We start from the raw sequence: 50,106 nt of genomic DNA, 5'->3' as shown, positions 1-50,106 counted from the left end.
CGTGGCGCTGACCGAGGTCGACGTCACCAACTCCTCCACCACCCAGTACGCGGGCCTCACCCAGGCCTGCATGAACGTGCCCCGCTGCGTCGGCATCACGACGTGGGGCATCCGGGACAGCGACTCCTGGCGCGGCAGCGAGAACCCGCTGCTGTTCGACCGCAACAGCAATCCCAAGCCCGCGTACACCTCCGTGCTCAACGCCCTCAACGCCGCCACCACGACGGTGCCGGGGACGAGCACCTCGCCCAGCGCACCCGTCAGTACCTCGCCCAGCGCACCCGTCAGTACCTCGCCCAGCGCACCCGTCAGTACCTCGCCGAGCACGCCGTCCGGCACCGGGTGCACCGCGACGTACAGCACGGTCAACAGCTGGGGCGGCGGCTATCAGGGCGAGGTCACCGTGACGAACAACGGCTCGTCCGCCCTCGGCGGCTGGACCGTGAGCCTGACGCTGGCCGGCGGGCAGACCCTCGCCAACATCTGGAACGGGATCAACACCGGCACCAGCGGCAGGATCAACGTCCGCAACGCCACGTACAACGGCACCGTCGGCGCGAACGCCTCGACCAGCTTCGGCTTCCTGGTCAACGGCAGCACCAACACGGCGCCCGGCACCCTCTCCTGCACCGGCTCCTGACCCGGCCGGCGTGCCACGACGGCCGGGCCCGCAGCCACCGGCTCCGGGCCCGGCCGGTTCAGCCGGCCAGGTCGACCTCGTAACGCCGGACCAGCTCGGCGACGGCCGTCGGGACACGCGGTGAGCCACACCGTCCAGCCCACGCGTCACGTGATGTGGGTGATGACGAGTGGCCCGACGGCGCCGGTGACGGTTACCCATCCGGAATGTTGTGGGCGGGCGCTGGGTGCCACCGGCGCCGGCGATGTGACCTGCGTGTGAGTCTGGTCCGAGGCGGGCCCGTCCTGTTGGCGGCGCGGGAGAATCCGGTCATGGAGTACGACAAGGCTCTCGGAGCCGGATGTATCTGCCACTGGAGTCGCCACACCGCGTGCATCGACCTCCTGGACGGCAACCGCGTCGAAGACGCCTGGCACGAACTCGACCTGCCCGACCCGAAATGCCCGGTGCACCGTCGTGCGGAGGGCTTGTCCCTGCCTCGTCAGCCCGAGCCGCCGCTTGGTCGCGAGCCATCCAGCGCACGACCCGTGCAGGTGTGAGCTCGGTGCCGGTGTCGTGGGCGATGGATGCGACGCCGCGGTCGAGTTCGACGTCGCTCCAGCCTGGCAGGGAAGGCGATTTCAGGGCGTCCTCGCCGAGTGGGTGATCTCGGTGTGAGAAGTCTCTGCCAATCGGCCCGGGCATGAGCCGGGAACTGCCAGCATCGGTCAGTGCCGTCCGTACGGAGCCAGCTCCTCGCTCCGATCACGTCGGCGCTGCCGGGCCGTGCCCCGAGGCCGCCGGCGACTGATACACCGACGCCGGCCGGCGATCGACGAGCTCGGCATCGTCCTCGGACTCGACCTCGAACATGCGGTGGTGCAGCCATGACTCAGCTCGCGGCACAGAGACCCGACCCGGCCGGCCCGGCCGGCACTGCACCGGCGACGCCGGAGCAGAAACGAGCGCGGCTGGTGGGGGTGGACGCCGCCCGGGGTGTGTCCCTGTTAGGCATGGTCACCTTGCACGCCCTGTACGAGGCCGACGCAGCCGGCCACCCGACCTGGTCGGAACTCGCGTTCAGCGGCAAGGCCGCGGCCGCGTTCGCACTGCTGGCCGGGGTCGGCATCACACTCGCGACCGGTCGCCGGCCGGTCCGCCGGGCCGACGCCCGGCCCACGGTGGCGATGCTCGCCGTCCGCGCACTGGCGATCGGCACGATCGGGCTGTTCCTCAGCGGATCCGACACGGTGCTGAACTCGGTGATCCTGCCCTACCTGGCCGTGGTGTTCCTGCTGGCGATCCCGCTGGTGTTCCTGCCGACCTGGACCACGGCCGTGATCGGCGTGGCCCTCGCCACCGCCGGGCCGGCCGCCAACCACATCCTGCTGCCGCACCTGCCGGAACCCAGCCTGGCGAACCCGACCTTCGCCCGCCTGGCCGACGACCCGGTCGGAATGCTCACCGAACTGTCACTCACCGGCTTCTACCCGTCGCCGGTCTGGCTGGCCTACATGTGCGCCGGGATCGTCATCGGCCGGTTGAACCTCGCCAAGATCCGGACCGCCGCCGTGCTGCTCGCCGGTGGCGCGGTCCTCGCCGTCGCCGCGAAGACGGCCTCGTCGTTCCTGCTGCACCGGTACGGGCTGGCGCACATCTGGTCGGCGCAACCGGCCAGCGGGCTCAGCGTGGCGCAGACCAACGACCTGCTCACGTTCGGCGGCAACGGCTACACCCCGTCGTCGACCTGGTGGTGGCTGACCATCGACGCCCCGCACACCAGCACCCCGTTCGACATTCTGGGCACCACCGGGATCGCCGTCGCCGTGCTCGGCCTCCTGCTGCTGCTCGGCCACGTGAACGTCCGGTACCTGCGCCAGCTGATCGCGGCCGTGCTGGTGACACTGGCCGCGGTCGGCAGTATGACGCTGAGCTTCTACGCCGCGCACGTCATGTTCATCAACTCCGAATACGACACCTACAGTGCGACAACCGGCTGTATCGTCCAACTCGTCGCCGTGGTGTTCATCGCACTCGCTGTGCGGTACACCGTGGGCCGCGGCCCGCTGGAGGCCGTCGTCGTCGCACTGGCCACCCGCGCCCGCCGGCTCAGCATCACCTGGACGGCCGAGCAGGCCGCGGCTCGACGGTCGACCCGTAACGGCGGCCGGATCGTGGCCGGGTCCGTCAAGGTCAGGTGACCAGTCTGCACGTGTCGAACGACAGGCAGCCGCAGCTCCACGGTGTCGGCCGTCACCGGGCCAGCGTAGCGCTTGACTTGAACCTTGGTTCACGGCGAAGCATGGCCGGCATGACGGACATCAAACAGGCCCTGGTCATCGGGGCCACCGGCAACATCGGCCGGCACGTCGTGGCGTTGCTGCGGGCCCGAGGCGTCGCGGTACGCGGGATGGCGCGGGACGCGAGCGGCCTGCCCGAGGGCGTCGAGCGGGTCGGCGCGGACGTGCGGGACCTCGACGCGCTGCACGCCGCGGTGCAGGATGTCGACGCGGTCCTGCTCGTGTGGCCCTTCATGACCGCCGACGGCGTCGACGACGTCGCGGCGGTGATCGGCCGGCCGGGGCGGCGGGTCGTGTACGTCTCCGCGATGAGCGTGCGCGACGACGCCCCGCCTGCGCGTAACGGCGTATGGGGTCAGGTGGAGGACGCGATCCGGCGCAGCGGCGCGGACTGGACATTCCTGCGGGCCAGTGGCTTCGCCACCAACACGCTGCAGTGGGCGCCGGCGATCCGCGCCGGGCAGCCGGTCCGGGTGCCGTACCCGCAGGCGGCCCGGTCACTCATCGACGAGCGGGACATCGCCGCCGTCGCGGTCGTGGCGATGACCTCTCCCGGGCATGCCGGGCACGCCTACACCCTCACGGGGCCGGCGGCGGTCACGCAGGCCGAGCAGGTAAGGCTGATCGGCGTCGCGGCCGGCTTGCCGGTACTGGTCGAGGAGGTCGGCCACGACGAGGCCCGAGCGGAGATGTCGCGCTGGGCCGAACCCGCGTTCGCAGACGCCGCACTGGGATATTGGGCATCGCTCGTCGCCGAGCCGGAGCGGGTGACGGACACGGTGCGGCAGCTGACCGGATCGGCGGCCCGCCCGTTTGCGCAATGGGCCGGCGACCACGCCGCCGACTTCCGGCCGACACCGATCGAGGAGGTCGCCCGCCGATACGTGGAGGCGTTCCGCACCGGGCGGATGGAGCGCGCGCTGGCGCTCTTCGACCCGGGCGTGGTCCGGGTCGCACCCGCCGAGACCGGCGGCGAACGCACAGAGCTGCGCGGGCTGCCCGACATCCTGGCCAACGCCGACCGGCTGACCGCCGACTTGGATATTCACGCCGTCGTCGCCGAAGGCCCGTTCGTCGGCGGAGACCGGTTCGCCGTGCGGTTCACCTTCGACCAGACCCACCGTCCTTCAGGGCGGCGCGCCGAGGCGACGAAGGTGTGCCTGTACACCGTGATCAGCGGCGCCATCGTCCGCGAGGAGGTCAGCTACTTCGACCCGCCGTCACCGGGAAGCCCGGCTGTGGCCTGACGACGTGCTCCTCGTCGCTTCGACAGTGTTGAGCACCCGGGCGAGGACGCTGATCGTGCTTCTGGACGACCTCTTGGACGAGCCCGGCAAAGCTTAGCCGGGTGGCCATTCGGGTATGCAGCTGTCACCACAGCCGATGCGTCCGGCAGGGATGGAGGCCGCAGTGCCAGAGATGGTACGACGGGGCCGTGTCTTCGCCGCGCGGGCGTCGGCAGGGCTGGTTGCGATGGCGGCCGCAGGGACCGTGTTCGTGCTGCTGCTGGCCCTGGTGCGGGGCGCCTGGGGTCCGCTGGAGGCGTTCGACCGGTCTGTCGCCAGTGGACTCAACGCCCAGGTGGCGCGCGAAGACCTGACCGTCGCTGTGCTGCGGGCGGTCGGCGGCTTCGGCGGGCGTACCGCCCTGCTGCTGGTGCTGCTGGTCGGCACGGCGTACCTGCTGATCCGCCGGCAGCCGCGGCTGGCGGCGTATGTGGTGGTCACCGCCGGTGGGGCGTTCATGCTGGACCCGGTGGTCAAGCTGCTGGTCCAGCGGCTCCGCCCGGTCGTGGACGTGCCGGTCGCGGCCGCCCCCGGCCCGAGCTTCCCCAGCGGGCACGCGCTGACCTCTGTGGTCTCCTACGGCGTCCTGCTGCTGGTCTTCCTGCCCACTCTGCCCAGACGATGGCGGAACTGGGCGTTCGCGGTCACCGGCGGGCTGGTGGTCCTGATCGGGTTCACCCGCATGGCACTTGGTGTGCACTACCTCACCGACGTGCTTGCCGGGTGGGCGCTGGGTACCGTCTGGCTCGCCGTCACCGCTGCGGCGTTTCGCACCTGGCGCCGCGAAACCGGCCATGGTGCGGCGCCGATCACCGATGGGCTCGCGCCGGAAGCCGCCGCCCAGCTTGTCGCCAGCCCGGCGCACCACGACAACCCGCCGCCACACGCCGCTCTCAAAGCCGCCGAACTGGTCGTTGCCTGGGTGCTCGTCGTCGGCGTGCTGGCCGGCGTCGGCGTGCTCGTCACCACGGTGCTGGCCGACAGTGCCGCCTTCGCCTTCGACCTGGATCTGGTGCGGTGGCTGGCCGCGCACCGCACCCCCGCCTTCAGCGCCGCATCCAAGGTGGGCAGCGCGCTCGGCAGCACACACTGGATCATTGCGGGCACCCTCGCCGGCGCTGGGCTCGCCCTGGGCGTGTTCCGCCGCTGGCGGCCTGTCCTGTTCCTCACCGCTGTCATGGCCGGTGAGATCACTGTGTTCCTCACTGTCGCCACCGTGGTCCACCGCGCCCGCCCCGCAGTTCAGCCGCTCAACCCCAACCTTCCGCCTACCGCCAGTTTTCCTTCCGGACACGTGGCCGGCATCCTCTGCCTCACCCTCGCGATCGCCGTGCTCACCTGGCACAGCACCTGGCGAACCTGGCGATACACCGCGATCATCGCCACCGCACTGCTGCCCGCCGCGGTCGCGCTCTCCCGCCTGTATCGAGGCGTGCACCACCCCACCGACATCCTTGGCAGCGTCCTGCTCGCCGTGCTCTGGGTCACGGCCAGCTGGTGGATCATCCGGCCAACCGCCGACCGGCCCGCGGCACGCGCCCGCCGATCGGCTCCCGGGGCGAGAGAAGACGCGCCGCACTCCGCGAAGAATCCAGTGGCGATCCGATAGCGCCGCCGTACCTGCTCGCCTGCCGATCGGCTGGACCTGGTCCGTGAGGCGCACAGTGGCGAAGGACGTCGCTGCCGCCTGCGACGAGCCGTGCACGTCGCCGTGCTCAGCGGCGCATGCGGCATGGACGCAGCTGGTGCGTGAGGGTGCCGCCGCGCTGTCGACCCGGCTGGGGTACCGCACACCGCGCTGACCCGCCCGTTCGGCGCACGACGCCGATGGCTGTCCATCGACGTCATTGACACCCCATATGGGGGTCCTCTACCGTCGCGTCCAATCGACATATCGAAACCCGTTCGAAATATCGAACAAACCTTGAAGGACGTGTTCGCGAGAGCGTGTCGGAGTGGGTCGCGCCGTGCTGGACGGACGGCGACCCTCCCCGTCGTTTTCGCCTGCAAAAAATGCAGAGACATGTGTCAATGTTTGAAGTGTTTCGAAAAGTGTTTCAAGGGTTGACCGGCCGCATTTCGTAGCCGTATCGTGCGGCACACGCAAATCGGCTGGAAACTGGTCAAAGCACCGATCAATGCATTGGTGCATTGCCGTCCCCGCACCCGCGTACGTGCAGTTCGTACGCCGGCGGCCGACGGTTCAGCACGGTCAAGTCGGCGAGGCGGCACGCCTCTCCGGCTCCCTTGAATGTGCAGCGATGAGGCGAGACGAAGGAGGCGAACGGTTATGCAGGAAAACCCGTTGTGGTCTCGGCGCGGCGTCCTGGGAATGGGCCTGGGACTGCTCGGCGCGGCCGGTCTGGCCGCATGCTCGGACACCCCGTCGACGTCGACCCCCAACAAGGTGCAGCCCGAAGTGCCGCAGGAGCTGATCGACGCCGCGGTGCCGTTGAAGGGCTCAGCGCTCGGGGTGCTGTCGCAGAAGCTGTACTCGACCGCGGCGAACGCGGCGCTGGACAGCTCGATCAAGACGTTCGCCGGCGCGACCGGCACCACGATCGAGAACAGCCTGGTCCAGGCCGACGCAGGTGACGTGGTGGCGAAGATCGACGCCGAGGTGAAGGGCGGCGTGGCGCGGGACCTGGCGTTCATGACCGACTCTCGGTTCGTCGCCCAGTTCCACGCGCTGGGCGACCTGGAGGACGTGACGGACGTCGTCACGGCGCTCACGGCCAAGTACGGCGAGCCCACCGCGGAGTCCAAGAACTTCTGCGTCTTCGACGGCAAGTGGTTCGCCATCCCGTACCACTTCATCGGGATCGGCTCGTTCCTGCGCAAGGACTGGATGCAGGAGAAGGGCATCACCCCGAAGGAGGTCTACACCTGGGAGGAGCTGCGCGACCTGTGCCTGGCGATCTCCGATCCGGGCAAGCGCCGGTTCGGCTGGGGCATGACCGTGAACCGGTCCGGTGACGCCAACGGCATGATCGAGGCACTGATCAACGCCTACGGCGGTTCGATCGTCGACAACGACGGCCGGAAGGTCATCTTCGACTCGCCCGAGACGGTGCAGGCGGTGACGTTCCTCGGCGACATCTACACCAACGCCAAGTACAAGCCGATGCTGCCGCCCGGCGTCACCGCCTGGACCGACTCCAGCAACAACGAGAACTGGCTGGCCGGCATCCTGGGCTACACCCGCAACCAGTTCAGCGTCTACGCCGACTCCAAGACGAAGAAGAACCCCGTCTACGACAACACCCACGTGTTCGCCGACTGCATCGGTCCGGCGACCGACACCCCGCTGCTGCTCGGGCAGTCGCAGGCGTTCGTCGTGTTCAAAGGCGCCAAGAACGCCGCGCTCGCCAAGCTCCTGGCGCAGTACCTGGTCAGCGCCAAAGCCCTGCTCGGCGTGGCGAAGGAGGCACCCGGCCTGGCGCTGCCCGCCTGGGAGAAGGTCTGGGACGCCGACCCGTACTTCACCAGCGGCGACCCGGCCTTCCCGGTCCAGCGCAAGATCACCCAGCTGAAGCTGCCGCTGAAGACCAAGACCGGCCTGGCCTTCCCGCAGAAGGCCAACGCCGGTCAGCAGGCCGCCGTCGGCGCGTACGTCCTCACCGACATGATGCAGCAGGTCATCCAGGGCACGGCACCCGCCAAGGCCGTCACCGCCGCGCACGCCAAGATGGTCCAGATCTTCAACCAGCAAGGGCTGCCGCAGTGACATCGGTGCTGACACCGCCGCCCCCAGCGACGAAGACACCCTCGTCGCCGGGCGGCGGCTCCCTCACACCGACCCAGCGGCGGCTGGGCCGCGACTGGCGGCTCGCGGCGCTGTTCCTGGCGCCCATGGCCCTGCTCGTCGGCGGGCTCGTCCTCGTCCCGATCGCCCGGTCGATCATCACCAGCACCACCGAACGCCACGGCCAGGACACCGTCTTCGTCGGCCTGGACAACTACCTCACCCTCGCCGGCGACGAACAGTTCCGCACCGGCGTCATGAACTCGTTCGTGTTCACCGCCTACGCCGAGGTGTTCAAGGTGGTGCTGGGGCTCGCCGCGGCACTGCTGCTGCACCATCGCCGCCGCGGGCGGGCCCTGCTGGCCGGTCTGCTGCTGCTGCCGTGGGTGGTGCCGACGGTGGTGACCGCGTTCGGCTGGCGCGCCCTGCTCGACCCGATCTTCGGCAGCGTCAACACCCTGCTCACCGACTCGGGGATCGGGCCGCTGCTGGCCGCCGCGCACCTGGTCGACGCCTGGCCCGCGGGCTGGCTGTCCGACCCGTCACTGGCCATGCCGTCGGTGATCCTCGTCAACGTGTGGAAAGGGGTGCCGTTCTTCACCGTGACGTTCCTCGCGGGACTCAAAGCCATCCCGGCGGAGCTGTACGAGGCGGCGACCATCGACGGTGCCTCGGCGGTGCGGCAGTTCATCCACGTGACCCTGCCCGGACTGCGGCACGTGCTCACCGTGACCGTGACGTTGTCCTCGATCTGGACCTTCAACAACTTCGACCTCATCTGGCTGCTGACCCAGGGCGGCCCGGGCGACGCGACCGCACCGTACGTGCTCGTCGCCTACTCCAAGGCGATCCTGCAACTGCAGTTCGGGGCCGGGGCGGCGGTCACCCTCATCATGCTGCCGATCATCGGCGCGCTGGTGTACGTCCTGGTCCGGCTGACGCGCGGCGGCGAGGCCAGCACACCGTCCGGGCCGCCCGGACCGGTGCGCAGGGCCATGCCATGGGCCATGGCGGTGACGATCGCCGCGCTGCTGGCCTGGGCGTCGCCGCAGATCTTCTGGAAAGCGGCGGTGGTGCTGGCGGCGATCCTGCTCGTCGCGGCGGCGGTCGGCCGGGTGGCCTCGGCGTTGCGGACCTGGGGGCATCGCCGGGCGTCGTCCTCGCTGTCGGGCCTGGGCTCCTGGGTCGCGCTGGCCGGACTGCTCATCTTCGTGCTCGGCCCGCTGTACTGGATCTTCGTCACGGCGTTCAAATCTGAAGGCCAGATCGTCATGCACTCCAGCGACCTGTGGCCCGCACCGTGGACCCTGCAGCAGTTCAGTGACCTGTTCGCCAACCAGCCCTTCGGCCGCTGGTACGTCAACACCGTCCTGGTGTCCCTGGCGTCGACCGTGGCCGCCCTCGTCTGCGCCGCCCTGGCCGGCTACGCGCTGGCCCGGCTGCGGTTCCGCGGAGCGCAGAGCTTCACCGTGACGGTGCTGCTCACCTACGTGATGCCGGGAGCGCTGCTGTTCATCCCGCTGTACCAGCTGCTCATCGGCGTGCGGCTCAACGACTCGCTGTGGTCCCTCGTCGTGACGTACCCGACGTTCACGCTGCCGTTCGCCACCTGGCTGCTCACCGGGTACTTCTCCTCGATCCCCATCGAGCTGGAGGAGGCCGCGCTGGTCGACGGCTGCACCCGCCTGCAGGCGTTCGGCCGGGTGGTGCTGCCCCTCGCCAAACCCGGTCTCCTCGCCGTGGCGCTGTTCACCCTCACCAACGCCTGGAACGAGTTCCTCTTCGCCTTCGTGTTCCTCACCAAGGACGAGTACAAGACGCTCCCCGTCGGCATGCAGGCGATGATCACCGGCGACGTCGTCCCGCAGGGGCAGCTCGCCGCCGCGTCGCTGCTCGTCAGCATCCCCGTCGTGATCATGTACGCCTTCGGGCAACGCTTCCTGACCGAAGGTCTCACCGCCGGCGCGGTCAAAGGCTGACCTTACGACTTCGAAAGAGTGCAGGTCTTGAACATCGTCAGGTACGAGTTGGACGGCCACGTCCACGTCGGGCTCCACACCGACGGCACCGTCACCCACATCGAGGGAGTCTCGGCTCTGGCGCAGCTGTGGCAGCTGCCGGCCACCGAGCTGCAGGCACGGTTGTGCCGGTCCGTGCCGGGTTCGGCGGTGCCGCTGTCCAGGGTGCGGCTGCTGGCACCGGTCGACGCGTCGACCGAGGTGTGGGCGTGCGGTGTCACCTATCAGGAGTCGCGGGAAGCCCGGATCGAGGAGAGTGAACGGGCCGCGGACGTGTACGCGCTGGTGTACGACGCGCAGCGGCCGGAGGTGTTCTTCAAGTCGGTGCCGTGGCGGGTCCGCGGTCCCGGCGCGCCGATCGGCATCCGGGCCGACTCCGAGATCGACGTCCCGGAGCCGGAACTCGCCGTGGTGATCAACCGGTACGGTGAGATCGTCGGCTACACGGTCTGCAACGACGTGTCGTCGCGCAGTATCGAAGCCGCGAACCCGCTGTACCTGCCGCAGGCCAAGACCTACTACGGCTCGTGCGCCCTCGGCCCGTGGATCACGCCCGCCTGGGACGTCGGCGACCCGTACGCCCTCGCGATCGACCTCGCGATCGAACGGGACGGCCGCGAGCACTGGCGGGGCAGCACCAGCACGTCGCTGCTGCACCGCCGGTTGGACGACCTCGTCGGGTACATCATGCGCGGCGACGTCCATCCCGACGGCGCGGTGCTGTCCACGGGCACCGGTCTCGTGCCGCCGGCGCCGTTCACCCTGACCGACGGTGACACCGTCCGGATCACCATCGACATGATCGGCACGCTGACCAACCCGGTCCAGCGCGGCATCCCGCAGGCGGCCGCGGCATGATCGTCAGCATCGACCCGAGCACCGGCGCCACCGTCGAGGTCCTCGACGTCCCCGCCGAGGACCTCGACCGGATCGGCGACCGCGCCCACGCCGCACACCGCGACCTCGAAGCTGCCGGACGCCCCGGCCGGGCCGCGATGCTGCGGGCCATGGCTGCGGCACTGGAGGACCGCCGCACGGCGCTGGTCGCGGTCGCCGACCGGGAGACCGGCCTCGGCCGGCAACGGCTGAACACGGAACTGACCCGCACCGCGTACCAGCTCGGGTTCTTCGCCGACGTCCTCGACGACGGCGCATACCTCGAGGCCACCATCGACCAGGCCGGAACGACCCCGATGGGTCCACGCCCGGACCTGCGGCGGATGCTTGTCCCGCTGGGGCCGGTGGCGGTCTTCGGCGCCGCCAACTTCCCGTTCGCGTTCTCCGTACCGGGTGGCGACACCGCCTCCGCGCTCGCCGCCGGCTGCCCCGTGATCGCGAAGGTCCACCCGGCCCACCCCGCCACCTCGCTGCGGTCCCGCGACGCGCTGCTCGCCGGCGCCCGGGCCGCGGGCCTGCACACCGACGTGGTGTCACTCGTGTACAGCGACGACACCGCGGCGCGGCTCGTGCAGCACCCGGACATCACCGCGGTCGGGTTCACCGGCTCGGTGCGCGTCGGCCGGCTGCTCGCCGACCTCGCCGCCGCCCGGCCGGCGCCGATCCCGTTCTACGGCGAGCTCGGCGCGGTCAACGCCGTCGTGGTCGGCCGGGCCGCCGCACGCGACCGCGGCGCGCAGATCGGCGACGGGCTCGCGGCCTCGTTCATGCTCGGCGTCGGGCAGTTCTGCACCAAACCCGGCATCGCGTTGATCCCGTCCGGAACCGCCGGTGCGGCGCTGACCCAGGCGCTCACCGACCGGGTCGCCGCGGCCGGCGCCGGCATCATGCTCAGCGAGCGCATCGCCGGCGCGTACGCCGACGGGGCCGGGCGCCTGCTCGCCGCACCCGGCGTCGACGTGCTCGCCCGGGGCGGCGACGCGCCGGCCGAAGACCTCCAGGGCTTCCAGGGCTTTTGGGGCTCGCCGCTGCTCCTGCGGTCCCGGCCGGACGCGCTCGACGGCCCGCTGCTGGAAGAGTGCTTCGGGCCGGCGCTGATCCTCGTCGAGTACGACACCGACGACGACGCCCTCGCCACGCTGCGCCGGTTCGGGCCGGCGCTCACCGTGACCGTCCACGCCGACGACGAGGACCGGCCCGCCGCCGCCCGGCTGCTGGACCACGCGCACCGCACGGCGGGGCGCGTCGTGTGGAACGGCTACCCGACGGGTGTGGCGGTCACGTGGGCGATGCACCACGGCGGTCCCTACCCCGCCACCACCAACGCGCTGCACACCAGCGTCGGTGCCGGCGCGATCCGCCGCTGGCTGCGCCCCGTCTGCTTCCAGGACGTCCCGCAGGACCTGCTGCCGGACGAGCTGCGCGACGAACCCTCGTGCGGCCCCGTCCCGCGCCGCGTCAACGGAACATTGATGCTCGGTGGCTGACCGGCGGGTTCCATTGTGTCGATTGTTGAGGAGAGAGTGTCGTGCAGTCACGTCGCAGCGCGCAGTGGTACGCGGGCAACGACCGCAACAGCTACCTGCACCGCGCCTGGATGCGCCGCGGGCTGCCGGCCGACGCGTTCGACGGCCGGCCGCACATCGCGATCGCCAACACCGCCTCCGACCTGACCCCGTGCAACGCCCACCTCGACGAGGTCGCCCGCAGCGTCCGGGACGGCATCCACGAGGCCGGCGGCATCGCGTTGAACCTGCCGGTGGTGTCGCTGGGGGAGACGCAGGTACGCCCGACGGCGATGCTGTGGCGCAACATGGCCGCGATGGCGACCGAGGAGATGCTGCGGGCCAACCCGATCGACGGCGTGGTCCTGCTCGGCGGCTGCGACAAGACCATCCCGTCGCTGCTGATGGCCGCCGCGTCCGTGGACCTGCCCGCCGTCGTCATGCCCGGCGGCCCGATGCTGACCGGGACCTTCCGCGGCGCCCCGCTGGGCTGCGGCACCGGTGTCTGGCAGCTCAGCGAGGAGGTCCGCGCCGGCACCCTCAGCGCCGCCGAGTTCATCCGCTCGGAGTCCTCGATGATCCGCAGCAAGGGGCACTGCAACACGATGGGCACCGCCTCCACGATGGGTCTGCTGGCCGAGGTGCTCGGCATGACGCTGCCCGGCGTGGCCGGCATCCCCGCGCCCGACAGCCGCCTGCTCGAGGCCGCCCACGCCACCGGTGTGCACGTCGTGGACATGATCGACGCCGGTCGGCGGCCCAGCGCCGTGATGTCACGCGGCTCGTTCCTCAACGCGATCGTGGCCCTCGCCGCGCTCGGCGGCTCCACCAACGCGGTGGTCCACCTCCTCGCCATCGCCGGCCGGCTCGGCGTCGAGCTCACGCAGGACGACTTCGACCGTACCGGCGCGCACGTGCCGCTCCTGGTGGACCTCCAACCGGCCGGCCGGTTCCTGATGGACGACCTGCACCGGGCCGGCGGGCTGCACGCGGTGCTCAACGAGGTCCGCGACCTGCTCGACCCCGCCGCGCTCACCGTCACGGGACGGCCGCTGGTGGAGTACCTCGACAGCGCCCAGGTCTACGACCGTGAGGTCATCCGGCCGCGGGAACAGCCGCTGCAGCCGGCCGCCGGGATCGCGGTCCTCTACGGCAACCTCGCCCCGGACGGCGCCGTCATCAAACCCGCCGCCGCGTCACCGGAACTGCTGTCACACCGCGGTCCGGCGGTCGTCTTCGACTCGATCGAGGACCTGCACGCCCGCCTCGACGACCCGGACCTCGGCGTCACCGCCGACTCGGTGCTGATCCTGCGCGGCTGCGGCCCGAAGGGCTACCCCGGCATGCCGGAGGTCGCCAACCTGCCGCTGCCGGCCAAGCTGCTCGCCGAAGGCATCCGCGACATGGTCCGCATCTGCGACGGCAGGATGAGCGGCACCGCATACGGCACCGTGGTCCTGCACGTCACGCCGGAGGCCGCCGCCGGCGGGCCGCTGGCGAAGGTCCGCACCGGCGACATCATCGTCCTCGACGTCGCGGCCCGACGCTTGGACGTCGACGTCCCCGACGCCGAACTCGCAGCCAGAGCACCTGCCGCCGCCGCCGTGAACGCCTTCGCCCGCCCGCGGCGCGGCTGGGAGCGCCTCTACGTGGACACCGTCGGCCAGGCCAACACGGGCGCCGACTGCGACTTCCTGCTCGGCTCCAGCGGCGATGAGGTCTCCCGCGAATCCCACTGATTTCGTACATCGCACGGCGGCGGGGCACCCGTCATCGCCGGACCCCTCGCTGTGGCGGGCCGTCGGGCAGGCACCGGGCGTCCCAAGGACATCTGGTGCACGTTCCCGGCGGCCCGCCTCAGCGTGGCCGCGGAATCTAGCAGCCGCGCTGCCAGGTGCCGGCGACCTGCTCGGTCGCGGTGGTGCCGTCGTGGTCGTAGTTCGCCACGATGACGTTGCCGTCGGTGATGCCTTCGCTGGTGGTCATCCGGACCGTGAACGGTTCCCAGGCGGTGCCGTTGCGGACCGCCACGTACGGGGTGCCGGGAGGGGTGGCCACCAGCACGCCTGCGGTGTTGACCGCGTGCCCGTAGCTTCCGGAGAACTCCCGGACCACCTGGCCCGAGGTGTTCCACTCCACGACGGTCTTCTTGGCCAGGTCGTCGGTCAGGATCCGGCCACGGTCGTAGAGGCGCACGAACACCTGCCGCGACAGGGTGATGCGTGAGCCGTCCGGGTTGACGATGACTCCGGTGTTCAGCACGTAGCGGCCGGCGTCGTCGATGCCCACCGCATAGGTCGAGAAGCCCAGGCTCGTGTACTGGGCCGGCGTCGCGGCCTTCCACAGCAGACCCTGGGACGAGCCGGAGAGCATGAACGACGAGCCGATGATGTCGCCGGCGGTGTTGATCCCGGTGACGGCGATGCCCATCGTCATTGGCGCGGGCAGCAGCTCGTAGGTGCCGGCCCGATACCGCCACGCCGTGACGCCGTTGGTGCCGGACCAGACACCGGCGATCACGCCCTGGTTGTTGACCACGTCCGCCCGGTTGGAGCCGCTCCCCGCGATCGGTGGCTTCGGCAGCACCTGCGGGCTGCCGTTCTGCCACACCACGGCGTCGCGGCCGGTGCCGTCGGCGCGGACGGCGTGGCCGACGACGGTCCCGGACACCGATGCGACACCGTTGGCGACGGCGTGGGAGTACCCGGCCGGGGCGGGCAGTGCGGTGACCCGCCACGTGCATGCCGCCTGGGCTGCCGCGGCGGCGGGGGCCGCGGGCACCACGACAACGGCCAGAATTAATGCGATGGAGGTCAATGTCCTCATGGGCCCTGAGTCTTGCCGCGTCCATCGGACTGCGTCAATAGCTGATTTCCGGACCTATCCAGGTCCGATTATTCAGGGGAAAATGCTGCAACAACGGTGAATTCTCGGACGTTCGAAACCGTGCATTTCGCCAGCAGCCGCACACCACCGGCAGCCACTCCTCGGGCACGGCCTCCGCGTGCATGCCCTTTGCGGCGGCGCTCGGTGATCAAGCTGGCGAGCGTCTCGGACGCCGGCATCGGCCTCGCGGCCACGGTGCTGATGGTGGCCACGCGATGCGCCGCAGCCGGGGTGAATCATGGGGTGATCCGCGGCGCCCGGACCGTAACGAGTCCGGCGTTCGATGCGCCTCGCCCTAGCATCGACTGGTTGCCTCCGCTCGACCGGTTCCGCCCTGCCCAGCCACGCCGGAACCAACGTGTTCGCCAAGAGGACCGATTGATGCACGGACGCCTAGCGTCATGGCTGGTGCGGGTCAGCCAGCCGTCAGCCGCCATAGGGATCGCAGTCGGCGCCGGGTTCATCGTCGTGGAGACCCTGCTGGTCGTCCCGCTGCGGCAAGTTGCGCCGCTCGAGGCCCTGGCTCTCGTCTACCTGCCCGGTATCCTCGTCGTCTCCGCGGTGTGGGGTCTGTGGTCGGGTGTGGCGACGTCGATCGTCAGCGCGCTCGCGTTCGACTACTTCCACACCCCGCCGATCGGGCGCTTCCAGACCGAGGACTGGCGGGACTGGCTCGGGCTGTCGGTGTACCTCATGGTCGCCACGGTGTCCGGTTCGCTGGCGCAGCTGGCCCGCATGCGGGCACTCGAGTCCATCGAACGAAAGCGGGAGGCGGACGCGGTCGCCGAGATGACCCGGCTGATCCTCGGCGCCGACGACGTGCGCGCTGTACTTCCGGAAGCCTCCGATCGGATCGCGTGCGCCATGCAGCTGCCGTACGCGACGATCGAGCCTGACCCGGCACCGCGGCGCGAGGGCCAGATCCAGCTGCCGTTGGACCCGGGCGCGCTCGTCGTCCCCGGGGACGTCCCGGACCGCGTCCTGCGGCGGCTGCGGGACGGGGTGGTGCCCGGGCTGGTGACCGTGCTGCGGGCCGGTCGATCCTTGCAGGCGAACCGGGCCGGGCTGCAGGCGCTCCTCGCCCAGCAGGCGGCGTTGCGCCGGGTGGCGGTGCTGGTGGCCAACGGCGTCGCCTTCAACGAGATCGTCGCAGCGGTCGCCACCGAGGCGGCCGACCTGTTCGACGCGGACGCCACGCGGGTCTGGCGCTGGGACGGTCCCAGGACGGTGACCGGCGTCGCCGAGTACAACAGAAATCCAGGATCCGGGTCCACGCTGGGCAGACAGGTTGACTTCGCCGATGGCGTCGCGGATGTGGTGCTGCACGGCGCCCGTCCGGCTCGCATCGACTCCTATGAGGGTCACAGCGGTCCACTGGTCGATCTCGCCCGCGCGGGGGGCATGCACGCCTCTGTCGGCGCGCCGGTTGTCGTCGAGGGCCGGGTCTGGGGCGTCGTCGTCGCCTTATGGCGCCGGGCCGGTCCGCCGCCGCTTGGCATCGAGCATGAGCTTGCGAAGTTCACCGAGCTTGTCGCGACCGCGATCGCCAACACCGAGAGCCGAGCGGAGCTCACCGCGTCGCGGGCCCGGCTCGTCTTCGCCGCGGACGAGGCCCGCCGCGGCCTCGAACGCGAGCTGCACGACAGCGTGCAGCAGCGGCTCATCTCGCTCGGGCTGGAGCTGCGCTTCGCCGAGGCGATGGTCCCCAAGGAGCTCGGTGAGGTACGGTCCCGGTTGGCGGACACCGCCGCGGGGCTGTCCGATGCCTTCGAGAACCTTCAACGGATCGTCCGCGGTATACATCCGGCACTCCTCTCCCAGGGCGGACTGGTCCCCGCGGTCAAGGCGCTCGCCCGCCGCAGCGCGGTCCCGGTGACGGTGCGCGGCGGGGTGAACCACCGCCTGCCCGGCTACGTCGAGGTCGCCGCCTACCACGTGATTTCGGTGGCGCTCGCCAACTCGGCCAAGCATGCCGACGTCTCGGAGGTCTCCGTGGACATCGACGTCGTCGCCGAGGAGTCGGCGACGGAAGCGCCGGCGGCCGGCGAGATCCTCATCGTGACCGTCCACGACGACAGCGCTGGCGACACGGACCCGAACCAGGGCTCCACCCTGGCTGCCCTGCGCGACCGCGTCGAGGCGCTCGGCGGCACATTGACACTGGCCAACCCGGCCGGCTCCGGCATGTCCGTCAACGTGAAGCTGCCCATCGCCGGCCAAGACCGGCAGGGTATGGACGCCGACCGGTCATCCGGTGGAACGTGACGGAGCAGGGCACAGCGACGTGGCGGTCGCGATCGAAGCGGACGACGGCGCGAACAGCCGACCCTTGCCGACGATCTCGACCGGCAGTGTCAGTTCGTGCCCGACCTGCTGACGTATCGGCGCTCCGCCGCGGCTGGCATTGGCGGGGCCGGCCGCGCAGGACCGACGGGGGACACTTGAACGGGGCGCGGGGGACGGCCCCGCACAGGTCGGGGTAGCCAGCGCCGGAGGCGTGTGGAGGCACCGTATGGGAACAGGCGCAAGCCGCGCCGAGGTCGTACACGACAGCGAGCACACCAGGGTCACCCGGGTCGTCGCCGGGCACCCGCTCATCCGCAAGGAGCCGCTGGGCCCGGACGCGCCGCGGCGGGTGCAGCACGAGGCCGCGATGCTGCAGCGGCTGCGCGGGGTGCCGGACGTCGCCCAGCTGGTCGACGCGGCTCCGCGGTCCGGGGCGATCACGATGGCCGACGCGGGTGACACGACCCTGGCCGCACTGGCGAAGCCGCTCGCCGCGCGTGAGCTGCTCAGCCTCGCCACCCGGCTGGCCCGGGCGGTGGCGGCGATGCACCGCCACGGCGTGATGCACCGCGACATCACCCCGGCGAACATCCTCATCGGCCCGGACGGGGCCCCGTGCCTGGTGGACTTCCTCCTCGCGACGCCGTTCGCCGAGATCCGGCCCGACTTCATCCACCACACCCAGATCGTCGGCACGCTGGCGTACCTCGCCCCGGAGCAGACCGGTCGCACCGGCCGCTCGGTGGACCAGCGCGCCGACCTGTACGCGCTGGGGGCGACGCTGTACGAGCTGGCCACCGGTGCCCCGCCGTTCGGCGCCGGCGACCCGCTCCGGCTCACCCACGACCACCTGGCCCGAGTGCCGGAGCCGCCCGCGCGGGTGAACCCTGCCGTGCCGGGCCCGCTGTCCGACATCATCATGCACCTGCTGGAGAAGGAGCCGGACGACCGCTACCAGACGGCCGACGGCGTGGTGCACGACCTGGAGCGGCTCCTGTCCGGCGGCCCGGACGCGATGGCCGGCCTGCGGATCGGCGAGCACGACGTACCACTGCGGCTGCTGCCGCCGTCGCGCCTGGTCGGTCGTGACCCGGAAGTGGCGGCGCTGCGGGCGGCGTTCGAGGACGCGACGGCCGGCCGGTGCCGTGCCCTCCTCGTCGCCGGACCGGCCGGGGTGGGCAAGACGGCGCTGGTCGACCAGCTGCGGCCGCTGGTCGCCGGGCGGGACGGCTGGTTCGTGGCGGGCAAGTTCGACCAGTGCCGCCACGACCCCGCGTTCAACGCCGTGCACCAGGCGTTTCGCGCGCTCGGCCGGCTGCTGCTGGCGGAGCCGGAGGAGACCCTCGCGAAGGTTCGTGCGCGCATCTTCGAGGCGGCCGGAGCGAACGTCGGGCTACTGACGGCGATGCTGCCGGAGTTCGCGACGCTGCTCGCAGTGCCGCCCGACACCGGGGACCCGCTCACGGCCCGGGCCCGCGTCGTGCAGACCGTGGCGGAGGTCCTGCGCGCGGTGGCCTCCCGGGAACGCCCGCTCGTGGTCTTCACCGACGACCTGCAGTGGGCCGGGCCGGCCCTCGACCTCGTCGACGAGCTCTTCAGCGCCGAGCCGGTCGACGGTCTGCTCCTCGTCGGCACCTGCCGCGCCGACGACGCACCGGCGCTGGCCCGCTGGCGGCAGCTACCCACGGTACGCCACCTGCCGCTGACCGACCTGGACGAACCCGGACTCGGCGCGCTCGTGGCGGAGGTGCTGCACGTGGACCCGGCGCGCGCGGCCGGACTCGCCGCGACGATCCGCCCGTTCACCGCCGGCAACCCGCATCAGACGGTGGAGTTGCTCAACCTGCTGCGGTCCGACGGCCTGCTGACCGCCGCGGCGGACGGCTGGCAGTGGGACGACGCGGCGACGCAACGGCACCTGCACGGGTCCGAACCGGCGGACCTGCTGGCAGCGCGGTTCGCGGCGCTGCCCGCGCGGACCCGGCACGTGCTGGAGGCGATGGCGTGCCTCGGCGGGCGGGCCGACGTCCGCCTCCTGCAGACCGTGACCGCGGCGACGGCCGACGCGGTGGAGCACTCGCTGCTCCCCGCGCTCGACGAGGGGCTGCTCGTCATGGGTTCCGGCGTCGAGGGAACGGTGCGGTTGCGGCACGATCAGACCTGCGAGGCGGTCCTGCGGTCGATGACGCCCCGGCGCCGCCGCGCCCGGCGGCTGTCCATCGCCCGGCGGCTGGCCGGTGTCCCGGAGCTGTCCGCCGTCGCCGCGGAGCACTACCTGCCGGTGATCGACGCGGTCCGCGAGCCGGCCGAACGGCGCCGGGTCGCGGCCCTGCTGCGGCGGACCGCCGCCGAGGCCGCGGCGATCGGCGACCAGGCGACGGTCGACGCCACACTGGCAGCGGCCCTGCCGCTCATCGACCCGGCGGACACCGCCACGCTGGCCGAGGTGCACACCGCCCGCCACGCGGCGCTGTACGGGCTCGGGAAACTGGACGACGCGGACCAGGAGTACCGCACGATCGAGCGGCTGCGCCCCGACATCATCGACCGGGCAGCCGCGACCGGCGTGCAGATCAGCAGCCTCACCCACCGCACCCGCTTCGCCGAGGCGGTCCGGCTGGGCGCCGACTCGCTGCGCGCGCTGGGCACCGCCGTGCCCGCGGCCGACCGGCTCCCCGCCGAACTCGACCGCCAGCTCGGGTACCTGCACGACTGGCTGGGGCGGCCCGCCGACGCGGACCGGGCGGAGCTGACCGACCCTACGCTGCGCGCCACCGCGCACGTGCTCAACGCGGTCATGGCCGCCGCCTACTTCGGTGAGGACTATGCGACCCACTGCTGGCTCGGGCTGGAGGCGCTGCGGATCTGGGGCGAGCACGGACCGCACCCCGCCCTGATCGGACCGGCGACCGTCGCCTGTACCGCCGCGGTCCTGCTCGGGGACTACGCCGCCGCGTACCGGGCGGGGCAGCGGCTGCTGGCCGAGAGCACGGCGCGCGGCTACCGGCCCGGCACCGCGCGGGCACGCGTCCTGCTGGCCGCGCAGAGCCACTGGTTCGAACCGGCGGAGGACGGTGTGCGGGCCTGCCGACAGGCCCGCGACGAGCTGATCTCCGGCGGCGACCTCGCCTCCGCCGGCTACACCTACTACCAGATCGTGTCCGAGCTGATCGACGTCGCGCCGACGCTCGCGGAACTCGACGCCGAGGTCGAGGCCGGGCGCGTGTTCGTCCGGCGTACCGGCAACGAACTGACCGGCCGGGTGCTGGACAGCTACCGGTGGCTGGTCGCGGTGCTGCGCGGCGAGCACGTCGCCGACGCCCCACCCGAGGAGCCGCCCGTGCCGTTGCCGGACCATCTGGCCCGGGGTACCGCAGCCGCCATCTTCGACGACGGCGCCGGTCTGGCCCGCCACAGCGCCGCGGCGATGGTGCTGCTGCGTACCGGCCTCGGCCCGTACCCGATGGACACCGCCTACCTGCTGCGCGGCCTCGCCCTCGCCCGGCAGGCCCGCGACGGCGACGGCGACCGTGCGGCGGTCCTGTCCGAGCTCGCCGACATGACGGACTGGCTGGCCGCCCGCGCCGCCGACGCGCCCGGAAACTTCCTGCACCTGCTGAGGCTGGTCGAGGCCGAGCGGGCCTGGGCGGTCGGGGACTTCTCCGCCGCCGCCCAGACCTATGACGCGGCCCTGCGCGCGGTGGCCGGCCAGCAACGACCCTGGCACCGGGCGCTCATCACCGAACGCGCGGCCCGGTTCCACCTCACCCACGGCCTCGAACACACCGGCCGTGCCCTGCTCACCGAGGCGCGCCAGGCGTACCTCGAGTGGGGCGCCACCGCGAAGGTCGACCAGCTCGACTGGGCGTTCCCCGCGCGGCCGTCCCCGCCCGCCGAGGCCGGCGAGCAGCGGGCCGTGATGACCACCGGGACGCTCGACCTGCTGGGCATCCTGGCCGCCTCCCAGGCCCTGAGCTCGGAGACCGACCTCGGGCGGCTGCACTCGCGGGTGACCCGCGTGGTGAGCGCGATGACCGGCGCCACGGACGTACAGCTGCTGCTGTGGAGCGACGACCGGCACGACTGGCTGCGGCCGGCGCCGGGCGACGACCGGGCGCAGCCCATGTCCGTGGTCCGCTACGCCCAGCGCACCGGCGAGCCGCTCGTCGTCGAAGACGCCACCCGCGACGATCGCTTCGCCCGCGATCCGTACCTCACCGGGGTCGCCTACTGCGCGCTGCTCGCCGTGCCGATCGTCAGCCGCGGCACGCTGCGGGCGATGCTGCTGCTGGAGAACCGGCTCATCCGGGGCGCGTTCACCGCCGGGCGGCTCGAGGCGGTGCGGCTCATCGCCGGCCAGCTCGCGGTGTCGCTCGACAACATCAAGGTGTACGGCGACTTCCGCCGGATCGCCGACGAACAGACCGCACTGCGACGGGTGGCGACGCTGGTCGCCCGCGGGACCCGGCCCGAGGACCTCTTCGCCGCGGTGGCCGCCGAGATCTGCGCGCTCTGCGGCGCCGAAGAGGCCGTCATCGTACGGCACGAGCCCGACGGATCGGCGACCGTCATGGGGCGGCACGGGCCCGCGGGCCCGCCGCATCCGGCGACCGCCGCGAGCCCGATCGTCGTGGAGGGCCGGGTCTGGGGCGCCATCACGGTCGGGTCGCGCGACCGGCGGCCGCAGCCGCAGCGACTGGCCGCCTTCACCGAGCTCGTCGCCACCGCCATCGCCAACGCCGACAGCCGGGCGGAGCTCTCCACCTCCCGGGCCCGCATCGTCGCCACCGCCGACCAGACCCGCCGGCGCATCGAACGGGACCTGCACGACGGCGCCCAGCAGCGGCTGGTCGCGCTGGCGCTGCAGCTGCGCACCGCGCAGGCGGACGTGCCGCCCGAGCTCGACACGCTCGGCCGGCAGCTCGACCGGGCCGTCAGCGCGGCCACCGCCGCGGCGGACGAGGTCCGCGAGATCGCCCACGGCATCCACCCGGCGATCCTGTCGCAGGGCGGCCTCGGCGCGGCGTTGCGCACGCTCGCCCGCCGCAGCCCCGTCCCGGTCCACCTCGACGTCCGCGCAGAGGTCCGGCTTCCCGAGCACATCGAGGTCAGCGCGTACTACGTGGTCGCCGAAGCGCTCACCAACACGGCCAAGCACGCGCACGCATCGGCGGTGACGGTCACCGTCGACACGGCCGACTCGGCCCTGCACCTCGCGGTCCGCGACGACGGCACCGGCGGCGCCGACCTCGCCCGCGGCACCGGCCTGCTCGGCCTCAAGGACCGCGTCGAGGCGATCGGCGGCCGCCTCTCGATCGACAGCCCTCCGGGGCACGGCACCAACCTGCTCGCGCAGTTGCCGATCGGCCCGCCACCGGCCTGACGGCGTGCCGCTGAACGGCGCAGGGCGCGGGCCGCGGCCGGTGGCAAGACGGCGTTCGCCGAGCTCCTCACGCGGCACCGTGCCACGCTGCACGCCAATCGGTGGTGAAGCCGAAGCGGTGCACGACGTCGGCGGGCCACGGCTGCCGGAGCGGTCCCCGCCGGGCAGGACGACGCGGACGGGCCGGTGGGTCATCGCCGGCCGCCGTACGTCGCCCGGCGCAGGAGGCGTTCGACCGGGCCGGCGCCGAACCGTGCCAGCCACCAGCGGCTCGCGGCCAGCTGGGCCAGGTACAGGACCACAGCCAGGGCGGCGCCGGTGGCGGCGCCGACGCGGCCGTAGAGGCCGAAGCCGTAGGAGTAGTAGACCGTGGTGAAGACCACCGACTGGAGCAGGTAGTTGGTCAGGGCGAGCCGACCGGCCGCCTCCAGCCACGGCGCACGGCGGCGTTCGTAGAGCATGACCCCGGCGGCTGCGAGACCGACCGTGAGCAGCGGCGCGGCCAGGGCCATGAGCAGGATCTGGCCGGCGACGACGAAGAAGCCGCCGGCGCTCTGGACGACCACGACGAGCAGGTTGAGCGGCAGCCCGGCGCCGATGCCGACGCGGGCGAGCCGCCGCAGGCGGGGCCGGTGCGCCGGGTCGCCGGTGAACAGGCCGGTGCGGGCCGCGTACACGCCCAGCAGCATCATCGACAGCACCACGAGGGAGAAGGCCAGGCCGAAGAGCAGGCCGCCGGGGGTCTCGGCGCGTTCGCGGACGAGGTCGAGCCAGCCGCCGGTGCGGTAGAGCGCGGTGAGCCGGGCGGCCTCGGTGGCGTCGGCGGCGGTGATGTCCCGTTCGGCCGCGACGAGGGCGGACGAGCCGGTGGTGGCGCGCAGCCCGAGCAGGCCCAGGCCGATCACGGCCACCGTCGACAGTGCGCCGAGGATGCCCAGCGCGGTGGCGAGCAGGGTCCGCGGGCGGCGGCCGACGAAGGCGAGCAGGACCAGGCCGACGAGGGCGTAGGTGGTGAGGATGTCGCCGAACCAGACGAGCACGAGGTGGGCCGCGCCGATGGCGCCGAGGGCGGCCAGCCGGCGCAGGTACGACGCCCGGCGGGCGGCCAGGGTGGCCACGCCGAAGCCGAACAACAGCGAGAACAGGCCGATGAACTTGCCCTCGCCGAGCACCTTCACCAGCACCGCGGCGGCGCGGTCCCACGGACCGTCGATGGCGGTGGCCGCGAGATGCTCGATTGACGGGGCCGACTTGAACAGGGTCATGTTCACCAGCAGGATGCCGAGCAGGGCGAGGCCGCGCAGGGCGTCGACCACGGGCAGCCGGGCGGCACCCCCGGCCGCCCCACGGGCGTGCGGAGCGGACTGTATCGAAGTCATCGGAAGTCTCCTTGGGGTTCGGGAGCAAACACGGGCCGGCGGCGCAGCGGGTTCACGCAGGCGGTCACGGCCCAGATCCAGAAGAGGCCGTAGCCCGGCACCCACCACGGGATGGTCCAGACGGCGCGGGCCGCGACGAGCAGGAGGCCGGCAGTGATGCCCCACCAGCCGAGGACGGCACGGCCGGCGGCGACGGCGAACCCGCCGAGCGCCACCCAGGCGGAGGCGAACGAGAGGTTTTCTCCGGCGGCGCGCAACGGGTCGCGCCCACCGATGCATCTTGAGACAGTGACGTTCGATGAGTTCCTGGCGGCCCGGCTGCCGGCGCTGCTGCGGTACGCCGTGATGCTGACCGGCGACCCGCACCTCGCCGAGGACGTGGTGCAGGAGACGATGGTCCGCGCCCATGCCGAGTGGGGTCGCGTGTCCCGGGCTGACGTGCCCGATCGCTACGTCAAGCGGATGGTCACCAACACGTACCTCGGATGGCGTCGCCGCGCCTGGTTCCATCGCTCGGTGCCGGTCGCGGAGCTGCCCGAACGGGCGATACCCGATCCGGCGGAGTCCTCGGTCGTACGTCAGGAGCTGTGGGCCCGTCTCGGGAAGCTGCCCGCCCGGCAGCGCGCCGCCGTGGTCCTGCGCTACTACGAAGATCTCGACGACGCGTCCATCGCCGAGATCCTGGGCTGCTCGCTGAGCACCGTGCGCTCGCTGGTCTTCCGGGCGATCGAGGAGCTGCGCCGCACAACCGACTCCGTGATGCCGACCGGCAGGAAGGGTGGCGCTCGATGATTGACGACGATCTGCGGGCGATGTTCGCCGAACGGGAGATGTTCGTCCCGCCGCCCGAGCGCACCGCCGCCATGATTTCCGAAGGGATCCCACGGCGCCGCCGCAGGCGCCGGGTGACCGGCGCGGTCCTGTGCGCGCTGGCCGTCCTCGGCGTGGCGGCCGCCGTCCCGCTCTCGCTCAACCGGCCCGACCGTGACAGTCCATCCGTGGTGGAGCCGAGCGGAAGCCCGAGTGGAAGCCCGAGCGCGGTTCCGGTCGCGCTGGTCCCGGCGTCAGGCGACATTGACCTGACCCTCGCGGTCAGCCCCGGCTGGCTGCCGGCGCAGCCGAAGAAGATCGATGCGGACATCCGCCCCGGCCGGTCCAACGTGACGTACCAGTTCGCCGACGGGGGTCGCGTCCGCTCGGTCACCATCGGTACCTCCGACGGGGTGCCCGACCTGGTCCCGCCCCCCACCGACCCGTCATGGACCGACGTCGACGTGAACGGCGTCCCGGGGCGGCAGCGCACCGTCGTGCGTCCGCAGGAGGGCATCCGCGTGTGCCTGCTGGCGTGGCAGGACGGCGCACGATGGCTGAACATCTTCACCGACGACGTCGGCACCGCACCGTCGTGCGCGGTCGCCCTGCAGGTCGCGCGCAACCTGCAGCGCGAGCCGATGACGCTGCCCCGGACGGTGCGCATCGGCCTGGTCCCGCAGGGGTACACGATGACCGGCACCGGGACGAGGGCGGAGACCTGGTGTCCGCCCCGCGAGCAGCAGGCGCGGGGGTGCCTGACGGCGCGGCGGGACCCCGTCAGCGAGGGGTTCGACGGCACGCCGGTGACCGTCCGTGGGCACGCGGGTGTGCTGCAGCGCACCGAGACGGTGGCAACGGTGTATGTCACCGGGTATCTGTGGCTCGAGCTGCCGACGCCGCAGCGCGATCCGAGGTTCGCGCCGCTGACCGATGCCGACCTGCTCCAGATCGCCCAGAGCGTGGAGATCAGCTGATGACATGCGGGGAGTCATCCGCGGTCGGCGATCCATGACCCGTGGAACCCGGCCGGTACGCGACGTGGCAGGCCGACCGTGGCCACCGGGGCGAGGCCGGCGGCGTCCAGGACGAGCAGGACGGAGCCCGCCGGACCGGTGACGATGCTGAGCAGCCAGCCCTCGTCCTCGGCACGCGCGCCGTCCGTGGGCACGAAGACCGCCTCGCCGGGGCGCTGCTCGGCATCACAGTGGTACACGGTGGCGCTGCCGGTGCCGGTGTCGTACTTGACGATCGTGTGCTCGCCCACGGTGTACAGATGCCGGTTGGGTCGACCGGTGCGGTCGTTGTCGTGGGTGGGGAACTCGACGCCGCGGTCGTCCAGCGACTCCTCCCGCCGGGTGCCTGTCGCCGGGTCGAGCCGCCAGCGGTACAGCTGGGCCCGGGACCGGTCCAGGTTGGCTCCGCCGCCGAGTCGCGACCACACAGACCCGAAGGTTGCGACGTCGTAACGGACGGCGTCGAGCACCACCGCGCCGGCGGCGTCCTCGTAGGCGTTGCCGACGTGGAAGACGAAACAGGGATCGACCTCGAACCAGCGCACCGGGGCGAGCGCGGCGCGGGGCATCACCCCGAGCCGCGCGCCGTACGCGTCGTCCCACCGGTAGGGGATGCGTTCCCTGCCGATCAGCGCCGGGTCGAACACCACGGGCAGGTCCAGCCAGACGACGTGACCGGCGGTGATGGCGAAGTCGTGCATCATCGTCGGCCCGGCGACGGCGACCTCGCGGCTGCGGACCAACTCGCCGGCCGCGTCCAGGACGTGGTACGTGAGGTACGGCGGCAGGGCACCGTATCCGAAGAAGTGCAGTTCCCCGGTCTGCGGATCCTGCTTGGGGTGTGCCGTCATCGCGGTGGTGAGCCGGCCGCCGAAGTCGCACGGCCCCACGGTGTCCAGCTCCGCTGTCACCTCGTACGGCAGGCCGCTCTCGACCAGCGCCAGAATCCGGTCGCCGTGCGGCACGACGTGGGTGTTGGCCGGCACCGCGGTGCGGTCGATGGACAGGTCCGGGCGGACGTACGACGCACCCTCGAGCTCCGCGGTGCGCACCCAGCGGTTGCGGTACCACTCGGCCCGCCCGCCACGCAGCCGGACCCCGTGGATCATGCCCGGCCCCAGGAACCAGTGCCCGGGGTCCTGGCCGGGCAGCGGATTCGGGCCGTTGCGGAAGTACCGCCCGGTCAGCTCAGGGGGCAGCGCCCCGGTGACGGGCAGGTCGTACGCGTCCATCTCGTCGGCCACCGGCGCGAGATATCCGCTGAGATAGGCCGGTCCGGTCACGATCGGACCTCCTTGCCGGCAAGGTGTCACCTGAACCGACACTACCCCGGGACCGGCGGGCGGCGGTGGCAGGTGACGGCGGGTCCCACCGTCGGTCACCCGCGGCGGGCGAATCGGTCGCGTCCGGGTGTGGCGGTCGCCGCGGTGGAGAGCGTAGGGGCACGAGCCGTCGAGCGGAGGTTGACGTGAACGGCGAAAGAGCGGTCGTGGTCGGCGCCGACGGCGGGGAACCTTCGACGCAGGCCGTGCGATGGGCGGCGGCGGAGGCGGTCCGCCGACATGCGCCGCTGCGCGTGGTGGTCGCGTACTACTGGAGAACACCGGTGTTCGCGGTGGCCCCGGCGGGTGAGCTCGCCGAGGCCGCGCGCTGGTCCGCCGACCTGCTCGTCGAGGACATCGCGCGGGAGATGTCCGTCGCGCATCCTGAGGCTGACGTGCGGACGGAGGTGGTGCAGGGGCACCCCGCCGAGGTCCTGCTGACGGCGGGGGAGGACGCGGCGCTGCTGGTCCTCGGGACCAGGGGCCGGCACGCCACGGTGGGGGCCGTGCTCGGCTCGGTCAGCCAGCAGGTCGCCGTCCATGCGAGGTGTCCTGTGGTGGTCGTGCGGGGACGGACCGACCCGACCGGTGACGTCATCGTCGGCGTCGACGGCTCCGAGCCGTCGGACCGGGCGCTGGCCCTCGGGTTCGACGAGGCCCGGCAGCGCGGCTGCGGCCTGTTGGCGCTGCGGGCCGTGGAGACGCCGCTGGTGCCGGTCCCGGTCGGTGCGCCGCCGCTGGTGTACGACACGGCTGAGATCCAGCGCGCGTTGACCGAGCAGGCGGTCGGGCAGGTGGCCAGGGCGAGCGAACGCTGCCCGGACGTGCGGTGGGAGTGCCACGGTGTCGTCGGTGACGCCGCCGATGTGCTCGTCGAGCGTTCGCAGCGAGCGCAGCTGGCGGTCGTCGGCAGCCGGGGACATGGCGGGTTCACCGGCCTGCTGCTCGGCTCGGTAGGTCTGCGCCTGCTCCACCGCGCGCACTGCCCGGTGATGATCGCGCACGGCGCTCAAGGATCCGACGGACCGGTGTGACCCGGCGGTGCCGCCGGCCGGGTGCTACCGCGCCGGCGGGTGAGGTCGGCCGCCTCCAGCTCCGCCAGCTGCAGGGTCCGGGCGGCGAGCGCGGTCTCCAGGGCCGGGATCCAGTGGCGGTCCAGTGCCCGTACCCGCCGCCGGGTGGCGGCCATCTCGCCCTCGACGGCGGCGAGCGCCGCGTCGGCGGCCGAATACCTCACCGCGGCGAGCGCCGCCGCCCGGTACGCCGTCTCGGCCTGCGAGAGCGCGGCCCCTCCCGGCGCCGGCAGCTGCGTGGGGCGTTGCGGGATCATCACCGACGGCTCTCCCGGGCAGCGGACGCCCATCACCGCGGTCCACGGCACGCGGACCTCGGCCAGGGGCACCTCGGTCGCACCCTCGATCGCCTCGAGGCCGTCGAGCAGCATCGCGCGTTCGAGCCGGCCGCGGGCCGCCGCGTCGGCAGCTGCCCAGTCCCTGGCTGCCTCGGCACGCCGCCGCCGGAGACGGTCGTGCTCGGCGGCGAGCAGGGTGAGCTTGCGCCGCAGGACGCCGCTGCCATGCCGGGTGACCTCGAGGCGGTGGCGCAGCCACAGCAGGCCCGAACGGCCCACCGGCACATGGCGTAGGGCGATCATCCGGCGGCCCCAGCGGGGTGGGCCGCGCGGATCGCGTCGGGCAGCATGACGAGCTCCCGGTCCGGCAGCGTCCGGACCGCCTGCCAGGCCCGGTCGAGCGTGTCGTCCAGGGTCCGCGCCTCGTCCGGCCGCTGGTCGATCAGTCGCTGTTCGACGACCTCGGCGAAGCCGAGGTACTGGCGGTCCACGTCGCCGAGCGCCGCCGCCCCGATCAGGTCGGCCAGCTCGCGGGTCTGCCGGGCCCGCGACAGGGCGGCGAGCACCTGCGCCGCGAGCGGGAGATGGTCGTCGCGGGTGCGGCCCGGGCCGGCCCCGTGGCGCATGAGCCGGGACAGCGACGACAGCGGGTCGGCCGGCGGATACACACCCCGGCCGTGCAGTTCGGCGGAGAGCACGATCTGCCCCTCGGTGATGTACCCCGTGAGGTCCGGCACCGGATGCGTGATGTCCCCGGCCGGCATGGTCAGCACCGGCAGGACCGTCACCGAGCCGGGGCGGTGCCGGATCCGGCCGCACCGTTCGTAGAGCGAGGCGAGGTCGGTGTAGAGGTACCCCGGATAGGCCCGCCGGGCGGGCAGCTCACCACGGGCCGCCGACACCTCCCGCAGCGCTTCGGCATAGCTGGTCATGTCGGTCATCACGACCAGGACGTCCCGGCCACCGGTGAACGCGAGATCCTCGGCCACCGTCAGCGCCAGCCGCGGCGTGAGGATTCGCTCGATCACCGGATCGTCGGCCGTGTTCAGCAGCAGCACCAGTTCACCGGCGGTGGCCCGCTCGTCCAGGGCGTCCCGGACGTACGCGGCGTCGGCGTGGGTGAGGCCCATGCCCGCGAAGACCACGCTGAACGGTGCACCGCCGACATGGGACTGCGCGGCGATCTGGACGGCCAGTTCGAGGTGCGGCAGGCCCGCGACGCTGAACACCGGGAGCTTCTGGCCGCGCACCAGGGTGGTCAGCGCGTCGACCGCGGAGACGCCCGTGATGACCGGCTCGGCCGGTGGTTCGCGCCACGTCGGGTTGAGCGCTGCCCCGGCCACCGCGGCGCTGCGCTCACCGGTGACCGGCGGGCCGCCGTCGATCGGCGCGCCGCGGCCGCTGCAGGTGCGCCCCAGCCAACGGTCGCCGACCGCGATCCGCATCGGCGCGCCGGCGAACGCGACGGTGCTACCGTGGCGGCCCATGCCCGCCGTTCCCTCGAACACCTGGACGACGGCCGTGTCGCGGTCGACCTCGAGCACGACGCCGTGCCGCTCGGCGCCGGCGGGCAGACGCACGGTCACGACATCGTCGTAGCCGGCTCCCGAGACGCCACCGACGACGACCAGGGGGCCGCGCAGCTCCCGGATGTCGCCGTACTCGACCACCGGCCATGCGGTCATCCCGTCCTCCTCGCGGCCGCCGCGTCGAGCCGGGCCAGGACCTCGTTGCGCAACCGGGTGATTCCGCCGGCGTCGGCGGGGCCGAGCGTCTCGCGGGCCCGGGCCAGCGGACCGAAGTCGACCGCCTCGATGGCGGCCGGCCCGGTGCCGGCTTCGACGAGTGCGTGGCAGCGGTCGCACACGGCGAGGACGGCGTCGAGCAGCGCCGCCGACTTCACCGCCGTGCAGTAGGCGTCGTTCGCCACGAGGGCGTTCTGTCGCAGCACGCCGTCGCGCAGGAGCCGCCCGGCGAGCAGCGTCATCCGCTCGTGCGCCGGCAGCCCGCCCGTGCCGACGAGGTCGGCGAGCGCGGCGATGCGGTCGGCGTCGGCGAGCACGTCCAGCGCCCGCGCCCGCCGGGCGTTCCAGCCCGGATCCCCGCGCCGGGCGTGATCGGCGCCGACCAGCCCGGTGTCGCGGGAGAACGACGCCGACCAGGACACCGCGGGGTAGTGGCGGGCGTAGGCGAGATCCCGGTCGAGCGACCATCGGCAGCGCACGAACCGCTCGGTGTTCGCGATGACCGGCTCGGTCATGTCGCCACCGGGTGGGGACACCGCGCCGACGATCGTGACCGAGCCGGCGCCGCCCCCGAGCGTCCGCACGGCGCCGGCCCGTTCGTAGAAGGCGGCCAGCGCCGAGGCGAGGTCGGCGGGGTAGCCTTCCTCGGCCGGTGGTGTTCCGCTGCGGGACGCGAACTCGCGCAACGCCTCGGCCCACCGTGACGTGGAGTCGGCTATGACCACCGCGTCGTAGCCCATGTCGCGGTAGAACTCGGCGACGGTGACGCCGGTGTAGATGCTGGCCTCCCGGGCCATCATCGGCATGTTCGACGTGTTGGCGATCACGACGGTCCGGTCGAGCAGGCGCCCCCCGGTCCGGGGGTCCTCCAGCGTGGACAGTTCGCCGACGACGTCGGCCATCTCGTTGCCGCGCTCACCGCAACCGACGTAGACGATGACGTGGGCGTCGCACCACTTGGCGATCTGCTGCAGCAGGAGGGTCTTGCCGGTGCCGAAGCCGCCCGGCACCGCCGCCGTGCCGCCCTTGGCGATCGGGAAGAACGCGTCGACCACGCGCTGCCCGGTGAGCAGCGGCGCGTCCGCGGCGCGGCGGGCCGTGTACGGGCGCGGGGTGCGTACGGGCCACGCCGTGGTCATCGTCACCGGTGCCGTCCCGACGGTGACGAGGACGTCGTCGGGTCCGTACTCGCCGGGCCCGGCGACCTGCCGGACGGTGCCGGCCACGTGTGGCGGGACGAGGAGCCGGAACTCGACCGGGCCGCCGGTGGCGACAGTGCCGAGGATCCCGCCCGGTCCGGCCGTGTCGCTCTTCGCCACGCTCGGGATGAAACGCCGGGTCGTACCGTGAGCCGGCGTGGCACCGAGCGATCCGGCGGTGAGCCAGACCGGGCCACCGGCGAGGGGGCGCAGCAGGCCGTCGAACAGCCCGCCGAGCAGCCACGGCCCGAGCGGCGCCGCCAGCGGGCGGCCGAGCGGGACGGCGGCGTCTCCCGGGCGGAGCCCGCCGGTGTACTCGTACGCCTGCACGGTGACGGCCGGGCCCCGCACGGCGACGACCTCGCCGGGTGAGCGGTGTGGGCCGAGTTCGAGGACGTCGTGCATGGCGGCGTCCGCGCCGTCCACCTGCACCAGCGGCCCGTTGACCCGCGTGATCCGGGCGGCCTGCGTGCCGTCGATGGCCCGTGCGGTCATCGCCACAGCTCCGCCAACGATTCGGCCGACTCGACGGCATGCCGGGTCAGTGATGCGATGGAGCAGTCCACGTGCCGGTCACCGAGGTGGGCCGTGAAGCCGCCGCCTGCGGCCGGTTCGACCGTCGCGCCCGGGCCGAGGGCGGCGGCGGCCTGGGCGGCGAGCGCGGGTCCGAGCCGGCTGTCGTCGAGCGCCGCCCGCAGCGCATCGGCCACGCGACGGCTCAGTTCGTCGTAGACGTCGCGCTGCGCCGCCAGCACGAGCGCGTGGGCGGCACGGCGGGTGTGCGCCTCCTCGGCCCTGGCGAGGCGTGCGGCGTCGGCGCGGCCGGTGCTGCGCGCCACCGCCAGGATCCGTTCGGCCTCGGCGCCGGCGTCGGCCAGCAGCCGGGTGCAGGACCGTGCGGTCTCGGCACGGACGGCGGCGGCCTGCGCCCGCGCGCGGTGCAGCAGGGCCGAACGGACCGGCTCGAGGCTCTCACGGACCGGCATGCTCATGTGGCACCGTCCGGGTCCGGCAGCACGGCGAGCAGACGGCCACCGGGCCCGCCGTCCGCGGCCACGGCCCGGGCCACGGACGGGGTGACGATGACGATGCTGACCCGGGGGTCGAGTTCCCGCCATGCGGCCAGGGCCGCCCGCTCGTCGTCCGCGGTGACGACCGTGACCCCGGCCAACCCGTAGCCCCGGACCAGGCGGACCTCGCCGATCGCCGCGACGTGTGTCGTCGCTTCCATGCTCATGCCTTGCCGATCAGGATGATCGCGATGATGAGCCCGTAGATCGCGATGCCCTCCGCCAGGCCGACGACCACCATGGCGCGGCCGAACAGCTCGGGACGCTCGCTCAACGCCGCGAGTGCCGCGGCGCCGGTGTACGCCACGGCGATCGCCGCGCCGATCGATGAGCCGGCCACCGCGATGGCCGCGCCGAGCAGCGCGGCCCAACCCGCGCCGCCCGTCCCGGCCTGGGCGGCCGCCGTGGTGCCGGCACCGGCCCGATCCGGGGTGAGCAGCAGCGCCACGGCGCTGACGGCGGCAGCGAACAGCACGGCGTTCGCCAGGACCAGCGCGCGGGTCACCAGCCAGGGCCACCGGGCGGCGAATCGTCGGACGGCCCAGGCGACGATCAGGACTCCCGGCACCGCGCCGAGCCAGAGTGCGTTCACCGCAGAACCTCCTTCGGTGCCGGATCGCAGCGCCACGGCCGGAAGGGCCGGCCGGTTCCCTCGAACACCCGGGAGAACAGCTCGTAGTACTCCAGGCGCAGCGCCTGAACCCCGGCGACGACGGCCTCGAGGCCGAACGTGACCGCGTTGCCGAGCACGAACACGGTCACCGCCGCGACCGTCCACGTCCCGCCCCGCTGCCACAGCCCGGCCGTGCCGGCCCACACGAGCGCGCCGAGTGCCGCGTGCGTCAGCCCGAACGCGGCGAGCCGGGCGAACGACACCAGGTTCGCGCAGATACGCACGACGAGGTCGAAGAGCTGGACGACGGTCTGTGCCACAGCGGCACCCTCGGCCGCGGCGGCATACAGTCCGGCAGCGGCGATCGCCAGTCCCGCGGCCGCGACGGCCACCGCGACGGCCACCAGGGGGATGCTCGCGGCGAAGACGCCGGCGGCGAGCAGGCACAGGCCGGCGAAGACGGCGGCACCCGCGATGCCGGACGGCGCGTACAACGCCAACCCGGCCGAGCCCTCCCGCCAGCGGTTCACGATGCCCACCACGTAGGCGGCCGCCAGGAACGCCCCACCCAGCCCGACCGCGGCGACCAGCAGCCGCACCGGCTCGGCCAACGGCTGCAGCCACAGCGCGGGCAGCAGCCCGGTGGGCCCGAAGAACTCGCCGTACAGCACCCCGAAGACGGTGGCGGCCAGACCGGCGCCGGCAACGAACGGCCACGCGTCGCGAAGCCTGGGGTACCGCGAGGGTGGGCGCCGGGCCAGCACGACGGCTACCAGCACCAGGACGAGCCCGTGACCGGCGTCGCCGAACATCATCCCGAACATCACCACATAGGCCATGCCGGCCAGGAGCGTCGGGTCGACGTCGGCGTAGGGCACCGCGCCGTACGTCTCGACGATCGGCGCGAACGACCTGCCCACCCGCCCGGCCCGGGCGAGCAGCGTCGGCGGCTCGGCGCCGGGCGGCGGTCGCAGCGCGGCGAGCGCACCACCGAGTGGTGCGAGCCGGTCCGCCAACGGACCTCGGGCCGGCTCCGGGCACCAGCCCAGGTACGCGGCCGCTCCATGGCGACGCAACGCCGCGGCTTTCATCCGTGCGATGCCCACTGCGTCCGGATCGCCGGCGCCGTGGTCGACGGGCTCCAGCTCGACCACGCCGGCGAGCCCGACCTCGGCCAGGACCGCGTCGAGCGTGTCCTCGGGCGCCACCAGCGCGACACGCGTCATGCGCACCGGCCGCAGCCGTTGCCGCCACGACGCCGCTCCAGGCGCGGTCACGGCGTGCCCTCACCGCGGCCGGTGCCGTACACCTCGCCCAGCACGGCCGAGACGATCGACACTGTGGCGGCGTCGAGGCGGTCCCAGGCGCGGGCACGCAACGCTGCTGCCGTGCACCGCGCGTCGGCCATGACGGTCTCCACGGCTTGGGCAGTGTCGGCGCGTGCCGCGGCGAACGCCTCAACGCGCGCCTGTTGTGCACGGGCGTGCGCGGCCGTCGCGATCCGTTGCGCGGCGACACCGGCCCGGTGCCGTCGTCGCGCGGCCGCCGCCTCCGCCTCGGCCCGGATCGCGGCCGCTTCCGCGTCAGCGGCGGCGAGCACGGAGAAGACCGGGCGCAGTTCCTCCTCCGTCCGGGCCGCCAGGTCGGCTGGCACCGCCGCCTGCCCGGCCGTACCCGGAGGGCCGGCCGGCCGGAAGCGTTGCAGAAGCTGCCGCAGCGTCGTCACGGTCGCTACCTACCCCCGCCGGACGGCCGCCAACGGCTCGCCCGAAGCGCATTGCGGGCGCATCCTTGTGGGTATGCGATCTGGTGCCGCCCACGTCGCCGGCGCGGTGCGGGCACACGCCCTCGCTCGGCGTTGTGTCGGTCCCGCCTCGGCACGGGTGCTGGCCGGGAGGCCGGGGCTTGACGCGGCGATCAGCACGCTGGCATCCGGTCCGTACGGCCGGGAGGTGCGCGCGGGCCAGGACGCGCAGTCGGTGCAGGAGGCGGTGTCCCGCACGACGCTGTGGCACCTGCGGATCCTCGCGGGATGGCTGCCGCGGGACGGTGTCGAGCAGTTGCGGGCGATCGCCGGCTGGTTCGAGATCCGCAACGTGGAGCGGACGCTGCGCCACGGACGGGGCCACGACGCCCCCGCACCGTTCAGGCTGGGGTCGTTGGCGGTCGTCCGGCCGCCGCTGTCCGCCACGTTCACAGTGGAGCAGGTGCGGGCGGCGCTGGCGTCATCCGCGTGGGGTGACCCCGGGGCCGCGACCGCCCGCGCGATCGGACAGAGCATGCGGGCCACCTGGGCGGTGCGCGCCGCAGCGGTACCTCCGGCCGAGCCGTGGGCGGCGGGCGGCCTCGCCCTGATGGTGGCGCGGGAGCGGTGGCTCAACGGCCGGCCGCTCACCGAAGCGGCCCACTCCCGCGCCGCCGGTCTGCTCGGCCGGCGCGCCCTCGACGCCGCTTCGTTCGCCGGCTTCGTCGCCGCACTCGCGGCCCCGGCGGCGTGGGCGCTCGCCGACGTCCCGGCGCCGGATGCGCTGTGGCGGGCGGAGGCGGGCTGGTGGGGGCGGGTCGGCCGGGACGCCCACGGGCTGTTGCGCGCGGCCGGTTTCGACGGCCGTCCCGCCATCGGCGCGGCCGCCGCGCTCGCGGTCGACGCCTGGCGGGTCAGGGCAGCTGTGGCCACAGCGGCGGACGGTGCCGGCACCGGGCCGTACGACGCGATGATGGACGCGGCCGCCGGCGTCGCCAGTTCGGGCGGACCTGGTTGACGACCTGGCCCGGGGGAGCGCCGGACCGGACCGGCTGGGTCGTCCGGTAGATCCGGGCCAGCCGGTCGGCGTCGGTGATGGTGGCGAGGCGCGGTCGGTTGGCCCGCGCGGCCGGCTGCGACACTGCCAGGCCGACGGCGAGCAGGAGGACCGCCGTGAGGACATCGGTGCTCGCGGCGATGGTGAACCGCTCATACGGCGCGGTCAGGAAGTAGCAGAACGACACGGCGGCGGACGGGGCCGCGACCGCGCCGGCCAGGCGGTTGCCGATGGCGGCCACCGCAGGACACTGCGATGTTCCCGCGGCGAGCGTCGCAGTCGCCTCCGCCGCGGTGGCCCGTGCAGTGCGGCGTGGTCGCGGTTCAGGGTTCGATGACGTCGGCGATGGGCCGCCGGTTGGTGAAGCAGGTCCGTGGCGCGTAGCCGAACCGCAGCACGAGCTGCGGGTCGTGCAGGGGGTCGACGGTGCGGCGCAGCCGTTCCCGCAGGGCCGGGACCTCGGTCGGCTGCGAGTACAGCGCCGTGGTCAGGCCGAGGTCGGCGGCCGTGAGCAGGGCGCTCTGCAGTGCCATCCCGGCGCGGACGGCGTCGTTGGGCTCGGCACCGAGCACGCCCAGCACGGCCACCACCGGCCGTCGGGCCGGGTCCCGGGTCATTTCGAGGACCGGGCCGCCGAAGTCGCGGCGGGTCATCAGCTCGTCCGGGTGCGGCGCGGCACCGGCCGCGGCTGGGCCGACCCCTTCGACACGGTGATCGGCCGCGATGCTCCAGGCCCGCTGCTCCGCGGAGCGGGCAGGGTCGGCGCGCAGCTGGGCGTCCGCGGCCCGGACGAGCCCGGCCACACGGTGGAGTGCCGCCTCGTCGGTCACGAAGGTGAGCCGTCCGCCTTCCCGGCGGACAGCTTCGGCCAGCTGGTGCGGCGCGGCGGTGTCCACCGGGGTGTCGGCGAACGGGCCGCGGTTGGTGTGCCGGCGCGGGATCTGGTGGTGCAGCCGGCGCTCCAGCGGTGTTGGCGGCCGCGGCCGATCCGGCCAGAGGTGCAGTAGGGTCCGTCCTGCCCCGAACCGGTACTGGGCCGGCAGGCCAGTCACGGCGAGGGCCAAGCGCAGATTGTATGCGGCGGCACCGCACGAGATCCGGGCCATCCGGCCGTGGTCGTCGCAGGCGGCAAGGAGTCGGCGTTCGTCGAGCAGGATGTCCACGCCGTCGCCGGTGTGGCGGAACCGCCACGGTTGAGTGTTGTGTATGGACGGCGCCCGAACGGCGGCACCGACCGCGTCGGTGAACGCCTTGGGGCTCCAGGTTCGCGGCGTCGCTATCGTCTTCATGACCGCACCTCCAGTCGGACGGAGCCGCTCCCTCCACCCTGCCGCGCGTGGCGCCGCCACCGGTAGGAGTCGAACGTCCCGACCTGCCCCGCTAACAGGGCGTGCCGCTGGCCGCGGTTGCCGGATCACCCGGATGAACCGGCGTCACTCGCCATCGGCAGCCCTGCCGCGTTGCGGGACGGGAAATTCGACGACCTCGCCGGGGGCGAGCAGGACTGTCTCGCCGCGGCAGGAGAGCTGGATCGGTGGCTGCCGGCTGGGACCGGCCTCGACCTGGACGGCGTCACCGGTGATTCGCAGCGTCAGTGGGTGCGCCCGGTAGCGGATGTCGAGTTCCAGCGCGCCCAGGTGGGGCGGCCAGTATGGATTGAGCACCAGCGTGTCGTCGCGGGTTTCCACACCGGCGAAGCAGCGCTGCAGAATGTCCACCGATCCGGCCATGGCGGCCAGGTGTATGCCCTCGGCGGTGGTGCCGCCCTGGATGTCGGCGACGTCGGTGTCGAGCGCCTCGACGAAGTACCGCAGCGCTTGTGCGCGATGGTTGCGGGCGAGGACCCATGCGTGCACCACCGCGCTGAGTGTGGAGCCGTGCGCGGTCCGGGACAGGTAGTATTCGATGTTCTTCGAGATCGCGTCGCGGGGCAACGAGTAGCCGAGCCGGTCGATCAGCATCCTGAGCTCGTCGGCGGACAGCAGGTAGAAGAGCATCAGCACGTCAGCCTGTTTGGATGCCTTGTAGCGGTTGGGGCTGTCGCCCTGCGACTCCAGGATGCGGTCCAGACGGCGGATGTCACCGAAGCGGTCGCGGTAGGCGTTCCAGTCGAGCTCGGCGAGATCCGCGTACCCGTCGAACTGGTCGATGATGCCGTCGGGCCGGATCGGCACGTACATCCGGCGGGAGATGTCCGCCCAGCGTTGCGGCTCACCGGGGGTGATGCCCAGCGTCTCGACCAGCGCCGCACGGCGATCGGCGCTGAGCAGGTCGAGAACGTCCAGCGCGCGGAGCATCACCCATGCCGTCAGGACGTTGGTGTACGCATTGTTGTCGATGCCCTCCTCGTCTGAGTGCGGGTAGCCGGTGTGGAACTCGTCCGGGCCCATCACCCCGCGGATGACGTAGCGGTCGCGGTCGTCGTCGTAGTCGGCGAGCCCGGCGAAGAAGCGGGCGATCTCCAGGATCATTTCGGCGCCGTAGTGGTTGAGGAATTCCAGGTCGCCGGCGACCTGGTAGTACTGCCAGACGTTGTACGCCACGGCGAGCCCGACGTGGCGTTGCAGCCTGGTCGAGTCCTTGACCCACCGCCCGGACAGCGGGTTGAGGTGCAGTCGTTGGCTCTCCTCCCGCCCGTCACTGCCGGACTGCCATGGATACATCGCCCCGCTGTGGCCGGCGGCGCGGGCGGCGGCGCGGGCCCACGGCAGCCGCCGGTACCGGTAGCGCAGCAGCGCGCGGCTGAGCAACGGCATCCGCAGATTCAGGATCGGGAAGACGAACAGTTCGTCCCACAGCACGTGTCCCCGGTACGCCTCGCCGTGCAACCCGCGGGCCGGGATTCCGACGTCGGCGTCGACGCTGTTCTCCGACACCGTCTGCAGCAGGTGGAACAGGTGCAGGCGCACCGTCGGCAGTACGCGGCTCTCCTCGCCCTGCATCGAGATGCGGAACCGCCGCCACAGGTGCCGCCATGCCAGCACGTGCTCGTCGAGCAGTTCGTCGAAGCCGGCCAGCCACCGTGACCGTTGCACCGCCTCGTCGGCGGGGTCGGAGATCGCGTTGTCCCTCGAGGTGTGGACGGTGACGAGCTTCTCGACGGTGACCTGCTCTCCGGCCGAGACGTCGATCTCGAGTTCGTGGCCGATGCGGCCCGGCTCCCGGTACACCCTGCGTCCGGCGTCGACCGCCCGTCCTCGGCGGAGGACCCGGGTGCGCGCCGCCTCGGCCACACGGATATGCGACTGGTTGGTCTGCACCACGCACAGCACGGTGTCCGTGCCCGCGGGTCCGGCGTCGAGCAGCTCCAGGTGCTGGCCGGCCAGGCCCTGGTAGCGGGCCACCCCACGGTTGCTGGTCGTGGCGTCGACCTCGGAGCGCACGGTCAACGTCCCCGACCAGCTCTCGGGGGTGAACGCGACCTGGAGCCCGCACACGTGCTCGTGGCGTTGATGCACGAACCGCCACTGGGTGACCGCAGTGACCCGGCCGTCGCCGTCACGGACGCGAAGCCGGCGGGTCAGCACTCCACGCAGCAGATCGAGCTCGTGCCGCTGGTCGAGCAGCTCCACGCCGGCCTGGCCCAACCACGGGCCATGGTCGGCTCGGAACGTCAGCGGCAGCCAGTTGGGCAGGTTCACCAGGCTTTCGTTCTCGACGGTCCCGCCCGCGGTCGAGTCCCGCATGCGGTTGTAGCAACCGGCGGCGTAGGTGCCCGGGTAGTAGGGTCCGCCGGCGTCGCGCTCAGGCAGGGCCCCGCGGGTGGCCAGGTAGCCATTGCCGAGCGTGCACAACGCTTCCCGCAGCCCTTCGCGGGCTGGCTCGGACCCGCCGAACTGCAGCGTCCACGCCTCCGTCACGGACACCCGTCCTACGAACCTGCCCGGTTCGCGCCGGACCGTTCGGCTACGCGGACCTGGTCCACTCCCACGGTGGTGCGCACCAGCGCCTCGGCGACCGAGCGCTCCGTGTCGTCGTCGAAGCTGCCGTCGACGGTCGCTGTGGCGTCGTGGACCGCGACCGGCCAACGGTGCCGCCCGCCGGCGTAGCTGTCGAGGCGCCGCTGCGCCTCGCGCTGCGCGGACCAGTCGGTGGGCAGGATCGTCCGCAGCACGTCGCACCGGCTGACGATGCCGACCACGTGCTCCTCGACGACCACCGGAACGCTGTGCACGCCCTGCTCCACCATGGCGGTCGCGATGGTGGCGACGTCGGCGTCGGGCCACGCCACCAGCGGTCGACTGGACATCACCTCGCCGATGCGCGGCGCGGGAGAGCCCCGGCCGCGCGGAGCCGCGCCGGCCTTCTGCTGCCGGAGGAGGTCAAGCTCGCTGATCAGCCCGACCAGGGCGTCTTGCTCGTCGACGACGGGCAGCGTGGTGATGGACTTCTGCTCCAGCAGCGCCACCGCGTCATCCAGCGGCGCGTCGGCACGCACGGTGTGCACCGGCGCTGTCATGATATCTCTGACGTGCATCGTCGACTCCTCAGTGGTGCGGCCTCCGGGTGGCGCCGGCCCGGCCAGGACGACGCCGCGGCCGGATCTCGCCTGCGCCTGCCTGCACGGCAATCGTCTCCTTCGCATCGTTCCTGCGATTCCATTCCCCGGGCGCTGCGACTCATGCCGAGCCGAAGGTCATGATGAGGCGAGCCTCCGTACGGACTCGACGACGCCCGATCTCGCCGGCTCGAAGTGCTCGCCGAGCTCATGCGTTCAGGGTGAGCCCGCCCGAGTGAACGCAGAACAACTGGGGAGATAGGACCGGCAACTGTCCCGCCGGACGGAGGGAGCGGGGGGTTCCCATGACCGGGTTGTGCACCGACATGTACGAGGTGCGGATGGCGGCGGCCTACCTGCGTCGGGCGATGGCCGGGCCGGCGACGTTCAGCCTGTTCGCCAGGCGCCTGCCGGCGGACCGCGGGTTTCTGGTGGCGGCCGGACTGGCGGAGGCGCTGGACTTCCTCGAGGGCTTCCGGTTCGAGGAGGACGAGGTCGAGTACCTGCGGCAGGTCGCCGCGTTGGATGCCCGGTCGCTGGCGGCGCTGCGCGAGATGACGTTCACCGGCGACGTGTGGGCCGTGCCGGAAGGTCGGCTGGTCTTCGCCGACGAACCGCTGCTGGAGGTCACCGCACCGTTCGCCGAGGCGCAACTGGTCGAGACCGCGGTCCTCAACGTGATCACCTTCGGCACGACGGTCGCCAGCAAGGCGGCCCGCTGCCGGCTCGCCGCGCCGGACGCCGAACTGATCGACTTCGCGTTCCGCCGCACCCAGGGCCTGGGCGCGGCGGCGACCGTGGCGCGGTGCTCGGCGATCGCCGGTTTCGCAGCGACCAGCAACCTTGCCGCCGCCCGCCGCTACGGGCTGCGCCCGTCGGGGACGATGGCGCACTCGTACGTCGAGGCATTCCCCGACGAGCGATCGGCGTTCCGCGCGTTCGCCACGGACTTCCCGGACCATCCGATCTTCCTGGTCGACACCTACGACACCGAGGCGGGCCTGCACGCCGCCGTGGACGTCGCGGCCGAGCTGGGCCGGATCGACCGGCTCGGAGTCCGGTTGGACTCCGGCGACCTCGCCGTGCTCGCCGGCCGGGCGCGGCAGATCCTCGACGCCGGAGGGCTGCGCCATGCCACGATCGTCGCGAGCGGCGGACTTGACGAGCACGCCATTGCCGCACTGGTCGCGCAGGGCGCACCGATCGACGCTTACGGCGTCGGCACCAAGATGGGCGTCTCCGCGGACGCCCCGTCGCTCGACAGCGCCTACAAACTCGTCGCGTACGGCGACCGCCCGGTGATGAAGCTGTCCACCGGCAAGGTCACCTGGCCCGGCACCAAACAGGTGTACCGGCATCCCCGCGCCGACGAGGGGGACGTGCTCGCCCTGCGCGAGGAGCCGGCACCTTCCGGGCGCGAACCGCTGCTGGTGCCGGTCATGCTCGGCGGGCGGCGCACCGAACCGGGCGACCCGGCCGGCGACCTCCGGGCGGCCCGGGACCGGTGCGCCACCGAACTGCACTGGCTGCCTGCGGCGGCCCGGCGGCTGACCGGACCGGTACCCGTACCGGTGCACGCCACCACCCCGCTGCACACGCTCGCCGCGCGGCTGACCGCCAAGCTCTGCGCCGGCTGAACACGCACCGTCCGGACTGCCGCTGCGAGGTCGGCACCGACCCCGTAGGACACGCCGTGACCACGACTGCTTGTCGCCGCGGGGGCGGCGTCCGGGAAGCTGCGGTCAGGTGGCGCCGGCCGTGCAGAGCCAGTCGGCTGCCGCGCTGATGGTGGCCAGCTTCGGATAGTCGTCCTCGTCGATGCGGATACCGGTGCGTCCGGTGAGCTGTTCGACGACGCGCAGGAAGTCCAGCGAGTCCAGTTCGAACGCCTCGCGCAGCTCGGCGTCCGGTGGCACGGCCGCCGGGTCGACGTCGGGGGCGACCTCGCGCAGCGCCGCGCGGATCGCCTCGGTTGCCTCGTCGCGGTTCATAGCTCCTCCGGTTTCTGCACGAGCCGGGCGATGCGGCTGAGGAAGCGGGAGCCGATCGCACCGTCGGTGGCCCGATGGTCGGCGGCCAGGCCGACGCTGACGACGGGCCGGACGCCGATCAGCCCGTCGACCGCCCACGGCCGGTCGACGATGCGCCCGAACCCCACGAGCGCGACCTGGGGCGGGTAGATGACCCCGAGGATCGACTCGCTGCCCTGCTCGCCGACGTTGGAGACGGTGATGGTCGGGTCGGCCATCTCCGAACCGCGCAGCCGGCCGCCGCGGCTGCGGGTGACCAGATCCCGCATCCGGGCCATGAGCGCGGCCAGATCGAGCTGGTCGGCGTCGTGGATGGCGGGGGCGACGAGCCCGCCGCCACGCAGCGAGACCGCGACACCGACGTGGACACCGCCGCCGGGCACGAACCCGTGCTCGCCCCAGAAGCCGTTGAGCTGCGGCACCTGGCGTGCGGCCAGCGCGGACGCCTTGAGCAGCAGCGCCGCCGGCACGATCCGCCGGGTCACCGGCAGCCGGCGGTTGCGCTCGCGCAGCCAGGTCATGGCGGCGGCGAGGTCCACGCTCTCGGTCAGGTAGTAGTGCGGGATCTCGCGCTTGGACCTGGCCATGAGCGCGGCGATCGTCGTCCGCATGGTGGCGGTCCGGTCCGCCGCGGCGGACGCCGCCACTGGTGCGTTCGGTGCGCGCCGGACCACGGTGTCCGCGGCGTGGCGCACCTGGCCGGCGTGCACGACGCCGTCCGCCGCGGTGGGCACCGCGGTGAGGTCCACCTGGAGCTCGCGGGCCAGGCGGCGCGCCAGCGGTGTGCTCCGCACCCGGGTGGGAGCGGCCGCCGCCCGCTCGACGTCGATGCGCATGATGCGGGCGCCGGGGCCACTGCCGTGCAGCGCGGTGAGGTCGACGTGACGGGCGGCAGCGAGCCGGCGTACCAGTGGCGACAGGACCGAGGACGGCCCGCCGCCGTCGCCCGTCGGCGGCGCGGGCGCCCGCACGGCGGCCGGCGGTGGTGCACCGGCAGGTGGTGCGGTGTCAGGTGGTGCGGTGTCAGGTGGTGCGGTGGGCGGTGGCGCGGCGTCGGCGATGGTGGCCAGCACGGTGCCGACCGGGACGCGGTGCCCCGGCTCGACGACGAGGTCCTGGACGACGCCGTCGGTGAAGCATTCGACGTCGATGGCGGCCTTGTCGGTGTCGACCACCGCGACGATGTCACCGTGGTGGACGGGGTCGCCGGGGTGCACGAGCCACTCCAGCAGCGTCCCGTCCGTCATGTCCGCGCCGAGCGACGGCATCCGGAACTCGCTCACGACGCACCGACCAGATCCCGCGCGGCGCGGACGATACCGGCCGGCTGCGGCAGGGCGGACGCCTCGAGGTGCTGCGCGTACGGCAGCGGCACCTCCGCCGAACAGACCCGGCCCACCGGCGCGTCGAGCTCGTAGAACGCCTGCTCCACGATGCGCGTGGTGATCTCCGCGGCGAGACTGCCGGAGCGCCAGCCCTCGTCGACGATCAGCGCGCGATGGGTGCGGGCGACGGACTCCATCACGGTCGCGTCGTCGAGGGGCCGCAGCACCCGCAGGTCGATCACTTCGGCGTCGATGCGGCTGCCGGCCAGTTCCTCGGCGGCGGTCAACGTCTTGCCCAGCGTGCCGCCGTAGGTGATGATCGTGACGTCCCGGCCGGCCCGCCGTATCCGGGCGCGGTCCAGGTCGGTGGGGCCAGCGTCGTCGGGCAGGTCGCCGCTGGTGTTGTACAGCGAGCCGTGTTCGAAGACGAGCACCGGGTCCGGGTCCTGCAGCGCCGTCCACAGCATCCCGCGGGCGTCGGCGACCGTCGCCGGCGCGGCGATGCGCAACCCCGGGATGTGCGCGTACCAGCCTTCGAGACTGTGCGAGTGCTGCGCCGCCAGTTGCCGGCCGCCGCCGGTCGTCATCCGGATCACCAGCGGCACGCCGCACTGGCCGGCGGACATGTGCCGCAGCGTCGCCGCGTTGTTCATGATCTGGTCCAGGGCGAGCAGGCTGAAGTTGACGGTCATGATCTCCACGACGGGTCGCATGCCGTTCATGGCGGCGCCGATACCCGCGCCGACGAAGGCCGACTCCGACAGCGGCGTGTCGCGGATCCGTTCGGGACCGAACTCCTCCAGCAGCCCGAGGCTCACGCCGAACGCGCCGCCGTAACGGCCCACGTCCTCGCCCATGAGGAAGACGCGATCGTCGCGCCGCAGCGCGTCGCGCAGCGCCTCCCGCATCGCCTCCCGGTAGGTGATCTCAGTCATGGCGGGTGCGCTGCTCGGCGACCAGGAAGCGGGTGAGGTCGGCGACGTCCTCGACCGGTGCCGCGTCGGCTGCGGCGACGGCGGCGTCGATCTCCGCGGCGACCGCCGCCTCCATCGCGGCCAACGCGGCGGCGTCGACGGCCCCGCCGTCGGTCAGCTGCTTGAGGAGCCGGTCGATGGGGTCGCGCCGCTTCCACCGGGCGATCTCCGCCTTGTCCCGGTACCGGTCAGGGTCGTACATCGAGTGGGCCCGGAACCGGTACGTGCGCAGCTCCAGGAAGAACGGGCCGCGGCCGCGCACGGACGCGACGGCGTCGAGCGCGGCGGCCCGCACGGCGAGCACGTCCATGCCGTCCACGGCGGCCGACGGCATGCCGTACGACCTGGCTCGCGCGGCCAGGTCGGTGACGGCGTGGGTGCGCTCCAGTGCGGTACCCATGGCGTACCGGTTGTTCTCGCAGCAGAACAGGACGGGCAGCCGCCACAGCGCGGCCAGGTTCATGCACTCGTGGAACTCGCCCTCCGCCACGGCGCCGTCGCCGAAGAAGCACGCGGTCACCGTGGAACGCCCCCGCATCCGGTCGGCCAGTGCCAGCCCGACCGCGAGCGGCAGGCCACCGGCGACGATCGCGTTGCCGCCGTAGAAACCCCGCCCGACGTCGAACAGGTGCATGGAGCCGCCCCGGCCGCGGCTGCAGCCGGTGATCCTGCCGAACATCTCGGCCGTGACCGCCTCGGCGCTGACGCCGCGGACGAGTGCGTGGCCGTGCTCGCGGTACGTGGACACGATGGCGTCAGCCGCGGACAGCGCCCCGATCGCGCCGACCGCGACGGCCTCTTCGCCGATGTACAGGTGCATGAAGCCGCGGATCTTCGCCGCGCTGTACAGCTGCACGCACCGCTCCTCGAACCGGCGCACCCGGACCATCTGCCGGAGCAGCTCCAGGCGCGGGTCGGCCGGGGCGGCCGGCCGGGTCGCCGGCTGGACGACCGGCTCGGTTCCGGCGGTCATCGCGACACCTCCAACGTGGACAGGTCGCCCTCGGGCAGGCCGAGCTCGCGGGCCTTGAGCAGCCGCCGCATCACCTTGCCGCTGCGCGTATGGGGCAGGTGCTGGTCGAAGGCGATCTCCTTCGGGGCGAGCGCGGCGAGCCGGCGCCTGCCGAGTGCAAGCAGCTCGAGCCGCAGCGCGTCGATCGGCCGATACCCGGGCTTCAGCGACACGAACGCCTTGACGACCTCGCCGGCCACGGCGTCGGGCTTGCCGATGACGCCGACCTCGGCGACCGCCGGGTGCTCCATGAGGACACTCTCGACCTCGAACGGACCGATCAGGTGCCCCGCCGACTTGATGATGTCGTCTCCCCGGCCGACGAACCAGTAGTAGCCCTCGCCGTCGCGTCTGGCCAGGTCCCCGCTGAGATACCAGCCACCGGCGAACGCGGCGCGGTAGCGCTCCTCGTCGCCGAGGTAGCCGCGGAACATCGACGGCCAGCCGGGGCGCAGGGCGAGCTCGCCGACCGCGCCCGGGGTGTCCAGGACGCGGACGGCGCCGTCGACGACCCGGGCCCGCCCGTCATCGCCCCGCTCCAGCAGCGCCGCCTCGACGCCGGGGATCGGCCTGCCCATGGAGCCGGGTTTGACGTCCATGCCCGCGTAGTTGCTGATCATGATCGCGCCGGTCTCGGTCTGCCACCACGTGTCATGCGCGGGCCGGCCGAACACCTCCCGCGTCCACATCACCGTCTCCGGGTTGAGCGGCTCACCGACCGAGGCGATGAACCGCAATGCCGACAGGTCGTGCCGGCGGGCCAGCTCCGCGCCGTGCCGCATGAGCATCCGCAGCGCCGTCGGCGCCGTGTACCAGTTCGTGACCCGCAGCCGCTGCAGCGTGTCGTACCAGCGGGGAGCGTCGAACTCGGCCGCGTCGACGACGACTGTGGCGCCGTGCACCAGCGGCGCGACGATGCCGTACGAGGTGCCGGTCACCCAACCGGGGTCGGCGGTGCACCAGAACACGTCGTCGGGGCGCAGGTCGAGGGCGTACAGGCCGGTGGCGTAGTGCGCCACGACGGCCTCGTGCACGTGGACCGCGCCCTTGGGATGGCCGGTGGTGCCGCTGGTGAAGTGCAGCAACGCCATGTCGTCCGGGTCCGTCGGCGGCACCTCGAACGTGTCCGCCGCCGCGTCGACCGCGGCCGTGAACGACTCGGTGCCCTCCGGCGCGGGGCCGTCGCCGACGACCAGCACGTGACGCAGCTCCGGCAGGTCGGCACGGATCGGCGCCACCCGCCGCCGGTACAGCTCGGGTGTGGTCACCAGGACCTTGCCGCCGCCACGGTGCAGCCGCTCCCGGACCGGTTCGGGACCGAACGCAGGGAACAGCGGCGCGCACACGCTGACGGCGCGCAGCGTGCCGAGCGCCGCCACGTACAGCTCGGGGGTGCGGCCGAGCAGGGTGAACACCCGGTCACCACGGCCGATGCCGCGGGCGCGCAGCGCGTTGGCGAAGCGGCTCGTGCGCCGGGCCAGCTCCGCGTACGTGACGTCCCGCACGGCGCCGGAGCGGTCCAGGCAGCGCAGTGCGACGGCACCGGCCCGCTCACCGACGGCGTGCCGGTCGACCGCCTCGTAGCCGATGTTCAGCCCTCGGCCACCGGGCAGGCCGGACAACCACGATCGGGCGTGCTGCCAGCTGAAGTCGTGCCGGACCCAGGCGTAGTCGGCCAGGTTGGCCCGCTCGCGGTCGGCCGTCGTCTTGCGGATGCGTTCGCTCATCGCGGTGCCATCTCCGTTCGGGAGGAACGGCTGCGTCACGAATTGCCCGTCGTATCCAGCGTCGCGCGGATCGTCCGGCACGCCCAGCGCTATTGGGACGGCAGCGGCCAGGCCAGAGCCGCGTTCCGTCGAAGGCGCGTGGCCGTCGGCGACCTCGCACTCCATGCCGGGATGGTGATTGTTCGGGGGACGAGCGACTGGTCGAGCGCCAACCGCGGCTCATCTGACTGGGACGGCGCCGGGTCCGCGGGGCATGGTCGAGGCATGGTTACGGTCAAGGAACCGCGTGAGCAGGTGTTCAACGGCACGTTCGACGGCAACGACACCGCTGGCTGGTTCTCCGCCGGCACGGCGTTGGCGGCGGCCGACGGGAAGCTGCGGGTGCAGGTACCGGGCGGCACGCAGCAGCGCTGGGACGTGCTCGTCGGCGAGAACGACATCCGGTTGAACGCCAACACCCCGTACGCGATCTCGTTCACCGCGTCGGCCAGCCGGCCGGTGACGATCAAGGCGCAGGTCCAGCTCGGTGACAAGCCGTACACGCCGACGTGGGCGCAGGACGTGCAGCTCACCACGGACCCGCAGCAGTACCACTACTCGTTCACCTCCAACCTCGACACCGGCCGGGGCCAGGTCTCCTTCCAGCTCGGCGGCTCCGGCGAGGCGTGGACGTTCACCCTCGACGACGTCTCCCTGGTCGGCGGCGAACCGGCGGGCTGGTACGTCCCGGAGACGGACCCGCCGGTGCGGGTCAACCAGGTCGGCTACCTGCCGGACGGGCCGAAGCGCGCGACCGTGGTGACCGACGCGCCCGACCCGCGGCCCTGGCAGGTCGTGTCCGGCGCGGGCGAGGTCGTGGCGTCCGGCCGGTCGACCCCGCGCGGCCTGGACGCGTCGTCGGGGCAGAAGGTGCACACCGTCGACTTCTCGGCGGTGACCGCGCCCGGCACGGGCTACGTGCTGCGCGTCGATGGGCAGCAGAGCTTCCCGTTCACGGTCGCCAACTCCATCTACGACCGGCTGCGCCGCGACGCGCTGCACTTCTTCTACGTGCAGCGCAGCGGTATCACCATCGACGACGCGTTCGTGCCCGGCTACGCCCGGCCGGCGGGTCACGTCGGTGTGCCGCCGAACCAGGGCGACACGAGCGTGCCGTGCCAGCCCGGCACCGGCGACTACCGGCTCGACGTGCGCGGCGGCTGGTACGACGCCGGCGACCACGGCAAGTACGTCGTCAACGGCGGCATCGCCACCGCCCAGCTGCTCGGCCTGTACGAGCGTGCCGTGACCGCGAAGACCGGCCACCCGGCCGCGCTCGGCGACGGCACCCTCGACATCCCGGAACACGGCAACAAGGTCCCGGACGTGCTCGACGAGGCCCGCTGGGAGCTGGAGTTCATGCTGCGCATGCAGGTCCCGGACGGCAGACCGAACGCCGGCATGGCCCACCACAAGGTCCACGACCGCGGCTGGACGGACCTGCCCTGCCTGCCCGACCAGGACCCCAAGGTCCGCGAGCTGCATCCGCCGTCGACCGCGGCGACGCTCAACCTCGCCGCGACCGCGGCGCAGGCCGCCCGGCTGTACCGGCCGTTCGACGCGGCGTTCGCCGACCGCTGCCTGGCCGCGGCACGCACCGCGTGGAAGGCCGCGCAGGAGCATCCGGCGATGTACGCCAGGCCGGACGACACCGACGGCGGCGGCGCCTACGACGACGACGACGTCCGCGACGAGTTCTACTGGGCCGCGGCCGAGCTGTTCATCACGACCGGCGAGCAGCCGTTCCTGGACTACCTGCGCTCCTCGCCGTACTGGACCGGCGACGCGTTCCGCGACACCGGCCCCGGCTGGAAGTTCGTCGCGGCGCTCGGCCGGATCGATCTGGCCACCGTGCCCAGCAAGCTGGCCGGCAACGACCGCGACGCCGCCCGCAACTCGGTGCGCGAGGCCGCCGACCACTACCTGCAGACCATCCGCGACCAGGCCTACGGCGTGCCGATCGGGGAGAACGGATACACGTGGGGCTCCACGAGCGTGATCCTCAACAAGCTCATGGTCATCGCCACCGCCTTCGACCTGACCGGCGACCAACGCTACCGCGACGGGGTCCTGGAAGGTCTCGACTTCATCCTCGGCCGCAACGCGCTCAACAACTCCTACGTCACCGGCTACGGCAGCCGTTGCTCACACAACCAGCACAGCCGCATCTACGGCCACCAGCTCGACCCCAGGCTACCCCAGCCGCCGGCGGGCTCGATCGCCGGTGGACCAAATCCCGGCCTGGAGGACCCGAAGGCGAAGAAGGTCCT

General features: G+C 72.7%; 39 protein-coding genes and 1 pseudogene (1 of these 40 cut by a window edge). 19 read left to right on the top strand and 21 right to left on the bottom strand.

What is annotated here, in order from left to right; all coding sequences use genetic code 11:
- The 11 genes and pseudogenes from OP18_RS28125 to OP18_RS28085 form a co-directional block, all read left to right on the top strand.
- Positions 1-640, top strand: a 640-nt coding sequence (locus OP18_RS28125) for a cellulose binding domain-containing protein (RefSeq protein WP_033362065.1), incomplete at its 5' end; no start/stop codon positions are given.
- Between the two features lie 311 nt (positions 641-951).
- Positions 952-1,179: a hypothetical protein gene (locus OP18_RS57660; RefSeq protein ID WP_156089847.1), complete on the top strand. Its 228-nt coding sequence runs from the start codon at positions 952-954 to the stop codon at positions 1,177-1,179.
- Between the two features lie 327 nt (positions 1,180-1,506).
- A complete protein-coding gene (locus OP18_RS28120) occupies positions 1,507-2,820 on the top strand; it encodes a heparan-alpha-glucosaminide N-acetyltransferase domain-containing protein (RefSeq protein WP_081971195.1) in 1,314 nt (437 codons plus the stop codon).
- A 110-nt stretch (positions 2,821-2,930) separates the two neighbouring features.
- Positions 2,931-3,767 (top strand): annotated as a pseudogene (locus OP18_RS28115) (NAD(P)H-binding protein); the annotation flags it as partial.
- A gap of 36 nt (positions 3,768-3,803) precedes the next feature.
- Complete coding sequence (locus tag OP18_RS60890) at positions 3,804-4,166, top strand: nuclear transport factor 2 family protein (RefSeq protein ID WP_279327206.1); 363 nt, start codon at positions 3,804-3,806, stop codon at positions 4,164-4,166.
- A gap of 226 nt (positions 4,167-4,392) precedes the next feature.
- Positions 4,393-5,814: a phosphatase PAP2 family protein gene (locus OP18_RS28110; RefSeq protein WP_052387465.1), complete on the top strand. Its 1,422-nt coding sequence runs from the start codon at positions 4,393-4,395 to the stop codon at positions 5,812-5,814.
- A gap of 723 nt (positions 5,815-6,537) precedes the next feature.
- Entirely contained in the window at positions 6,538-7,932 is a 1,395-nt protein-coding gene (locus OP18_RS28105) for an extracellular solute-binding protein (protein WP_245635544.1), read from the top strand.
- Entirely contained in the window at positions 7,929-9,929 is a 2,001-nt protein-coding gene (locus tag OP18_RS28100; protein WP_033362063.1) for an ABC transporter permease, read from the top strand. The genes OP18_RS28105 and OP18_RS28100 overlap by 4 nt, the downstream gene beginning before the upstream one ends.
- A gap of 27 nt (positions 9,930-9,956) precedes the next feature.
- On the top strand, positions 9,957-10,826 hold the full coding sequence (locus OP18_RS28095; protein ID WP_033362090.1) for a fumarylacetoacetate hydrolase family protein: 870 nt from the start codon (positions 9,957-9,959) through the stop codon (positions 10,824-10,826).
- Positions 10,823-12,352 carry an aldehyde dehydrogenase (NADP(+)) gene (locus OP18_RS28090; protein WP_033362062.1) on the top strand — a complete coding sequence of 510 codons (1,530 nt, stop codon included), beginning with the start codon at positions 10,823-10,825 and terminating at the stop codon, positions 12,350-12,352. Before OP18_RS28095 ends, OP18_RS28090 begins: the two co-directional genes overlap by 4 nt.
- A gap of 41 nt (positions 12,353-12,393) precedes the next feature.
- On the top strand, positions 12,394-14,109 hold the full coding sequence (locus tag OP18_RS28085; protein WP_033362061.1) for a dihydroxy-acid dehydratase: 1,716 nt from the start codon (positions 12,394-12,396) through the stop codon (positions 14,107-14,109).
- Positions 14,110-14,245: 136 nt separating this feature from the next.
- Here the strand turns inward: OP18_RS28085 and OP18_RS28080 are convergent, their stop codons facing one another.
- Entirely contained in the window at positions 14,246-15,196 is a 951-nt protein-coding gene (locus OP18_RS28080; protein ID WP_156089844.1) for a hypothetical protein, read from the bottom strand.
- A 204-nt stretch (positions 15,197-15,400) separates the two neighbouring features.
- On the opposite strand from OP18_RS28080, the gene OP18_RS53195 reads away from it, so the two are divergent.
- Together OP18_RS53195 and OP18_RS28070 are read left to right on the top strand one after the other, a co-directional pair.
- Positions 15,401-17,521: a sensor histidine kinase gene (locus tag OP18_RS53195; protein WP_081971194.1), complete on the top strand. Its 2,121-nt coding sequence runs from the start codon at positions 15,401-15,403 to the stop codon at positions 17,519-17,521.
- 247 nt (positions 17,522-17,768) lie between these two features.
- Positions 17,769-22,925, top strand: coding sequence for an AAA family ATPase (locus tag OP18_RS28070; protein WP_052387463.1), 5,157 nt, complete (start codon positions 17,769-17,771; stop codon positions 22,923-22,925).
- A 191-nt stretch (positions 22,926-23,116) separates the two neighbouring features.
- On the opposite strand, the gene OP18_RS28065 is transcribed toward OP18_RS28070, so the two are convergent.
- Together OP18_RS28065 and OP18_RS58745 are read right to left on the bottom strand one after the other, a co-directional pair.
- Positions 23,117-24,304 (bottom strand): DUF418 domain-containing protein, encoded by a 1,188-nt coding sequence (locus OP18_RS28065; protein ID WP_162189850.1) that lies wholly within the window; start codon positions 24,302-24,304, stop codon positions 23,117-23,119.
- The gene (locus tag OP18_RS58745) at positions 24,301-24,561 is read right to left on the bottom strand and encodes a hypothetical protein (protein ID WP_033362059.1); all 261 of its coding nucleotides are present in this window, start codon (positions 24,559-24,561) and stop codon (positions 24,301-24,303) included. Before OP18_RS58745 ends, OP18_RS28065 begins: the two co-directional genes overlap by 4 nt.
- A gap of 31 nt (positions 24,562-24,592) precedes the next feature.
- Between OP18_RS58745 and OP18_RS28055 the strand changes: the two genes are divergently transcribed.
- A complete protein-coding gene (locus tag OP18_RS28055) occupies positions 24,593-25,096 on the top strand; it encodes a SigE family RNA polymerase sigma factor (RefSeq protein ID WP_156089843.1) in 504 nt (167 codons plus the stop codon).
- Positions 25,093-26,091 (top strand): hypothetical protein, encoded by a 999-nt coding sequence (locus OP18_RS28050; protein ID WP_033362057.1) that lies wholly within the window; start codon positions 25,093-25,095, stop codon positions 26,089-26,091. The genes OP18_RS28055 and OP18_RS28050 overlap by 4 nt, the downstream gene beginning before the upstream one ends.
- A 14-nt stretch (positions 26,092-26,105) precedes the next feature.
- Here the strand turns inward: OP18_RS28050 and OP18_RS28045 are convergent, their stop codons facing one another.
- A complete protein-coding gene (locus OP18_RS28045; protein ID WP_245635543.1) occupies positions 26,106-27,413 on the bottom strand; it encodes a carotenoid oxygenase family protein in 1,308 nt (435 codons plus the stop codon).
- Positions 27,414-27,598: 185 nt separating this feature from the next.
- Here OP18_RS28045 and OP18_RS28040 point away from each other — a divergent pair, with 185 nt between their 5' ends.
- On the top strand, positions 27,599-28,486 hold the full coding sequence (locus tag OP18_RS28040; RefSeq protein ID WP_033362056.1) for a universal stress protein: 888 nt from the start codon (positions 27,599-27,601) through the stop codon (positions 28,484-28,486).
- Here the strand turns inward: OP18_RS28040 and OP18_RS53190 are convergent.
- The 8 genes from OP18_RS53190 to OP18_RS28000 are packed head-to-tail and all read right to left on the bottom strand — an operon-like array spanning position 28,462 to position 35,156.
- Positions 28,462-29,082: a V-type ATP synthase subunit D gene (locus tag OP18_RS53190; protein ID WP_052387461.1), complete on the bottom strand. Its 621-nt coding sequence runs from the start codon at positions 29,080-29,082 to the stop codon at positions 28,462-28,464. The genes OP18_RS28040 and OP18_RS53190 overlap by 25 nt on opposite strands.
- Positions 29,083-29,102: 20 nt before the next feature.
- Positions 29,103-30,488, bottom strand: a complete 1,386-nt coding sequence (locus OP18_RS28030) for a V-type ATP synthase subunit B (protein WP_033362055.1) — start codon at positions 30,486-30,488, stop codon at positions 29,103-29,105.
- A complete protein-coding gene (locus OP18_RS28025) occupies positions 30,485-32,242 on the bottom strand; it encodes a V-type ATP synthase subunit A (protein ID WP_052387469.1) in 1,758 nt (585 codons plus the stop codon). Before OP18_RS28025 ends, OP18_RS28030 begins: the two co-directional genes overlap by 4 nt.
- Positions 32,239-32,739 carry a hypothetical protein gene (locus OP18_RS57655; RefSeq protein ID WP_156089842.1) on the bottom strand — a complete coding sequence of 167 codons (501 nt, stop codon included), beginning with the start codon at positions 32,737-32,739 and terminating at the stop codon, positions 32,239-32,241. The genes OP18_RS28025 and OP18_RS57655 overlap by 4 nt, the downstream gene beginning before the upstream one ends.
- Entirely contained in the window at positions 32,736-32,978 is a 243-nt protein-coding gene (locus OP18_RS28015; protein WP_033362053.1) for a hypothetical protein, read from the bottom strand. Before OP18_RS28015 ends, OP18_RS57655 begins: the two co-directional genes overlap by 4 nt.
- 2 nt (positions 32,979-32,980) lie before the next feature.
- The gene (locus OP18_RS28010; RefSeq protein ID WP_033362052.1) at positions 32,981-33,409 is read right to left on the bottom strand and encodes an ATP synthase subunit C; all 429 of its coding nucleotides are present in this window, start codon (positions 33,407-33,409) and stop codon (positions 32,981-32,983) included.
- Positions 33,406-34,656 (bottom strand): V-type ATPase 116kDa subunit family protein, encoded by a 1,251-nt coding sequence (locus tag OP18_RS28005; protein WP_033362051.1) that lies wholly within the window; start codon positions 34,654-34,656, stop codon positions 33,406-33,408. Before OP18_RS28005 ends, OP18_RS28010 begins: the two co-directional genes overlap by 4 nt.
- 47 nt (positions 34,657-34,703) lie before the next feature.
- Positions 34,704-35,156 (bottom strand): hypothetical protein, encoded by a 453-nt coding sequence (locus OP18_RS28000; protein ID WP_033362050.1) that lies wholly within the window; start codon positions 35,154-35,156, stop codon positions 34,704-34,706.
- A gap of 226 nt (positions 35,157-35,382) precedes the next feature.
- On the opposite strand from OP18_RS28000, the gene OP18_RS57650 reads away from it, so the two are divergent.
- Positions 35,383-36,192: a hypothetical protein gene (locus OP18_RS57650; RefSeq protein WP_156089841.1), complete on the top strand. Its 810-nt coding sequence runs from the start codon at positions 35,383-35,385 to the stop codon at positions 36,190-36,192.
- On the opposite strand, the gene OP18_RS62620 is transcribed toward OP18_RS57650, so the two are convergent.
- The 4 genes from OP18_RS62620 to OP18_RS27975 form a co-directional block, all read right to left on the bottom strand.
- Positions 36,089-36,472 (bottom strand): DUF4118 domain-containing protein, encoded by a 384-nt coding sequence (locus tag OP18_RS62620; protein WP_033362048.1) that lies wholly within the window; start codon positions 36,470-36,472, stop codon positions 36,089-36,091. The two genes, OP18_RS57650 and OP18_RS62620, sit on opposite strands and share 104 nt — an antisense overlap.
- Positions 36,473-36,554: 82 nt before the next feature.
- Complete coding sequence (locus OP18_RS27985) at positions 36,555-37,520, bottom strand: Acg family FMN-binding oxidoreductase (protein WP_063745613.1); 966 nt, start codon at positions 37,518-37,520, stop codon at positions 36,555-36,557.
- A 144-nt stretch (positions 37,521-37,664) separates the two neighbouring features.
- Positions 37,665-40,097, bottom strand: coding sequence for a glycoside hydrolase family 65 protein (locus OP18_RS27980; RefSeq protein ID WP_169788967.1), 2,433 nt, complete (start codon positions 40,095-40,097; stop codon positions 37,665-37,667).
- Between the two features lie 5 nt (positions 40,098-40,102).
- The gene (locus OP18_RS27975; protein ID WP_281179538.1) at positions 40,103-40,690 is read right to left on the bottom strand and encodes a CBS domain-containing protein; all 588 of its coding nucleotides are present in this window, start codon (positions 40,688-40,690) and stop codon (positions 40,103-40,105) included.
- A 344-nt stretch (positions 40,691-41,034) separates the two neighbouring features.
- Here OP18_RS27975 and OP18_RS27970 point away from each other — a divergent pair, with 344 nt between their 5' ends.
- Positions 41,035-42,366 carry a nicotinate phosphoribosyltransferase gene (locus OP18_RS27970; protein ID WP_033362046.1) on the top strand — a complete coding sequence of 444 codons (1,332 nt, stop codon included), beginning with the start codon at positions 41,035-41,037 and terminating at the stop codon, positions 42,364-42,366.
- Between the two features lie 105 nt (positions 42,367-42,471).
- Here OP18_RS27970 and OP18_RS27965 read toward each other — a convergent pair whose 3' ends face one another.
- The 5 genes from OP18_RS27965 to acsA are packed head-to-tail and all read right to left on the bottom strand — an operon-like array spanning position 42,472 to position 47,797.
- A complete protein-coding gene (locus OP18_RS27965; RefSeq protein ID WP_033362045.1) occupies positions 42,472-42,720 on the bottom strand; it encodes an acyl carrier protein in 249 nt (82 codons plus the stop codon).
- Positions 42,717-44,042, bottom strand: coding sequence for a dihydrolipoamide acetyltransferase family protein (locus tag OP18_RS27960; RefSeq protein WP_033362044.1), 1,326 nt, complete (start codon positions 44,040-44,042; stop codon positions 42,717-42,719). Before OP18_RS27960 ends, OP18_RS27965 begins: the two co-directional genes overlap by 4 nt.
- Entirely contained in the window at positions 44,039-45,019 is a 981-nt protein-coding gene (locus OP18_RS27955) for an alpha-ketoacid dehydrogenase subunit beta (RefSeq protein WP_033362043.1), read from the bottom strand. Before OP18_RS27955 ends, OP18_RS27960 begins: the two co-directional genes overlap by 4 nt.
- The gene (pdhA, locus tag OP18_RS27950) at positions 45,012-46,031 is read right to left on the bottom strand and encodes a pyruvate dehydrogenase (acetyl-transferring) E1 component subunit alpha (protein ID WP_211273700.1); all 1,020 of its coding nucleotides are present in this window, start codon (positions 46,029-46,031) and stop codon (positions 45,012-45,014) included. Before pdhA ends, OP18_RS27955 begins: the two co-directional genes overlap by 8 nt.
- Positions 46,028-47,797, bottom strand: coding sequence for an acetate--CoA ligase (gene acsA, locus OP18_RS27945; protein ID WP_033362080.1), 1,770 nt, complete (start codon positions 47,795-47,797; stop codon positions 46,028-46,030). Before acsA ends, pdhA begins: the two co-directional genes overlap by 4 nt.
- 264 nt (positions 47,798-48,061) lie before the next feature.
- Here acsA and OP18_RS27940 point away from each other — a divergent pair, with 264 nt between their 5' ends.
- Positions 48,062-50,106 carry the 5' portion of a glycoside hydrolase family 9 protein gene (locus OP18_RS27940; RefSeq protein WP_063745612.1) on the top strand. Its footprint extends 271 nt past the window's final position, so the window shows 2,045 of its 2,316 coding nt (coding positions 1-2,045); the start codon lies at positions 48,062-48,064; the stop codon falls past the right edge of the window.

The sequence above is a fragment of the Dactylosporangium aurantiacum genome (assembly GCF_000716715.1).
Taxonomy (GTDB): Bacteria; Actinomycetota; Actinomycetes; order Mycobacteriales; family Micromonosporaceae; genus Dactylosporangium; species Dactylosporangium aurantiacum.
Note: the sequence above shows the minus strand (reverse complement) of the source record. Positions and strands in the feature narration are given on the sequence as shown.

Excerpts from the sequence above, each read along its gene's own strand:
- OP18_RS57660 (WP_156089847.1), top strand. The coding sequence starts at position 952 with ATGGAGTACGACAAGGCTCTCGGAGCCGGATGTATCTGCCACTGGAGT.
- OP18_RS28120 (WP_081971195.1), top strand. The coding sequence starts at position 1,507 with ATGACTCAGCTCGCGGCACAGAGACCCGACCCGGCCGGCCCGGCCGGC.
- OP18_RS28110 (WP_052387465.1), top strand. The coding sequence starts at position 4,393 with ATGGCGGCCGCAGGGACCGTGTTCGTGCTGCTGCTGGCCCTGGTGCGG.
- OP18_RS28105 (WP_245635544.1), top strand. The coding sequence starts at position 6,538 with ATGGGCCTGGGACTGCTCGGCGCGGCCGGTCTGGCCGCATGCTCGGAC.
- OP18_RS28090 (WP_033362062.1), top strand. The coding sequence starts at position 10,823 with ATGATCGTCAGCATCGACCCGAGCACCGGCGCCACCGTCGAGGTCCTC.
- OP18_RS28080 (WP_156089844.1), bottom strand. The coding sequence starts at position 15,196 with ATGAGGACATTGACCTCCATCGCATTAATTCTGGCCGTTGTCGTGGTG.
- OP18_RS28070 (WP_052387463.1), top strand. The coding sequence starts at position 17,769 with ATGGGAACAGGCGCAAGCCGCGCCGAGGTCGTACACGACAGCGAGCAC.
- OP18_RS28065 (WP_162189850.1), bottom strand. The coding sequence starts at position 24,304 with ATGACTTCGATACAGTCCGCTCCGCACGCCCGTGGGGCGGCCGGGGGT.
- OP18_RS28050 (WP_033362057.1), top strand. The coding sequence starts at position 25,093 with ATGATTGACGACGATCTGCGGGCGATGTTCGCCGAACGGGAGATGTTC.
- OP18_RS28030 (WP_033362055.1), bottom strand. The coding sequence starts at position 30,488 with ATGACCGCATGGCCGGTGGTCGAGTACGGCGACATCCGGGAGCTGCGC.
- OP18_RS28025 (WP_052387469.1), bottom strand. The coding sequence starts at position 32,242 with ATGACCGCACGGGCCATCGACGGCACGCAGGCCGCCCGGATCACGCGG.
- OP18_RS57655 (WP_156089842.1), bottom strand. The coding sequence starts at position 32,739 with ATGAGCATGCCGGTCCGTGAGAGCCTCGAGCCGGTCCGTTCGGCCCTG.
- OP18_RS28015 (WP_033362053.1), bottom strand. The coding sequence starts at position 32,978 with ATGGAAGCGACGACACACGTCGCGGCGATCGGCGAGGTCCGCCTGGTC.
- OP18_RS28005 (WP_033362051.1), bottom strand. The coding sequence starts at position 34,656 with ATGACGCGTGTCGCGCTGGTGGCGCCCGAGGACACGCTCGACGCGGTC.
- OP18_RS27985 (WP_063745613.1), bottom strand. The coding sequence starts at position 37,520 with ATGAAGACGATAGCGACGCCGCGAACCTGGAGCCCCAAGGCGTTCACC.
- OP18_RS27975 (WP_281179538.1), bottom strand. The coding sequence starts at position 40,690 with ATGACAGCGCCGGTGCACACCGTGCGTGCCGACGCGCCGCTGGATGAC.
- OP18_RS27970 (WP_033362046.1), top strand. The coding sequence starts at position 41,035 with ATGACCGGGTTGTGCACCGACATGTACGAGGTGCGGATGGCGGCGGCC.
- OP18_RS27965 (WP_033362045.1), bottom strand. The coding sequence starts at position 42,720 with ATGAACCGCGACGAGGCAACCGAGGCGATCCGCGCGGCGCTGCGCGAG.
- OP18_RS27955 (WP_033362043.1), bottom strand. The coding sequence starts at position 45,019 with ATGACTGAGATCACCTACCGGGAGGCGATGCGGGAGGCGCTGCGCGAC.
- pdhA (WP_211273700.1), bottom strand. The coding sequence starts at position 46,031 with ATGACCGCCGGAACCGAGCCGGTCGTCCAGCCGGCGACCCGGCCGGCC.
- acsA (WP_033362080.1), bottom strand. The coding sequence starts at position 47,797 with ATGAGCGAACGCATCCGCAAGACGACGGCCGACCGCGAGCGGGCCAAC.